Source organism: Enteractinococcus helveticum, assembly GCF_001657475.1.
Lineage (GTDB): Bacteria > Actinomycetota > Actinomycetes > Actinomycetales > Micrococcaceae > Yaniella > Yaniella helvetica.
Genome location: NZ_LXEY01000115.1, coordinates 1 through 53,471, shown reverse-complemented (window position 1 = coordinate 53,471; position 53,471 = coordinate 1). Strand labels below are relative to the sequence as shown.

The 53,471-nt window shown below is 55.0% G+C and carries 49 protein-coding genes; 13 read left to right on the top strand and 36 right to left on the bottom strand.

The window, feature by feature from the left end; genetic code table 11:
* Positions 1 to 743: 743 nt before the first annotated feature.
* From tyrS to argH, 3 genes are all read right to left on the bottom strand, one after another.
* On the bottom strand, positions 744 to 2,075 hold the full coding sequence (gene tyrS / locus A6F49_RS16375) for a tyrosine--tRNA ligase (RefSeq protein ID WP_043055739.1): 1,332 nt from the start codon (positions 2,073 to 2,075) through the stop codon (positions 744 to 746).
* A gap of 26 nt (positions 2,076 to 2,101) precedes the next feature.
* Positions 2,102 to 4,393, bottom strand: coding sequence for a HelD family protein (locus A6F49_RS16370; protein ID WP_043055738.1), 2,292 nt, complete (start codon positions 4,391 to 4,393; stop codon positions 2,102 to 2,104).
* A gap of 68 nt (positions 4,394 to 4,461) precedes the next feature.
* The gene (gene argH / locus A6F49_RS16365; protein ID WP_043055737.1) at positions 4,462 to 5,910 is read right to left on the bottom strand and encodes an argininosuccinate lyase; all 1,449 of its coding nucleotides are present in this window, start codon (positions 5,908 to 5,910) and stop codon (positions 4,462 to 4,464) included.
* 227 nt (positions 5,911 to 6,137) lie between these two features.
* On the opposite strand from argH, the gene A6F49_RS16360 reads away from it, so the two are divergent.
* Both A6F49_RS16360 and A6F49_RS16355 read left to right on the top strand, forming a co-directional pair.
* Positions 6,138 to 6,572 carry an ankyrin repeat domain-containing protein gene (locus A6F49_RS16360; protein ID WP_067605885.1) on the top strand — a complete coding sequence of 145 codons (435 nt, stop codon included), beginning with the start codon at positions 6,138 to 6,140 and terminating at the stop codon, positions 6,570 to 6,572.
* An 83-nt stretch (positions 6,573 to 6,655) separates the two neighbouring features.
* The gene (locus A6F49_RS16355) at positions 6,656 to 7,399 is read left to right on the top strand and encodes a hypothetical protein (protein ID WP_043055736.1); all 744 of its coding nucleotides are present in this window, start codon (positions 6,656 to 6,658) and stop codon (positions 7,397 to 7,399) included.
* Positions 7,400 to 7,469: 70 nt separating this feature from the next.
* Here the strand turns inward: A6F49_RS16355 and A6F49_RS16350 are convergent, their stop codons facing one another.
* Genes A6F49_RS16350 through argC form a run of 6 tightly spaced genes read right to left on the bottom strand, consistent with a single transcriptional unit; the run spans position 7,470 to position 13,370 of the window.
* The gene (locus tag A6F49_RS16350) at positions 7,470 to 7,973 is read right to left on the bottom strand and encodes an arginine repressor (RefSeq protein WP_043055735.1); all 504 of its coding nucleotides are present in this window, start codon (positions 7,971 to 7,973) and stop codon (positions 7,470 to 7,472) included.
* Positions 7,974 to 7,975: 2 nt separating this feature from the next.
* Positions 7,976 to 8,974 (bottom strand): ornithine carbamoyltransferase, encoded by a 999-nt coding sequence (gene argF, locus A6F49_RS16345; RefSeq protein ID WP_043055734.1) that lies wholly within the window; start codon positions 8,972 to 8,974, stop codon positions 7,976 to 7,978.
* A gap of 26 nt (positions 8,975 to 9,000) precedes the next feature.
* The gene (locus A6F49_RS16340; RefSeq protein WP_043055733.1) at positions 9,001 to 10,260 is read right to left on the bottom strand and encodes an acetylornithine transaminase; all 1,260 of its coding nucleotides are present in this window, start codon (positions 10,258 to 10,260) and stop codon (positions 9,001 to 9,003) included.
* 7 nt (positions 10,261 to 10,267) lie between these two features.
* Positions 10,268 to 11,176, bottom strand: a complete 909-nt coding sequence (gene argB / locus A6F49_RS16335) for an acetylglutamate kinase (RefSeq protein WP_043055732.1) — start codon at positions 11,174 to 11,176, stop codon at positions 10,268 to 10,270.
* A gap of 14 nt (positions 11,177 to 11,190) precedes the next feature.
* On the bottom strand, positions 11,191 to 12,342 hold the full coding sequence (gene argJ / locus A6F49_RS16330) for a bifunctional glutamate N-acetyltransferase/amino-acid acetyltransferase ArgJ (RefSeq protein ID WP_043055731.1): 1,152 nt from the start codon (positions 12,340 to 12,342) through the stop codon (positions 11,191 to 11,193).
* Positions 12,339 to 13,370 carry an N-acetyl-gamma-glutamyl-phosphate reductase gene (gene argC / locus A6F49_RS16325; RefSeq protein ID WP_043055730.1) on the bottom strand — a complete coding sequence of 344 codons (1,032 nt, stop codon included), beginning with the start codon at positions 13,368 to 13,370 and terminating at the stop codon, positions 12,339 to 12,341. Before argC ends, argJ begins: the two co-directional genes overlap by 4 nt.
* Positions 13,371 to 13,465: 95 nt before the next feature.
* Between argC and A6F49_RS16320 the strand changes: the two genes are divergently transcribed.
* Positions 13,466 to 14,461 (top strand): quinone oxidoreductase family protein, encoded by a 996-nt coding sequence (locus A6F49_RS16320; RefSeq protein ID WP_082911874.1) that lies wholly within the window; start codon positions 13,466 to 13,468, stop codon positions 14,459 to 14,461.
* Positions 14,462 to 14,540: 79 nt separating this feature from the next.
* On the opposite strand, the gene A6F49_RS18185 is transcribed toward A6F49_RS16320, so the two are convergent.
* From A6F49_RS18185 to A6F49_RS16300, 5 genes are all read right to left on the bottom strand, one after another.
* Positions 14,541 to 14,687, bottom strand: coding sequence for a hypothetical protein (locus A6F49_RS18185; RefSeq protein ID WP_161485841.1), 147 nt, complete (start codon positions 14,685 to 14,687; stop codon positions 14,541 to 14,543).
* Positions 14,684 to 17,242, bottom strand: a complete 2,559-nt coding sequence (gene pheT, locus A6F49_RS16315; protein WP_043055729.1) for a phenylalanine--tRNA ligase subunit beta — start codon at positions 17,240 to 17,242, stop codon at positions 14,684 to 14,686. The genes A6F49_RS18185 and pheT overlap by 4 nt, the downstream gene beginning before the upstream one ends.
* Before the next feature lie 7 nt (positions 17,243 to 17,249).
* Positions 17,250 to 18,311, bottom strand: coding sequence for a phenylalanine--tRNA ligase subunit alpha (gene pheS / locus A6F49_RS16310; protein ID WP_043055728.1), 1,062 nt, complete (start codon positions 18,309 to 18,311; stop codon positions 17,250 to 17,252).
* A gap of 121 nt (positions 18,312 to 18,432) precedes the next feature.
* Positions 18,433 to 20,091: an AMP-binding protein gene (locus A6F49_RS16305; RefSeq protein ID WP_043055727.1), complete on the bottom strand. Its 1,659-nt coding sequence runs from the start codon at positions 20,089 to 20,091 to the stop codon at positions 18,433 to 18,435.
* A gap of 66 nt (positions 20,092 to 20,157) precedes the next feature.
* On the bottom strand, positions 20,158 to 20,766 hold the full coding sequence (locus A6F49_RS16300; protein ID WP_161485840.1) for a TetR/AcrR family transcriptional regulator: 609 nt from the start codon (positions 20,764 to 20,766) through the stop codon (positions 20,158 to 20,160).
* A 137-nt stretch (positions 20,767 to 20,903) separates the two neighbouring features.
* Between A6F49_RS16300 and A6F49_RS16295 the strand changes: the two genes are divergently transcribed.
* The 5 genes from A6F49_RS16295 to A6F49_RS16275 are packed head-to-tail and all read left to right on the top strand — an operon-like array spanning position 20,904 to position 27,028.
* A complete protein-coding gene (locus tag A6F49_RS16295) occupies positions 20,904 to 22,511 on the top strand; it encodes a carboxyl transferase domain-containing protein (protein ID WP_043055725.1) in 1,608 nt (535 codons plus the stop codon).
* A gap of 5 nt (positions 22,512 to 22,516) precedes the next feature.
* Entirely contained in the window at positions 22,517 to 24,505 is a 1,989-nt protein-coding gene (locus tag A6F49_RS16290; protein WP_082911875.1) for an acetyl/propionyl/methylcrotonyl-CoA carboxylase subunit alpha, read from the top strand.
* Between the two features lie 31 nt (positions 24,506 to 24,536).
* Positions 24,537 to 25,676, top strand: coding sequence for an acyl-CoA dehydrogenase family protein (locus A6F49_RS16285; protein WP_043055724.1), 1,140 nt, complete (start codon positions 24,537 to 24,539; stop codon positions 25,674 to 25,676).
* 9 nt (positions 25,677 to 25,685) lie between these two features.
* Complete coding sequence (locus tag A6F49_RS16280) at positions 25,686 to 26,186, top strand: MaoC family dehydratase (RefSeq protein ID WP_043055723.1); 501 nt, start codon at positions 25,686 to 25,688, stop codon at positions 26,184 to 26,186.
* On the top strand, positions 26,183 to 27,028 hold the full coding sequence (locus A6F49_RS16275) for an HpcH/HpaI aldolase/citrate lyase family protein (RefSeq protein WP_043055722.1): 846 nt from the start codon (positions 26,183 to 26,185) through the stop codon (positions 27,026 to 27,028). Before A6F49_RS16280 ends, A6F49_RS16275 begins: the two co-directional genes overlap by 4 nt.
* Before the next feature lie 32 nt (positions 27,029 to 27,060).
* Here the strand turns inward: A6F49_RS16275 and A6F49_RS16270 are convergent, their stop codons facing one another.
* Positions 27,061 to 27,510 (bottom strand): (deoxy)nucleoside triphosphate pyrophosphohydrolase, encoded by a 450-nt coding sequence (locus tag A6F49_RS16270; RefSeq protein ID WP_043055721.1) that lies wholly within the window; start codon positions 27,508 to 27,510, stop codon positions 27,061 to 27,063.
* A 180-nt stretch (positions 27,511 to 27,690) separates the two neighbouring features.
* On the opposite strand from A6F49_RS16270, the gene A6F49_RS16265 reads away from it, so the two are divergent.
* Genes A6F49_RS16265 through A6F49_RS16255 form a run of 3 tightly spaced genes read left to right on the top strand, consistent with a single transcriptional unit; the run spans position 27,691 to position 30,052 of the window.
* Positions 27,691 to 28,854, top strand: a complete 1,164-nt coding sequence (locus A6F49_RS16265; RefSeq protein ID WP_043055745.1) for an LLM class flavin-dependent oxidoreductase — start codon at positions 27,691 to 27,693, stop codon at positions 28,852 to 28,854.
* 45 nt (positions 28,855 to 28,899) lie between these two features.
* Positions 28,900 to 29,601 carry an FMN reductase gene (locus tag A6F49_RS16260; RefSeq protein WP_043055720.1) on the top strand — a complete coding sequence of 234 codons (702 nt, stop codon included), beginning with the start codon at positions 28,900 to 28,902 and terminating at the stop codon, positions 29,599 to 29,601.
* Positions 29,567 to 30,052 carry a MarR family winged helix-turn-helix transcriptional regulator gene (locus A6F49_RS16255; RefSeq protein ID WP_201120390.1) on the top strand — a complete coding sequence of 162 codons (486 nt, stop codon included), beginning with the start codon at positions 29,567 to 29,569 and terminating at the stop codon, positions 30,050 to 30,052. Before A6F49_RS16260 ends, A6F49_RS16255 begins: the two co-directional genes overlap by 35 nt.
* Positions 30,053 to 30,055: 3 nt before the next feature.
* Here the strand turns inward: A6F49_RS16255 and A6F49_RS16250 are convergent, their stop codons facing one another.
* The 9 genes from A6F49_RS16250 to hflX all read right to left on the bottom strand — a co-directional run bounded on the left by A6F49_RS16250 (position 30,056) and on the right by hflX (position 38,490).
* Complete coding sequence (locus A6F49_RS16250) at positions 30,056 to 30,979, bottom strand: SseB family protein (RefSeq protein ID WP_043055719.1); 924 nt, start codon at positions 30,977 to 30,979, stop codon at positions 30,056 to 30,058.
* Between the two features lie 8 nt (positions 30,980 to 30,987).
* Positions 30,988 to 31,734, bottom strand: a complete 747-nt coding sequence (gene priA, locus A6F49_RS16245; protein WP_043055718.1) for a bifunctional 1-(5-phosphoribosyl)-5-((5-phosphoribosylamino)methylideneamino)imidazole-4-carboxamide isomerase/phosphoribosylanthranilate isomerase PriA — start codon at positions 31,732 to 31,734, stop codon at positions 30,988 to 30,990.
* Between the two features lie 13 nt (positions 31,735 to 31,747).
* Positions 31,748 to 31,912 (bottom strand): hypothetical protein, encoded by a 165-nt coding sequence (locus tag A6F49_RS18240; RefSeq protein ID WP_162840623.1) that lies wholly within the window; start codon positions 31,910 to 31,912, stop codon positions 31,748 to 31,750.
* On the bottom strand, positions 31,912 to 32,550 hold the full coding sequence (hisH, locus tag A6F49_RS16240; protein WP_043055717.1) for an imidazole glycerol phosphate synthase subunit HisH: 639 nt from the start codon (positions 32,548 to 32,550) through the stop codon (positions 31,912 to 31,914). The genes A6F49_RS18240 and hisH overlap by 1 nt, the downstream gene beginning before the upstream one ends.
* Positions 32,550 to 33,167 carry an imidazoleglycerol-phosphate dehydratase HisB gene (gene hisB, locus A6F49_RS16235; RefSeq protein ID WP_043055716.1) on the bottom strand — a complete coding sequence of 206 codons (618 nt, stop codon included), beginning with the start codon at positions 33,165 to 33,167 and terminating at the stop codon, positions 32,550 to 32,552. Before hisB ends, hisH begins: the two co-directional genes overlap by 1 nt.
* 80 nt (positions 33,168 to 33,247) lie before the next feature.
* Entirely contained in the window at positions 33,248 to 34,363 is a 1,116-nt protein-coding gene (locus A6F49_RS16230; RefSeq protein ID WP_043055744.1) for a histidinol-phosphate transaminase, read from the bottom strand.
* Positions 34,364 to 34,423: 60 nt separating this feature from the next.
* The gene (locus A6F49_RS16225; RefSeq protein WP_161485839.1) at positions 34,424 to 34,804 is read right to left on the bottom strand and encodes a LysM peptidoglycan-binding domain-containing protein; all 381 of its coding nucleotides are present in this window, start codon (positions 34,802 to 34,804) and stop codon (positions 34,424 to 34,426) included.
* Between the two features lie 112 nt (positions 34,805 to 34,916).
* Positions 34,917 to 36,962 carry an ATP-dependent DNA helicase gene (locus tag A6F49_RS16220; protein ID WP_043055714.1) on the bottom strand — a complete coding sequence of 682 codons (2,046 nt, stop codon included), beginning with the start codon at positions 36,960 to 36,962 and terminating at the stop codon, positions 34,917 to 34,919.
* Positions 36,952 to 38,490: a GTPase HflX gene (hflX, locus tag A6F49_RS16215; RefSeq protein ID WP_043055713.1), complete on the bottom strand. Its 1,539-nt coding sequence runs from the start codon at positions 38,488 to 38,490 to the stop codon at positions 36,952 to 36,954. Before hflX ends, A6F49_RS16220 begins: the two co-directional genes overlap by 11 nt.
* 223 nt (positions 38,491 to 38,713) lie before the next feature.
* Between hflX and A6F49_RS16210 the strand changes: the two genes are divergently transcribed.
* Complete coding sequence (locus A6F49_RS16210) at positions 38,714 to 39,334, top strand: class I SAM-dependent methyltransferase (protein ID WP_043055712.1); 621 nt, start codon at positions 38,714 to 38,716, stop codon at positions 39,332 to 39,334.
* Here the strand turns inward: A6F49_RS16210 and A6F49_RS16205 are convergent.
* The 12 genes from A6F49_RS16205 to dapA form a co-directional block, all read right to left on the bottom strand.
* Positions 39,329 to 40,237: a diaminopimelate epimerase gene (locus tag A6F49_RS16205; protein WP_052499980.1), complete on the bottom strand. Its 909-nt coding sequence runs from the start codon at positions 40,235 to 40,237 to the stop codon at positions 39,329 to 39,331. The genes A6F49_RS16210 and A6F49_RS16205 overlap by 6 nt on opposite strands.
* A 9-nt stretch (positions 40,238 to 40,246) precedes the next feature.
* The gene (gene miaA / locus A6F49_RS16200; protein WP_043055711.1) at positions 40,247 to 41,158 is read right to left on the bottom strand and encodes a tRNA (adenosine(37)-N6)-dimethylallyltransferase MiaA; all 912 of its coding nucleotides are present in this window, start codon (positions 41,156 to 41,158) and stop codon (positions 40,247 to 40,249) included.
* Complete coding sequence (gene miaB, locus A6F49_RS16195; protein WP_268751233.1) at positions 41,151 to 42,647, bottom strand: tRNA (N6-isopentenyl adenosine(37)-C2)-methylthiotransferase MiaB; 1,497 nt, start codon at positions 42,645 to 42,647, stop codon at positions 41,151 to 41,153. Before miaB ends, miaA begins: the two co-directional genes overlap by 8 nt.
* Positions 42,648 to 42,657: 10 nt before the next feature.
* Positions 42,658 to 43,194, bottom strand: coding sequence for a regulatory protein RecX (locus tag A6F49_RS16190; protein WP_043055709.1), 537 nt, complete (start codon positions 43,192 to 43,194; stop codon positions 42,658 to 42,660).
* A 5-nt stretch (positions 43,195 to 43,199) separates the two neighbouring features.
* On the bottom strand, positions 43,200 to 44,249 hold the full coding sequence (gene recA / locus A6F49_RS16185) for a recombinase RecA (RefSeq protein WP_043055708.1): 1,050 nt from the start codon (positions 44,247 to 44,249) through the stop codon (positions 43,200 to 43,202).
* A 217-nt stretch (positions 44,250 to 44,466) separates the two neighbouring features.
* Positions 44,467 to 44,697 carry a DUF3046 domain-containing protein gene (locus tag A6F49_RS16180; protein ID WP_043055707.1) on the bottom strand — a complete coding sequence of 77 codons (231 nt, stop codon included), beginning with the start codon at positions 44,695 to 44,697 and terminating at the stop codon, positions 44,467 to 44,469.
* Between the two features lie 103 nt (positions 44,698 to 44,800).
* Entirely contained in the window at positions 44,801 to 45,235 is a 435-nt protein-coding gene (locus A6F49_RS16175) for a helix-turn-helix domain-containing protein (protein ID WP_043055742.1), read from the bottom strand.
* A 216-nt stretch (positions 45,236 to 45,451) separates the two neighbouring features.
* Positions 45,452 to 45,946 carry a CinA family protein gene (locus tag A6F49_RS16170; protein ID WP_043055706.1) on the bottom strand — a complete coding sequence of 165 codons (495 nt, stop codon included), beginning with the start codon at positions 45,944 to 45,946 and terminating at the stop codon, positions 45,452 to 45,454.
* A gap of 11 nt (positions 45,947 to 45,957) precedes the next feature.
* Positions 45,958 to 46,557 (bottom strand): CDP-diacylglycerol--glycerol-3-phosphate 3-phosphatidyltransferase, encoded by a 600-nt coding sequence (gene pgsA, locus A6F49_RS16165; RefSeq protein ID WP_043055741.1) that lies wholly within the window; start codon positions 46,555 to 46,557, stop codon positions 45,958 to 45,960.
* Positions 46,536 to 49,442 carry an FtsK/SpoIIIE family DNA translocase gene (locus A6F49_RS16160; protein ID WP_043055705.1) on the bottom strand — a complete coding sequence of 969 codons (2,907 nt, stop codon included), beginning with the start codon at positions 49,440 to 49,442 and terminating at the stop codon, positions 46,536 to 46,538. Before A6F49_RS16160 ends, pgsA begins: the two co-directional genes overlap by 22 nt.
* Positions 49,443 to 49,504: 62 nt before the next feature.
* The gene (locus A6F49_RS16155; protein WP_043055704.1) at positions 49,505 to 51,196 is read right to left on the bottom strand and encodes a ribonuclease J; all 1,692 of its coding nucleotides are present in this window, start codon (positions 51,194 to 51,196) and stop codon (positions 49,505 to 49,507) included.
* Between the two features lie 51 nt (positions 51,197 to 51,247).
* The gene (gene dapA, locus A6F49_RS16150; protein WP_407643849.1) at positions 51,248 to 52,153 is read right to left on the bottom strand and encodes a 4-hydroxy-tetrahydrodipicolinate synthase; all 906 of its coding nucleotides are present in this window, start codon (positions 52,151 to 52,153) and stop codon (positions 51,248 to 51,250) included.
* A 121-nt stretch (positions 52,154 to 52,274) separates the two neighbouring features.
* On the opposite strand from dapA, the gene A6F49_RS17900 reads away from it, so the two are divergent.
* On the top strand, positions 52,275 to 53,471 hold a 1,197-nt coding region (locus A6F49_RS17900; RefSeq protein WP_043055702.1), incomplete at its 3' end, for a heparan-alpha-glucosaminide N-acetyltransferase domain-containing protein.

The following is a 53,471-nucleotide window of genomic DNA, read 5'->3' as shown; positions in this document are numbered from 1 at the left end:
AGACGGAAACATCCAGCCCCTGGCAACACTGCGCATCATCCCACGGAGGTAGGACAACCACAGCAACCATTCAAAAAAATGGCATCAAACAAACTTGGCACACTATTGAGTTCTCAAACAACCACACCCACCAACCAACACACCCACACAGGACATGCCAACCAACAGGAAACAAACGACCCACAACCGAATCATTGTGAACCACGCCAAGAAGGCGCAAGATGTAACACTAAATGATTGGTTTCAATCAAGTCAAATCAGCTCAGCGTGAGGTCTTTCACGCTCCAATGCAATGGTTATTGAACCACTTGTCACTGTATGCTGTGATTGACGTCCAGCTCGAAACTGTCTTCGCTCTGATGTTTTCAGGACCGACTTTTGAGCATAGCATGAATGCTTTCTGCTTCGTCAAATCGGCGCTGCCCATAATTTTTCTGGGCAGTTTCTCACTATATACCGTGTTCATATGCATTTCAACATGCGTTCACGAGCACTTGGTATCAGCAAGTAGCTAATAGTCCTGACTTGGATCGTTTTATAAATTTTCTAAAAGAACTTCTGTGTCTCAGCGCTTCCCGTCTCCGTTCCGCCCTGGGCACGAGAGATAACTATACACAGATAAATTTCTAATGCAAAACCGGCGGATTCGATGCTTTCTGGAGTTCAGTTCCGCATGAATCCGCCGATTTTGGACGACTATCTATTTATTTCTTTGAGACTAGGCTCTACTCGAGATGTAGATCTCAAATATTGTTCGACGTCATGTCCACGAAACCCAAATTCCTCCGGCCACGACGTACTACGAAGTATTTTTGGTGAATCGCATCTTCTGATGAGAACAGTTGTTCGGGATCCTCAACCTTGGCGTTATTCAGATACGCTCCCCCGTCTTTGACGGTGCGTCGAGCTGCTGACTTCGATTCTTCAAGTCCCGTGGCTACTAAAAGATCTACTATGCTCATTTCATTGTCGAGATCTTGAGGTTGTGCGGTCGGCAATTCAGCACCGGCAGCCTCCAGGGTTGCGGGATCAATCTGCTGGAGTTCTCCCCTGCCGAATAACGCGGCCGAGGCATCAATGACACGTTGAGTTTGTCCTTCTCCGTGAACCAGTGATGTCACTTCCCAAGCAAGACGTCGTTGTGCTTCACGTCGGAATGGTTCATCTGCCACTTTTTGTGCGTAGTCTTCAAGCTCATCACGAGTGAGGAACGTAAACACTTTCAGACGCTCGATAACATCTGCGTCTGCGGTATTGATCCAGAACTGGTAGAAGGCATACGGAGAGCACATCTCAGGATTTAGCCAGATGGCGTTACCTTCGGATTTACCGAATTTAGTGCCGTCAGCATTAGTAATCAGCGGGGTACCCATTGCGTGAACGTGTTCACCTTCTACCTTGCGAACCAATTCGGTACCGGAGGTGAGGTTGCCCCACTGATCAGAGCCACCAGTTTGAAGCGTCACATTGTGGCGCCGGTAAAGCTCCATAAAGTCCATACCCTGCAGAACTTGGTATGAGAACTCCGTGTAAGAAATACCTTCATCAGATTCCAAACGTGATGCCACGATTTCTTTTCGAATCATGGTCCCTACACGGAAATGTTTGCCAATGTCTCGCAAGAAATCGAGGGCAGATAATTCACCGGTCCAGTCAAGGTTATTAACCATGACGGCACCGTTGTCGCCCTCAAAGGAAAGATAGTGTTGAATCTGCTCGCGCAGGGATCCGACCCAGCCTTCAACGGTTTCACGGGTGTTAAGTGTTCGTTCGGAAGTTTGACGCGGGTCGCCAATCAGCCCGGTCGCTCCTCCAACGAGCGCGACCGGATGATGTCCCGCGAGTTGAAGACGACGCAACAGCAATAATTGCACCAAGTGACCAAGGTGCAGCGATGCCGCTGTGGGGTCGAAGCCGCAATAATACCGGATCGGGTCCCCAGCGAGGGCTTCTTCCAATTTGGCTTCGTCCGTTGAAACGTGGATAAGTCCACGCCATTTCAGTTCCTGCCAAATGTTTTCGAAAGAAGGATCGTTGGCTTGTCGACTTAAAAACTCTTCGTTACTCACGGTCATCAAACTACCAGCTTCTGTTGAGCGTTCTAAAAATTCTTTGCTTGTATGTCTCGCAGTCCAGCTGGCAGCTGGTTAGTCAATGCAGTGGTAATCAACGTTAAGGTCTGCGTTGCGCGTGTCATTGCGACGTAGAGGTTGCCGACAGATTCCCCGTCCTGTTGCACGACGTGTTGGGGTTCGACGATAATTACGGCGTCGTATTCCAGTCCTTTGGATTCTTGTGCGGTTACCAGAGCAATATTGCGATCACGTCGCCGCCCGGTACCGGTCCAAACTTGTCCCGGGTAGATCTTTTCCAACATCTGATGAACCTTGGAATAGTCTTCCCCTACTGCGATCACTCCGATAAGCTCGTCCGGGAAGCTTTGGAACTGTTGATCTACGGCAGTGACCAGAACCTTGTCCAAGTCCTCAACAGTGGTGCGTATTAACTCTGGATCGTGGTCGCCTTCACGTAAGGCGGTGGGTGTCGTGACGCGTCGTCCTGCTGCAGTTGCGACCTGTGCAGCAGCCTGCGTGATGCGTTCCGGAGTCCGGTAATTGACGGTCAGTTCAGCTAATCGCCAGTGGTTTGGTGCAAACGGTTCCAGAATTGAGCCCCAGTCCGTGCTGGGATCGGCACCTGATGCTTGAGCTAGATCCCCGACGATCGTGAACGAACGCAACGGTGATCTGCGGAACAGCATGCGCCATTGCATATGGCTCAGTTCTTGCGCCTCGTCGACAATGACGTGGCCGTATGTCCAGGTTCTGTCCCGCTGCGCACGATCGGCCACCGAAGCCCACGTAGTTTCCGGCTCTTGAGCTGCCGCCAGCATTTCGGGGGTCACCACCCCGTCCACGCCAATATCTTCGAGGGTATAGTGCATATTTTCCAGGGCAGCTTCAGCGGTATCAAGGTTGCGCTGCTGCGCCTTTTTCGAGCCTTGACCGGCCTCGGATACCAGATCGCCTACTGCTACTGCGGCCTCATCGATCAGTGGGACATCAGCTTCCGTGAACGGTGTGCCCGGCGCCCGCAGCAGTGTTTTAATTTCCGTTGCAGACAACATTGGAGCAGCATCGACCAGATACTTGGGCCTGGACAGCAACTCATCTACCAGTCCCGTAGGCGTCAACGGCATCCAACACAGGTTGAGTAATTTTCGAACCTCGCGAGACTGCCGAATCTCTTGGCGCAAGTACGATCGGTCGGCTTTATTGACCAGACCGTCCTCGCGTTTGGGGCTGACGATATCGCGCATTTGGTCATACAAGGTACGCACCATGTGGTCGACAAAGACTTCTCGCGCTTGGTTGTGCGGTTTACCCGACTCCCGAGCATGCCCGATGGCGCGACGTATTTGAATGGGTCGGACCCGAAGGCGAATACCGTCCACAGTGACCCAAGTGGTCTCTGGAATACTTCGTTGCCGTAGCATCACCGCATTGGTGATGACGTCTTGCATCACGGAACGGCCTTTAATCTCAGCGGCAGCGTGGTCAGTTTCTGGGCGTGCTTCAATTCCAGGGTAGAGATTCCCAAGCGACCGCATGACGACACCGGTCTCCCCCAACGAGGGAAGCACCTGATCGATGTAGTTCATAAAGGCTTCAGAAGGCCCCACGAGGAGCACACCGGATTTAGCCAACCGGTCACGATAGGTATAGAGCAAATACGCGGCACGGTGGAGTGCCACCGCCGTCTTGCCGGTACCGGGGCCACCTTGGACGACCAGTACTCCACGCATTTCGTCGCGAATAATTTCATCTTGTTCACGTTGAATGGTCCCAACGATGTCACCCATTGCCCCGGTACGTGGCGCACTGACGGCAGACAGCAGCGCTTGGGAAGCCTGGGCAGATTCCGTTGACGTCAAAACATCGTCTTCAAATGATTCAACGGTTCGGCCGCTCATCATAATATGACGACGACGAGCTACCTCTTGCCGATTGGCAGCCGTTGCCTGATAGAAGGGGGCGGCTTCGGGCGCTCGCCAGTCCACCAGGATCCGAGTGTGCTGGTTATCTGATAACCCGATGCGACCAATATGTCGTGCCACGGCGTCGTCGGTATCAAGACGTCCGAATACCAGTCTGTCGTCTACCGCATCTAACTGGTTGATGCGATCTTGATACAAACTGGCGAATGAATCGCGCTCCGATTGGTTTTGATAGGAGCCTTGGAGACCTTGGGCCTGGATGCGAACTAACTGCTGTTTCTTTTCGTTTCGCAACGTATCGAGACGTTCATAGAGTCTCGCGACATAGTTACGCTCTTCATCCAGCTGCTGCTGGTACCACGATGTGGTGTCGGTGGACGCATATTGGTCGGTCACCAAGGCTCCTTTGCTGCTAGCCCTTGAGCTAGCACTCGGCTCATTCGACCCTCAAGTCTACTGGCTACCTAGCGCAGCCCGGTAGGATTTGTGGCGGCAAACTCACGGATTTCAGCTAGCTGCCGCTTAAACTCAACCAATTGGTCAGCAACGGCATCCGGGCCGGTACCTCCCTGAGAGGAGCGCGAGTTTAATGAACCTTCGGTTGATAAGACTGTCCGTACGTCCGGGGTCAGGTGTTCAGAGATGTTGGCGTATTCTTCGTCGGTGAGATCCCAGAGTTCGACACCGCGGGCTTCGGCCATCTGAACGGCTTCACCAGCAAGTTCGTGGGCAACACGGAACGGGACGCCCTGGCGCACTAACCATTCGGCTATATCGGTCGCTAGGGCGAAGCCTTCAGGCGCTAGCTCGGCCATGCGCTCGGTGTTGAATGTGAGCGTTGCGATTTGACCGGCGAATGCCGGCAGGAGCAATTCCAAGGTGTCGGCAGCATCAAAAACCGGTTCTTTATCTTCTTGCAAGTCACGGTTATAAGCCAGCGGGAGCGCCTTCAACGTCGTCATCAGCCCGGTGAAGTTCCCGAGGAGTCGACCTGATTTTCCGCGCGCCAATTCGGCAATATCTGGGTTCTTCTTTTGGGGCATGATGGAAGATCCAGTGGAATACGCATCATGCAGGGCGACGAAGTTAACCTCTTTGGTCGCCCAGAAGATAATTTCTTCGGAGATGCGCGAGAGGTTAACGCCAATCATTGAGGCGATCCAAGCAAATTCGGCAAAGACGTCACGTGCGGCAGTACCGTCAATCGAGTTCCAGACCGCTGATTCGAACCCAAGGTCATGGGCAACTGCTTCTGGATCGAGACCAAGCGAGGATCCAGCCAGGGCGCCGGAACCATATGGGCTGACCGCTGCACGACGGTCCCAGTCGACAAAACGTTGCAAATCACGAGAAAAGGCCCATGCGTGAGCAAGTAAATGATGTGAAAGCAAAACCGGCTGGGCGTGTTGCAGGTGTGTGCGTCCGGGCATGGGCGCATAAGGATGCGCTTCAGCCTGGGTGATCAGAGCATCAATAACGTCGAGTAATAGGGAAGAAATCTCGCGGACATGATCGCGCAGAAACATCCGTCCCATGGTGGCGATCTGGTCGTTTCGTGACCGGCCCGCGCGCAGTTTGCCACCGAGTTCTAATCCAGCCCGTTCTAACAAACCGCGCTCAAGCGATCCGTGAACGTCTTCGTCGGAAGCAGCGGCAACATATGTACCGTTCGCGACGTCGTTTTCCAATTGGTCCAAAGCGGCCAACATATTAGGCAGTTCTTCATCGCTCAGAAGCCCTGCATGATGCAACACGCGCGCGTGGGCACGAGAGCCTGCAATGTCGTATTTGGCAAGTCGCCAGTCAAAATGCGTTGATTTGCTCAACGCTGCCAGCGCGTCGGCGGGTCCATCTGAAAATCGACCACCCCACAGCGATCCTTCATTTGTACCGTGTGATGCTGTGTCAGCCATCGTGTTGCAACCTCTTTTCGTGCAGGGACTCTCTGGTTCAAAACTACCAATAAATACGCCTGGTGGAAGTCCTGCTACTAGGTGCGACCGAAACGCTCCGTCACCCGGCAATCCCAAGACATTGCGTGATGCGCCGCTACATATCCTGCTGACCTCAACCCCTCCTCATCGTGTAGCTATGATGCTCGGAGGCTCAGAGGAAGTACGAAATTGTCTAAACTACCAATATGACCGACAACCAACCTCAGGACCAACCAGAACTCACCGACGACCAAATTGAATTTCTGAACACATTATTTGATTACGCTCGAGACGGTCAGGTGCAGGCGCTATCATCGGCAATCGATCAGGGTATCCCGGTCGATTTACGCAATCACAACGGCGACACGTTCCTCATTTTGGCAGCCTATCGAGAACAAGCAGAGGTAGTGAACGCTCTGCTGGCTAGGGATGCTGATGTCAACGCGCTCAATAGTCGGGGCCAATCGGCTCTTACTTGTGCGATATTTATGCAGAATACCGATGTAGCCAAGGCTTTATTAGATGCCGGGGCAGATCCAGATTTGGGTCCTCAGTCAGCTCGTGCCACGATTAGCGCCATGGGCCTCGATACAATGGGGCAATTTTTGTCCGACTATGAAAAGCAGTTACCAAAAGACTAGAACGAACACCAAAAATTCGGTGCCGGGACGCAGCCTGTTCAACAGCAGACGTACCAATATGAGGAGTTATTTTGAATCACACGATGACGAAACCAAAACGCTGGCTGTCAGCGACAGGACTGGGCGTTATCGCGGCCTGGACGCTTGCTGCATGCGGTGGTGGACCACCTAGCTTGACGGAGATTTCAGAAACCGCAAAGCAGTCGATGAGCGAAGCAAGCTCCTTTACCTACACCAGAACGGATCCCGATGGTGTTCACGATGAAGACATCTCACTGATTGAATGGTCCGGTCAAACAGAGCAAGATAACCATCAGGTGACGATCGACGCCGAGCAAGGATCACTGGAATTCCTGGTGATCGACGAGTCGACCGCATTCTTGAAACTCGATCCGCAAGAGGGCGCAGAAGACGAACTGTTTGCCCTGCCCGGTGCTGAGGGGCAATGGATTCAGGCACCAGAGTCCGGCCTACAGGACACGTTGGGCATTGAAGACGAGTTCGCTTCGACAACAGAAGCGGCGTTCTCGCTCATCGATGAGCTATCTGACGAAGAACTCGAAACCGTTGAAGTCGAAGAAACTGAGTTAGATGGCCAAGAAGTCTATAAATACACTGTGCCGGCGACGACAGGCAACAATTCGGATCTGTATACCGGTTCTGAAACGGTTGCATTTTACTTCTTGAAGGAGACGTCTGACCTGATTCAGGTCGATGCGACATCCGGCGACAATACGGCCACACATGCCTTTACGAATCTCAACGAAGTCGAGCTATTCGAGGCTCCCCCAGAAGATGAGATCTCCGATCTGCAGTGGACGTTCTAACGCTCTGAACGCACCCTCGAAATGCGGAAGGCTCGGTTCCAGATGGAACCGAGCCTTCCGCATTTCGAACCTACAATTTAGGTTCTTGTTCGGCGTAGCCAATAAATGTTTGGGCCACCTGTTGTCCACCGTTCGGGTCGCGGGTGACGACCATGATGGCGTCGTCACCCGCTATGGTCCCCAACACGAAGTTCAAGCGTGCTTGATCGATAACTGATGCCAGAAACTGTGCTGCTCCCGGTGGTGTGCGCAGCACCGCGATATTTGCTGATGCATCTGCGGCCAACAACAATTCTCTGCACAGACTTGATAAGCGTGCTTCGGTGGCTTCTGGGCTCTGGGTAACCGTTCCCGTTTCCGTGTCAGTGGGCACGTGATAGATCATATGACCGGTTTCATCACGAACTCTGGTTGCCCCGATATCCACCAGATCACGAGATAGCGTTCCCTGCGTGACGGTGACTCCGCGTTGGGCTAGAGCATCGGCTAGTTCAGCCTGAGAACGGATTGACTGGGTTTCCAGCACCGTTCGAATCTCATGCTGCCGGGCCGCTTTGGTCATCGGAGTCATCATGGCTAACGTGCTTTGGCTCGTGAAGCCACCGCGTGTTGAAGGGATAGCTCAGCTGGAATATCTGCCAGCCCGGAGGCATAGAGCAGCCAGGCGATAAGAGCCTTTTGTGCGTGTAAACGGTTTTCAGCTTCGTCAAAGACCCTCGATTGCGGTCCGTCGATGACCTCTTCAGCAACCTCGTACCCGCGGTAGGCAGGTAGGCAGTGCAAGAAGATCGCATCATCGGCGGCTTGTGCCATCGCGTCTTGGTTAACGGAATAGTCTTTGAACAGTTTCAAGCGCATTTCCGTTTCATCTTCCTGGCCCATTGAAATCCAGGTGTCAGTCACTACGACGTCGGCGTCCGCCAAAGCTTCTGCGGGGTTGGTCGTGACAAGAATCGAACCACCGGCTGCTTCAGCGCGCTGGGTGGCTGCGGCAACGACGGCGTCGTCAGGAAGATAGCCTTCGGGACCGGCAATGCGGACGTGCATGCCAGCTGTGGCACCGCCCAGCAGATAGGAGTTGGCCATATTATTGGCCGCGTCCCCAACATAAGTCATGGTCAGCCCCTGGGTCGAACCCTTGGCTTCTCGAACGGTTTGCAGGTCGGCGAGCACCTGGCAAGGATGGTAATCATCAGTCAGGGCATTGATGACCGGGATAGAAGAGTTTTCGGCTAGTTCTTCAATGCCGGCTTGGGCATAGGTACGCCAGATGACAACCGAGACCATGCGTTCAAAGACTTTTGCCGAGTCGTAAATGGATTCTTTGTGTCCCATTTGCGATTCGCCCGGGTTGATGATCAGTGGACTACCGCCAAGCTCACTCAGACCTGCGGCAAATGAAATGCGGGTCCTGGTGGAGGTCTTGTCAAACATGACAATCCCGGTTTGAGGCCCCGCCAGTGGTTTGAAGTCAAAGCGTCGCTGCTTCATGATCGCGGCTAGATCGAGGACTTCTGCCTGTTCTGCTGGGCTCAGATCGGTGTCGACGAGAAAGTGTCGTGGGGTTTTGGACATGATGCCGCTCCTTCAAGCTCGGTCGGCTAGTTGGCTTCCGCAACCGTTTCAGCAACGATATTGGGCAGGTCTTGGATGAGGGGGTCGACCTGTTCGGTCGTGATGATCAACGGTGGCGCCAGGCGCAGGGTGGTCTGATCGGTGGCGTTGATGATGTACCCGTAGTCCAGGGCTTTGGCAACGACTTTTGGTGCCAAACCGCCCTCCGGCAGGCGCATACCCTGGGCCGTGATGGCTTCAGTATCGAGTTCGATGCCTTGCCACAGACCGTAGGCGCGAACGGTTTTGACGATTGGCAATGCGTGGAGCTGTTGTTCTAGGTAGGTGCCAACCGTGCGAACGTTGTGGAGGATGTTGTCGGATTCGATGGTTTCCAAGACTGCCAGTGCCGTTGCGGTGGCCAGCGGGTTGCCGCCGAAGGTGGTGCCGTGTTGGCCTGCGGTAAAGAGTTCGGAGACGTCTTTGCCGAAGGTCACCAGCGCACCGATTGGCATGCCACCGCCAAGTCCTTTGGCCAGGGTCATGGCATCGGGGAGCACTGGGTCAGCGGTGCCGGTGACTTGCGGGTTCTGGAAAGCGAACCAGGTGCCGGTGCGGCCGATGCCCGATTGGATCTCGTCAAAAATTAGGAGTGCCCCGTGTTCAGTACAGGCCTGGCGGACCTGCTGGAGGTAACCGGGCGGGAAATCTCGTACGCCGGCTTCACCCTGCACAGGTTCGACAATCACGGCGGCCACGGTGTCGTCCATCTGGGCTTTTAGCGCCTCAATATCGCCGGCAGGCACAAACACCACGCCGCCGGGTAGTGGCTCAAATGGTTCCCGATACTGCGGTTTCCAGGTCAGTGCTAGGGCACCCATGGTGCGACCGTGAAACGCGTTTTGCAGTGCAATGACCTTCGGCCGGCTACCACCTTGGGCGTGGCTATGGCGACGCGCAAGTTTAAAGGCGGCCTCATTGGCTTCGGTACCGGAGTTGGCAAAGAACGCTGCACCTTCGGAGATGCCAGCCATGGCCAACAGTCGTTCGGCGAGGCCGACCTGTGGCAGCGAGGTGAACAGGTTAGAAATGTGGCCCAGCGTTTTGGCTTGTTCGGTCAGCGCTTCAACAATGGCTGGGTGCGCGTGCCCCAACGCATTAACCGCGATGCCGGCCAAAAAATCGGTGTAGCGTTTGCCGTCGGCATCCCAGACGTAAACCCCTTCGCCTTTGACGAGCGCTTGGGCTGGGGTGCCGAACATGTTGGTCATGGAACGTTGATAGCGTTCCAGCAGATTTTCTGTCATGAAGTTCCTATGGTGTGACTTGGGTGCCGACGCCGGCGGTGGTAAAGATTTCCAGCAACATCGAATGAGGTTGGCGGCCATCGACAATGTGGGCCTGTGGCACACCCGATTCGACGGCGCTCAGGCAGGCTCGCATTTTCGGGATCATCCCGGATTCTAAACGATCGAGCATGCCGCGCAACTCATCGGCGGTGATCGAGGTGATCAGCGATGACGGATCCGGCCAATTACCGTAAAGGCCTTCGACGTCGGTCAACACCACAAGCTTGGCTGCCCCCAGTGCTGCGGCCAGTTCGGCGGCTGCGGTATCAGCGTTGACGTTGAGTACTTGTCCGGTGGGCTGATTCGTGTCTGGGTCTACTTCCGGGGCAACCGATGAGACCACCGGGATGCGCCCGTTGGCGATCAGATCGGTAATCGGAGCAGTGTTGACGTTGACGACGTCGCCGACCAGACCGAGGTCGAGTTGTTCGCCGTCGATCACGTGCTGGGTACGGTGGGCGACAAACAGGTCAGCGTCTTCTCCGGACATTCCCACCGCATAGGTGCCGTGGGCGTTAATGAGGCCGACGAGCTGTCGGCCGACTTTGCCGGTGAGCACCATGCGGACGACTTCCATGGTTTCTTCGGTTGTGACGCGGAGCCCACCTCGGAATTCCGATTCGATGTCGAGCTTGTCGAGCATCTCACTGATCTGTGGACCACCGCCGTGTACAACCACCGGGTGGATGCCGCAGTGGTGGAGAAAGACCATGTCCTGGACGAAGGCTTCGCGCAGTTCATCGGACACCATGGCGTTCCCACCGTATTTGATGACCATGGTGGTGCCGGCAAATTTCTGGATCCAGGGCAGGGCCTCGATCAGCACGGCTGCTTTTTCGGCAGCCTTGGACATATCGCGTGGTGTTATTGTCATGAAAAGCTGCTCTTCTAGGAGGAGTATTCGGCGTTTTCGCGCACGTAGTCATAGGACAGGTCATTGGTCCACACGGTGACCGCGTGATCGCCGGCCTTCAGGTAAATATCGACGGTGACTTCACGGTCGTCGAATTTCACCAGGCTGCGATCTTCGCCAATTCCGGCATTGCGGCACACCATGACGTCGTTCACCGCGACATCCAGGGTCGTGGGATCGAATTGGGCATCCGTGGTGCCAACGGCCGAGATGATCCGGCCCCAGTTGGGGTCTTGACCGAACATCGCGGTCTTGAACAAATTCGAGCGCGTCACCGCACGGGCGACGTCTTCGCCTTCGGCTTCGGTGGCCGCGCCATGAACCGTCACGGCGATGTCGCGGGTGGAACCTTCGGCGTCTCCAATGATCTGGCGGGCCAGCGAACCGCACACCGTACGCAGTAGTGCTTGTAACTCGTCGCGATCTGGCGTGACATCGGAGGCTCCCGAGGCCATGAGTAGAACGGTGTCATTAGTTGACATGCAGCCATCGGAATCTGCTCGGTTGAACGTCGTTCGAACGGCTTCTGTCAGCAGCTCATGTGCCAGGGCTGAATCCACGACGGCGTCGGTGGTCACCACGGCAAGCATCGTGGCCATACCCGGTGCGATCATGCCCGCACCCTTGGTCATCCCGGCCACCGTGTAGCCGGTTCCTTGTGCTTGGGCGGTTTTGTGGACTGTATCGGTGGTCATAATCGCTTTGGCAGCGGTCACTAATCCATCATCAGTCAGCGCCTCAACGGCGGTTGCGATCCCAGCGACCACCTTGTCCATGGGTAAGCGCTCGCCAATCAGCCCGGTGGAACACACCAGCACGTCGTCAGCGGCAATGTCTAACGCTCTAGCGGTGTGGTCAGCCATGGCAGCGGCATCGTGGTCACCTTGGACACCCGTGCAGGCGTTGGCACCGCCGGAGTTCAGGACCACTGCGCGGGCTTGCCCATCTTGGATCGCGGTCTGGGACCAGCGCACCGGAGCAGCAGAGATCCGGTTGGTGGTGAACACTCCGGCAGCGTCATAGCGTGGGCCATTGTTGACGATCAAGGCAAGGTCAAGATCGCCGGATGCTTTAATACCTGCGGCGATGCCGGAAGCGGTAAACCCGGCCGGTTGGATGAGACTCACGGAGCGACTCCTTGAACGGTCAGACCAGTTTCTTCGGGGTAGCCCAGGGCGATGTTCATCGACTGGACTGCTCCCCCGGCGGTACCTTTGGTGAGGTTATCGACGGCGACCACCACGATCACGCGACCGGCGGCTTCATCAACGGCCAGCTGCATCACGACGTGGTTGGAGCCGAGCACAGATTTAGTGGAAGGCCACTGGCCCTCGGGCAGCAGGTGCACGAATTGTTCGTTGCCATAGGCTGTTTCCCAGGCAGCACGAATTGCTTCGGCAGAGGTGCCGGGAACATATTTGGCGGTGGCCGTGGTCAAAATCCCGCGCGGCATCGGGGCCAGGGTTGGAGTAAACGACAGCGAGACGTCTTGTCCGGCGGCCTGCGACAGGCCCTGAATGATTTCAGGGGTGTGGCGGTGTAGGCCGCCCACACCGTAGGGGCTCATGCCACCCATAACTTCGGAACCCAGCAGGTGCGGTTTCAGTGATTTTCCGGCACCCGATGTACCAGATGCTGCAACAATGACGACGTCGTCGGTTTGCAATACGCCACCGGTAAATCCAGGTGCCAGTCCCAGAATCGAGCCGGTCGGGTAGCATCCGGGCACCGCAATCCGTTTGGCATTGGTAAGTTTTTCCCGGTTGCCAGGCAATTCGGGGAGACCGTAGGGCCAGGTGCCGGCATGCGGTGAACCGTAGAACTTCTCCCACATTGCACTATCGGTCAGACGGTGATCGGCACCGGCGTCAATCACCAGGGTGTCTTCGGGCAGTTGAGCGGCAATTTCGGCGGATGCGCCGTGCGGTAGCGCTAAGAAGACGACGTCATGGCCGCGCAGTACGTCAACATCGGTTGGCTCCAGCACTCGGTCTGCCAGGGCATGCAGATGGGGTTGCAGGCCGCCAAGTTTCTGGCCGGCGTTGGAATGGGCGGTGATTGAGCCAATTTGGACGTGCGGGTGTGAGGTCAACAACCGTAGGACCTCTCCACCGGCATAGCCACTGGCTCCAGATACAGCTACACTAAGAGTCATGCGTCCACCCTAACACTAAAATATGCAGTATGTGTAATAATTATGCAGTGGGGCATTTCTAGCGATGCTCCCCACGGAAATGTAACGTAGCTACTATGACTCAAATTCCCGTAGAACTTCCAGAAAATATGCATGCAGCCGTGGCCACACAGGCCGGCGGTCCAGAGAATTTTGATTGGCGTGAAGTCCCGGTCCCTACCCCCGGTGCAGGCCAAGTGTTGGTCGAAACGGCCGCCGCAGGTCTGAACTTTATTGAAACGTATCAGCGTTCTGGACTCTACGATGTCCACTACCCCTTCATTCCTGGCTCCGAGGCTTCCGGAACGGTCATCGCCCTTGGCGACGACGTCACGAATGTTGCCGTGGGCGATCGCGTGGCTACCGCCTCAGCCGAAGCGACTTATGCTGAGTTTTTTGTTGCTCCGGCCGATAAGTTATTGCCGGTACCCGACACGATTGACCTCATCGAGGCTGCAGCTATTCCACTGCAGGGTATGACGGCGCACTATCTGTGCCGCTCAACATTTGAAGTCAAGCCTGGCCACAACGTGTTTTTGACCGCCGGGGCCGGCGGCGTCGGCCAGTTGCTGATTCAGATGTGCAAACACCTGGGCGCGCATGTCTACACGGTGGTCTCCACCGAAGAAAAGCGCAAGATTGCCTTAAATGCCGGAGCCGACGAGGTGTTCGACTACGATAATTTTGGTGACAAATTGCGTGAAGTCACCAACGGCGTCGGCGTGGATGTCGTCTATGATGGCGTCGGTGCCAACACCTTTGACACATCGCTGGCTTCGCTGCGGATCCGCGGGATGATGGTGCTATTCGGGGCTGCTTCCGGTCCGGTGCCGCCATTTGATTTGCAGCGGCTCAATTCCAGCGGGTCACTGTTCGCTACGCGACCAAGTTTGGCGTTTCACACGCTGACAGGCGATGAGGTGTCATGGCGGGCCGGCGAGATTTTTGGCTGGCTTGCCGAGGGCGCCCTGAGGCTCAGTGTCGATGAACGATTCGATCTCAAAAATGCCGGTGATGCCCATCGCGCACTCGAATCGAGATCCACAACCGGTAAGACGGTACTCGTTCCGTAGTCGCTTTGCGGGTTAAACCACAAGGGGCAGGCGTGGTGTTCGTTTTGAACACCACGCCTGCCCCTTGTTTTCTCAGGATTTAGAGCAGGGACATGACCGTGGTCCCGATCATGCCGATGACGACGAGCAGTGCAATGGCCGAGACGCCAAATTGTCGGCGGCGGCGTTTGGCACGGTCGCGATCGGTTTCGGGGACGGGATCATGGAGTTCCCAGGGTTGACTCATCGTAGAACAGCTCCGTGTTCGGTTTCCGCTGCGGCGATCGCGGCGAGACGGGCTTGGGATGCTTCATCAGCAGTCAGCGTCCGATCGGTGGCCCGGAAGCGCAGATTGTAGGCCAAGGACTTTTTGCCTTCGTCAATACCAGCGCCGGTATACACATCAAATAAACCGATGTGTTCTAGTAGGTCACCGGCTGCTTGTTGCAGGGTCTGCTGCACGTCTGCAGCGACAACCTGGTGATCCACGACCAGCGCGACGTCTTGGTAGGTGGCCGGGTAGGTCACAACCGGATGTGCTTCCACCACGTTCGGAGCTGCGGCAATCAGCGCATCCAGATTCAGTTCCATCGCGGCGGTACGAACGGGCAGGTCCCAGTCTTCCAGCAGTTTCGGCAGCAGTTCACCGGCGTAGCCAATGACTATACCGTCAACCACCAGTTCCGCGACTCGGCCCGGGTGGAAACTGTGGTGTGCACCCTGGCGAATCGTCAGGTCGACGCCGGCGACATCGGCAATATCGAGGGCGGCGCCGATTGGATCCTGCCAGTCGTAGACGCGCGGTGTGTGACCTGGTCCGGGAGCCGAATCGTGGCCGGTGAAGACCGCGGCAAGCCGATGCGGTTGTGCTGGGATGCCGACTTCGAGTTCAGCCAGTACCTCATCGGTGGGACGAACTCCCAGCGGCGGGATTTCCGGCGACCCGATGGTGGCGCTTGGCAGGAAGACTTTTCCTGACTCATACACGGCGATGTCACGGAATCCGCGCGAGACGTTGCGCCGTGCGGTTTCCAGCAGGCCGGGCAAAATGGTGGTGCGCAGCCAGCCGAACTCCGCAGAGATCGGGTTGGCCAGTTTCACCATGCGCTGGGCTGCAGCCGTTTCCTCGTTCGGGGAACCGAAGGTTTTATTCTGGGCTTCCGATACGAATGGATAGGACAGGGTTTCAATCAGTCCGGCTCCTGCCAGAGCATCAGCGATTTGGCGACGCATCCGCTGGGCCTTGGTCAGGCCGCGACCAGGAGGGGGCACGGGCAGCGTGGCGGGAATATGTGAGTAGCCCACGAGTCGGGCAACCTCTTCAACGAGGTCTTCCGGGATGTTCAAGTCGGTGCGCCAAGATGGTGGCGTGACCACAAAGATCGTGGTGCCATCGGTGTCATCGCGCTGTTGCGACACGTGGCCGCCCAGATCGACTAGCACCTGGTTGACTTGTTCTTCGGTGTAGTCATAGCCCACCAATTGCGATGGGTAATCAGCGCGCAATCGAACGGTTGGGACCACCGGTGGTTCACCCACGTCGGTGACTCCCTCGCCCATGGTGCCGCCGGCGAGTTCCACGAGCAATTCGGCGGCACGCTGGGCTGCTTTGTCGGCCACGTGCCAGTCCACACCGCGCGTATTGCGTTTCGAAGCTTCGGAGGGCAGACGATGACGACGCTGGGTGCGCGACACTGACACGGTATCGAAGTTCGCCGATTCAATCAGAATTGAAGTGGTGGTGTCGCTAACTTCGGTCGACAGACCACCCATGACGCCGGCCATGCCGATCGCACCTGAATCGTCGGTGATCAACAGGTCCTCGACATGAAGTTTACGGGTCTTGCCGTCCAGGGTTTCTAGGGTTTCGCCCTCGTGCGCTCGCCGAACAACTATCTGACCACGAAGTTTCTCTGCGTCGTAGAAGTGCAACGGCTGGCCCAGCTCGAGCATGACGTAGTTGGAAATATCAACCGGCAGGCTCAGCGGACGAATTCCTGCCAGGCGCAGGCGCGCCGACATCCATGACGGCGTGGTGGCCTTGGGATCAATGGCATCAACGCGTCGGGCAACAAACCGAGTGGCCCCGGGCTGACCGTGAATTGGTGCGGTGTCATCGATGCGTACCGACCAGCCGGAGTCATTAGCCGCCGGCACCTGAATCGCGCACGCCGGATCCGTAAATTCGGTTCCGGTGGCGTGGGCGTATTCGCGGGCAGCCCCACGAATCGACAGCACATAGCCGCGATCGGGCGTGACGTTAATTTCGGCGGCCTCGTCATCCAGATGCAAAAGTTCCAGCACATCGGTGCCGATTTCTGGATCAAGGCCCCACTCTGACAACACGACGATGCCGTCGTGCCCCTCCCCCAGACCAAGCTCGGATTCTGAGGCGATCATCCCGGCCGAGGTATGGCCATAGGTTTTGCGTGCAGAGATCTTGAAGTTGCCTGGCAACACCGCACCGGGCAGCGTAACGATCACCTTATCGCCAACTTCAAAGTTGTGAGCACCGCACACCACACCCTGGACACCCGAAGGGTCAATGCCTTTGCCTTCTAAGGTCTGGGTTTGGCCATCTGGAACCACCTGAACGCGGCACCAGTTGATGGTTTTACCGTTGGAGTGTTCTTCGGGGGTTTTCTCTAAGACCTTGCCGACTACGATCGGGCCGGTGAGTTCAAAACCATGAACGTCTTCTTCTTCTAATCCGACCTTGACCAGATCTGCCAGGAGGTCTTCTGCAGTAGCGTCTGCTGGAAGCTGCGTGTACTCACGCAACCATGACAATGGGATACGCATTATGTGACTAAATCTCCATTCCGAATTGCGTTGAGAAGCGCACGTCGCCTTCAATCATGTCGTGCATGTCGGTAACCCCGTTGCGGAACATTAGGGTGCGTTCTACGCCCATCCCGAACGCGAAACCGGAATACACATCCGGGTCAATACCAGCGGCACGCAGCACCTGCGGGTGCACCATGCCGCAACCGCCCCATTCAACCCACTGGGGCCCACCTTTGGCATCGGGGTGCCAAACGTCGAGTTCCGCAGACGGCTCGGTGAAGGGGAAGAAGTTCGGGCGCAACCGAATGCGGGCATCCGCCCCGAACATTGATGTTGCAAAGTATTCCAGGGTCCCGCGTAGATCAGCCATCGTCAGACCTTTGTCAACGGCAAGACCTTCAAACTGGTGGAACACCGGCGTGTGGGTGGCATCCAGTTCATCGGTGCGGAAGGTTTTACCAGGCACCAGAATATAGGTCGGTGCTCCACGTTCCAGCATGGCGCGAATCTGCACCGGGGAGGTGTGCGTGCGCAACACCAGGTGACGATCAGTGGGCTCAACAAAGAAAGTGTCTTGCATTTCTCGAGCAGGGTGGTCCGGTTCAAAATTCAATGCGTCGAAGTTGTACCATTCGGATTCCAGTTCAGGACCCTCGGCGATCTCCCAACCCATGCCCACGAAAATATCCGAGACCCGCTCTTGCAATAATTCCAGCGGGTGGCGGGCCCCTTGACGACGGCGACGCACCGCTGTGGTCACGTCAACGGTTTCTTCCACGAGCATCCGGGCCTCGTGTTCAGCTTGCAGCTGGGCTTCGCGGTCTGCGAGCGCTTTGCCCATCTTGCCGCGTGCTTGGCCCATACGTTTGCCGGCGTCGGCTTTTTGGGATTTATCGAGCTTGCCGATCAAGCGGTTGGCCAGCGTTAGCGGAGCATTGTCACCGGTGTGTGCGATGCGGGCCGCTTTGAGTTCATCAAGATTCGTTGCAGCCTCGAATGCTGCGATAGCAGCTTGAATGGCTTGCTCGACGGCCTGCTCATCGGCCGGTGAAACCTCCGGTGGGAGATTCGAAGTATCCGTCATATGGGGTACACGCCTTTAGTTCTAAAACTATGTGTTCACAACAATGGGGTCAAAACCGGGCGGTTTCGACCCCATCTAGTCTAAGACGTGAAGTCAACGTGACCGAACTGTTGCCATTCTGCTACGCATGAGCGGACCAGAAGTCATCGATGATGTCGCCTTGTGCTAAGAGGTCGATGGCGACCGAGCGCATCTCAACTTTGCGCACTTTTCCCGTGACCGTGGTTGGGAATTCGTCAACAATATGGACATATCGCGGGATCTTATACTTCGCCAGGGAGCTCCGGGAGAACTCACGCAGTGCTTCGGCGGTAAGTTTGGGTGCGCCTTTGCGTAACCGGATCCAGGCCATGAGTTCTTCACCGTAGCGTTCATCCGGCACACCGATGACTTGAGCGTCAATAATGTCTGGGTGGGTATAGAGAAACTCTTCGATCTCGCGCGGATAAATATTCTCGCCGCCGCGAATGACCATGTCTTTAATTCGGCCGGTGACTTGTACATACCCATTTTCGTCCATGCGTGCGACGTCGCCGGTGCGCAGCCAGCCATCGTCGTCGAGCACTTCAGCGGTCCTTTCTGGTTCATTCCAGTACCCCTTCATCACAAGATAGCCGCGCGTGCACAACTCCCCGTCAGCGTTTATGGGCAGGGTTTCACCTGTGTCAGGGTCAATAATCTTGATTTCAGCATGTGGATTTGGTCGTCCTACCGTCGAGGTACGCAGATGCAGCTCATCATCTGGACGGGTTTGCATCGATACCGGTGAAGTTTCTGTCATGCCGTAGCAAATGGTGACCTCATCCATGTGCATCGTGTTGATGACCTGTCGCATGACCTCATCTGGGCAGGGGGAACCGGCCATGATACCGGTGCGCAGGGAGGACAGATCAAAGTCGGCTAGATTTTCTAGCGCTAGTTCTGCGATGAACATGGTGGGAACACCATATAGCGCTGTACAACGATATTTTTCTACAGTCGCCAGGGTTTGTTCTGGATTGAATGACGGTCCGGGAATCACCATCGTCGCCCCGTGCGTTGTGGCCGCAAGATTTCCCATGACCATACCAAAGCAGTGATAGTAGGGCACCGGAATGCAGATCCGGTCTTGGTCGGTATATCGGTTGGTCTCCCCGACGAAAAACCCGTTATTGAGAATATTGCGGTGCGTCAGCGTGGCGCCCTTGGGGAATCCCGTGGTGCCGGAGGTGTATTGAATATTGATGGCGTCGGTGTTGTTCAAGGTTGCCGCGATCTTGTCGAGGGTTTCATCGTCGGCGGCAACATCGAACACCTCATCCCAGGATTCCGAGTTCATAATGACGATGCGCTCAAGTGTCCCAAGCTCTTGCTGAGCCCGTTCGATCATGCGCGGATAATTCGAGGTGGGCACCTCTTCAGAGGAAATCAGTGTGGTAATTTCCGCTTGTTTCAGCACGTAGTTCAGTTCGTGTTGCCGGTAGGCAGGATTAATATTGACCATGATGGCGCCCAGTTGTGCGGTGGCGTATTGCACCATGACCCATTCCCACCGGTTCAGCGCCCAGATACCAACTCGCTCGCCAGTGGTCACTCCGGCATCGTGTAACCCTGTGGCTAACTTCCGCACATCGTTAGAGAACTGCTCATAGGTCCACTGGCGGTCCACTGCGGCATCAATCAGGGCAATGTTTTGAGGAAATCGGGCCGCAGTCTTGGCCAAATTCTGCCAGATCGTTTCTTCGATGAGCGGGACGTCGGTGGGACCGACAGCATAGGACTGGGTGAGTTGCTCTGTCATAACTATCTTCCTGAGAGATCCTAGGGTCGTCCAACAATGTAGCAAATCGTGAAGTATGTCACCATACTAAACCTGATCGTTCGCCTCTCCTGGTGCCGCATAGAGGGCTTGCATCGCCATTTCGGGCAGCATGTGTTGCAAATAGGACAAGAAATTGCCAGTTTGCTTCCGCTTGGCCAAGCCCCGGAACGAATGGCCCGTGGAGTTAATAAGACCAAATACTGCGTGGGCCCGCACTACCAACTGGTCGGTGGTTTCGTGCGGATGAATCTGCTGCATCGCACGGATCCAGATACCAATAAACTCACGCTGCGTCCGACGAATATCTCGCTGCATACGCTCTTCAACCGATGCCAGGTCACGATCCTGCACGCGGATAATATCCGAGGAGTTCAGGGCAAACTCGGTCTGCAAATCCACCAACAGCCGCAAACGCTCAAAGGTGTCATCATGTGCAGCTTCAATCTCGCCACCGCGTGTCAGGAGGAAATGACTGGCTTGGCCGATGAGCACCCCCAGCATGTCCTGCTTCGATTCAAAATGCCGGTATATCGCCTGGCCGGTGACCCCTACCTCGGCACCGATTTCATCCAAAGAGACCGCGGCAAAACCGCGCGCGGCAAACAGCCGTCCCGCGGCGGCAAGAAGCTGCTCGCGCCGCTTTTCTTTTTCCATCTGACGTTGGGTTTTGACTGCCCCGTCAGAGGAATTCATCTGAACACTAGACAAATGCAATCTCCATCACTAATCTGAACTTCAGTTAGTCAGCATAAACTGAAATTTTTGCCAGGTCCATATCCGTCAGGAGAAGAATGCAACAGCTGATCACACAGGTTGATGCCAACTCCGAGCAATATCAAACAAACTTTACCTATCACGCCCAACTGCGCCAACAGCTGCGCGACCGGATGGCTGAAGTAGCTAAAGGCGGCTCGGAACGATCACGTCAACGCCACCTCGACCGTGGACGTTTACTCCCCCGCGAACGGGTGCGCCGTCTGCTGGACTCGGGCTCTCCTTTCCTCGAGATCGGTTCACTAGCTGCCTTTGAAATGTACGACGGCGATGCTCCCGCTGCAGGTCTGATCGCTGGGATCGGGATCGTCGAGGGCCGCTATGTGATGGTTGTATGCAATGACTCCACGGTCAAAGGTGGAACCTACTACCCCATCACGGTCAAAAAACACCTGCGCGCCCAAGAAATCGCTTTTGAAAACCGACTCCCTTGCCTGTACCTAGTGGATTCCGGTGGCGCATTTTTGCCTCGGCAGGATGACGTCTTTCCGGATCGAGAACACTTCGGCCGAATCTTCTATAACCAATCTCAATTATCTTCCCGAGGGATTCCGCAAATTTCAGCTGTCCTGGGTTCATCTACCGCTGGTGGCGCCTATGTGCCAGCCATGAGTGACGAGTCGGTTATCGTGCGCAATCAAGGAACCATCTTCCTGGGTGGGCCACCGCTGGTCAAGGCAGCTACTGGTGAGATCGTGACCTCTGAAGACCTAGGTGGGGCGGAAGTACATACATCGACTTCTGGTGTGGCGGATCATATCGCGGAAAATGACGATCACGCCCTGCAGATCGTGCGCAATATCGTGGCTACTCTGCCGGCAACACCGCAACGGATTTGGGAAAAAATTGAAGCGTTGGATCCTGGCAATGACCCGGAAGACATAGCGGGCATCTTGCCGGTTGATCTGCATACGCCCTACGACGTTCGAGAAATTATTTCCCGAATCGTCGACGCCGACAGTTTTCATGAATTCAAAGAAAATTACGGCAAGACCCTGGTCACAGGCTTTGCACGCATTGATGGGCATCCGGTAGGCATCATTGCCAATAACGGCATCCTCTTCTCCGAGTCCTCCCTCAAAGGCGCGCACTTCATCGAACTGGCCGATCAGCGCGGCATCCCGTTATTGTTCTTGCAGAATATTTCTGGGTTTATGGTGGGCAAGGACTACGAGGCTGGGGGCATCGCAAAAAATGGTGCCAAGATGGTAACCGCGGTGTCCACAACCCGTGTCCCGAAAATCACCATCATTATCGGTGGATCTTTCGGGGCGGGCAATTACTCGATGTGTGGACGCGCGTTTTCACCGCGCTTTTTATTCATGTGGCCCAACGCCCGAATCTCCGTGATGGGCCCCGATCAGGCGGCCGGCGTGTTAGCTACGGTCAAACGCGATCAGTACGAAGCCGCGGGCCAAGAATGGTCTGCAGAGGAAGAATCCGAGTTCAAACAACCGATCTTGGATCGCTACAATGAGCAAGGCTCCGCGTATTACTCCACCGCTCGGTTGTGGGATGACGGCATTATCGAGCCTCAATATACGCGTCGAGTCGTTGCCATGGCCTTGGATGTGTGTTCCCGTACCCCGCTTGCCGAACCTCGATTTGGTCTTTTCCGGATGTGATTGCTGTGCAACTATTTTCCAAAGTACTCATTGCCAATCGCGGGGAAATTGCCATCCGCATTGCCAAGACCCTGCATCAGCTAGGGATCCGTTCCGTCGCCATCTACTCGGATGCCGATCAAGAAGCAGCCCATGTCAGATGCGCTGATGAAGCGATACGATTAGGCGCAACCTCAGCCGAATCGTATCTCAACCCACAGGCCGTTGTTCAAGCAGCGCTCGCCGTCGGCGCTGAGGCAATCCATCCGGGATATGGTTTCATCTCCGAAAATGTTGAACTAGCGCGTGCTTGTCATCAGGCAGGTGTGACTTTCATCGGTCCTGGTGAGCATGCTTTGGAAGTCATGGGTGACAAGATCCGCTCGAAGAATCACGTCGCGAAAGCTGGCGTGCCGATGGTCGACGGGGTGTCTGAACCGGGTCTGAGCAATGAACATCTCATTGCTGCCACCAAGAACATGACCTTTCCAATGTTGATCAAACCCTCTGCCGGTGGTGGCGGCAAGGGCATGCACGTGGTCGCATCCCATAATGAGCTTGCCGGTCAGCTCGAGACTGCTCGTCGTGTTGCAAAAACCGCATTCGGTGACGACACCCTCCTGATCGAACAGCTCATCCGCTCGCCGCGTCACATCGAGGTGCAGATCCTGGCGGATCAACACGGCAATGTCATTCACCTCGGCGAGCGTGAGTGTTCACTGCAGCGTCGTCACCAAAAGATCATTGAAGAAGCCCCGTCTGTGCTGCTCAGTGATGAAACACGAGCGCGCATCGGCCAGGCAGCGGTCGATACCGCCAAATCCGTTGACTACGTGGGCGCAGGCACCGTCGAGTTTCTTGTCTCGGACGAAGAACCAGACAAGTTCTACTTTATGGAGATGAATACCCGCCTGCAGGTGGAACATCCGGTCACCGAACAGATCACCGGCATCGATCTGGTCGAAGAACAGATTCGGATTGCAGCTGGCGCATCGCTATCGCTGACCCAAGATGAAGTCGTATTCACCGGGCACTCAATCGAAGCGCGCGTCTATGCCGAAACTCCCCAGGCAGGCTTTATGCCTTCTACTGGTACAGTCCTGCACGTTTCTGAGCCCGCAGGCTCCGGGATCCGGGTGGACTCGGGACTGCGCACCGGTGCTGTCATCGGCACGGAGTTTGACCCCATGATCGCTAAGGTCATTGCTACGGGCACCGACCGTGACCAAGCGTTAGCGCGCTTAGATCAAGCGCTGGATGAAATGGTCGTCCTGGGGATTAACACCAACCTGGAATATCTTCAGCATCTGATCCGGGACGCTGATGTTGCAGCCGGCGAAATTGACACCACGCTGGTTGAAGCGCGTTTACCAGAGATGGTCTTTGATGCTCCAACCAGACGGCATGCTCAAATTGCAGCGCATTTTGTACACGGCGAGGCTCGCGCTCCGTCGGATGCTTGGCTTCATGACGGATTCCGGCTTTGTGGTGCCGCAGAAGTCAATTACCGGGTGGACTATCCTGCTGGTAACGATCCCAGCAGCTTCGAGATAGCCCTTGATACAAGTGCTCAGCTGTTACCGGCCATCCGGGTCAATGAGTATGTCTATCAAGATGTCGACGGTGTCGAGACTGTCACGGTCGCTGCTGAAGCTCCTACGCCTCAGGGAACGCGGGTCTGGATGGCTACGAATACTTTCACTGGCTTTGTCGTCGTTTTGGATCATAAGGCGCAAGTGCTCGACACACTATCCTCTCTGGAAGCTGAGGAGCGCGGCGTGGACCCGCAGGTGCGTGCCCCACTGCCGGGCACTGTCACGGCCATTCATCTACCGGATGGTAGCCAAGTATCAGCTGGTGATCCCGTAGTGACCATCGAGGCAATGAAAATGGAACACCAACTCAAAGCACCGCTGGATGGCACGGTCACCATTCATGTCAGTGACGGCCAACAGGTCGCACTGGACCAGAGCATTCTGACAGTCGTCGGGCATGCCTCCAACGATGACCACTAGTACTTGCTTCGGCAATGAAAGGTATTGACCAATGTCGATTGATCATTATTTAGACGAAGAACAACTCGCGCTTGTTGACGGGGTCCGTGAATTCGCACAACAGGTGATCGCGCCGGTATCTGCGCAACACGACCGAGAAAAAACGTTTCCCTATGAAATCATCGCCCAGATGGGCGACATGGGCTTGTTCGGGCTGCCCATCCCGGAGGAATACGGGGGCCAAGGCGGCGACTACTTCACCTTGTGCCTGGCACTAGAGGAAGTTGCCAAAGTCGATCAATCAGTGGCGATCACTCTTGAAGCAGGAGTATCGCTTGGCATGATGCCGTTGCTAAAATTTGGAACCGAAGAACAAAAGCAGCGTTGGCTCCCTGATTTGGCCGACGCGAAACGCCTTGCTGCATTTGGCCTCACCGAACCCGGTGCAGGTTCAGATGCTGGCGGCACTCAGACCCGCGCTACGTTAGATAATGGCACTTGGACCATTAACGGCAATAAGGAATTTATCACCAACTCGGGCACGGATATTACCTCACTTGTCACTGTCACCGCGGTCACCGGTGAGGGAGAAATATCCACAATCATTGTCCCGGCGGACACGCCTGGATTGACGGTGGAACCCGCCTATAACAAAGTTGGTTGGAACGCTTCCGACACCCACCCGCTGACGCTGAATGATGTCAAAGTTCCCGAAGGGAACCTGCTGGGTGCACGAGGCCGTGGTTTTGCGAACTTTATGGACATTCTCGATGAAGGTCGTGTAGCTATCGCAGCCCTTGCAACTGGGGCAGCACAAGGTTGTGTCGATGCCTCTGTCGAATATGCGAAGACTCGTAAGACGTTTGGTCGGGCCATCGGCGAAAACCAAGGGATCTCCTTTAAGATTGCTCGGATGCAAGCCCGGGCGTATGCTGCACGGACTGCCTACTATTCGGCAGCCAAGAAGTTAGTTTCTGGAAAGCCATTCAAGACAGAAGCTTCAATTGCCAAGATGATCGGATCTGAAGCAGCAATGGATAATGCTCGCGATGCGACACAAATATTCGGTGGATACGGTTTTATGAACGAAAGCTTAGTTGCGCGCCACTACCGTGACTCTAAGATTCTGGAGATCGGTGAGGGCACCACAGAAGTTCAGCTCATGCTGATTGCTCGTTCACTTGGCCTGTAGGGGAGCATAATGTCTGACCAGCCAAAAATTATCAAACAACGCGGTCTGTACTACGACGAGATTGAAGTTGGTGCCATCTATCAACACGCCCCAGGTCGCACCGTGACTGAGGCAGATAACGTTGTATTCACGACCTTAACCATGAACACGCAATCCCTTCATCTGGATGCATACTGGTCTTCCCAGCAAGAATTTGGCCAACCGTTGGTCAATTCGATGTTTACGTTATCGACCATCGTGGGCGCTTCGGTTGCCCAACTTACGCAAGGCACCATTGTGGCCAACCTGGGTTTCGAAAGTGTCAATTTTCCGAAACCGCTGTACCACGGTGACACTTTGTACACCGAGACTGAGATCTTGGATAAACGGCTGTCGTCATCGCGACCGGGCCAAGGCATCATCAAGTTCCGTCATGTGGGAAGAAACCAGCACGGTGATCTGGTCGCCGAATGTACCCGTTCCACGATGCTGTGGGAGTCTGAAGAACACCATCGAAAGGCCACCACATGACCACGTTCGACCTTGGACCAGCGCTATTGTTTGTGCCCGCCGATCGTCCAGAACGGTATGCCAAAGCATATGATCGATCCGATGCCATCATCATTGACCTAGAAGATGCCGTTGCCCCCGACGAACGGCCAGCAGCACGGCAAGCATTAGGTAAGCACCTGGCGGCGTTGGATTCCAGAGTTGCACAGCGCACCTTGGTGCGGGTCAATCCGGTGGATGCACCAGACTTTAGCCACGACGTTGCCGTTATAGTCGGTAGCAACCTCCGGTATATTATGGTGCCAAAAGCTGAGAGTGTTGACGGCATCGCTCAGGTTGCTGACGCTCTTCCAGGGGTCGGCCTGATTGCACTATGCGAGACCGCTGCAGGCGTCACGTCCGCCGTCGAGATAGCCCAGCACCCAGCAGTGATGGCGTTGATGTGGGGTTCTGAGGATCTCATGGTGTCGACCGGAGGATCGTCGTCCCGTTTTGCCAACGGAACGTATCGTGATATTCCCCGTTTCGCACGGGCTCAGGTGCTATTGGCTGCAGCGGCAGCTGGGAAAGCCAGCATCGATACGATTCATACCGATTTGTCCCCCACCGATCAGTTCATTGCCGAAGCCGAGGATGCCGTTGCTAGCGGTTTCAATGCCAAAGCTTGCATCCATCCCGCTCAGGTAGCAGTCGTGCGCAATGCATATCGACCATCGGAAGAGGATTTGGAGTATGCTCAGGCGCTGCTAAAAGAAGTAGACCAGCACGGCGGAGTATTTCAATTTCGAGGTTCCATGGTTGATGGTCCGCTCATTGCACATGCACGAACCGTTGTACAACGCGCTGCAAGACTGACCAAGTAGTCTGCAACGCCCAAAAAGCGCACCGGCATGGTTTAAGCAGTTGCTTTCGGATCACCCAGTTGAGCCAAGATCGCATCTATGATCGGACGGTCCGCTGGGATCCATTCCAGGTCATGGAGTTCCGAGGCATTCAGTGCTGCCCATTCTAAACGGTCGTGTTCGATGAGTGGTTCTGGTGTTCCTGAACGGACGACGGCTGTGAAAACATGCATATTCATCCCATTGTCGAGTTGCCAGCCAGCTTCGCTGGGCGCGGCAATATGATCTAGGATTTCAATCTCGACCCCGAGTTCTTCTCGAATTTCCCGAAGCAGCGCATCGGTCGGCGTCTCGTCTGGCTCTACTTTGCCTCCCGGAAATTCCCAGTATCCTGCCAAGGATTTTGGCGCCTTGCGTCGAGCTGCGAGCATGTATGTCGGCCGGACCACCTCATTGAGAATGGCGGCACCAACGACCACGGGTTTCGAAATGGTGTGTTGCATGATAATCATCTTAGCCGCTAGTGTTGCGCAAACCTTGGTCGACCTCCCACAGCGGTTCACGGGAACATCTGGTCACTTACTACACCACCGCAATGTATTTCAGATTTGAAATACATTGCCTAAGGCGTTAGACTCGCCTTAGTTCAGTTTTGAAGCATAATGTACGAGAGGCTAGAAACCATGCAATTTGGCATATTCACCATTGGGGACGTCACCCCAGACCCCCACACCGGCCAAACCCCGTCAGAACAGCAGCGCATTAAAGACACGGTTAAAATCGCCAAACACGCGGAACAGGCGGGCTTCGAAGTGTTTGCTACCGGGCAACACCACAACCCGCCATTCGTAGCACCGGGCAACCCGCCTGTCTTGTTGGCGTATTTGGCTGCAGCAACCGAAAAACTGATCTTGTCCACCGCAACGACTCTGATCACTACCATGGATCCGGTTCGCCTGGCGGAGGATTATGCCTATCTCCAGCATCTAGCCGACGGACGCATGGACCTCGCGATGGGTCGGGGCAACACCGGACCGGTCTACCCATGGTTTGGCAAAGATATTCGCCAAGGTATCCCGTTGGCCGTAGAAAACTACAACCTGTTGTATCGCCTCTGGCGTGAAACCGAAGTGGACTGGGAAGGTCGATTCCGCACACCACTACAACAGTTCACCGCGACTCCACGACCACTGGATGACGTGCCGCCGTTTGTATGGCACGGTTCGATTCGTTCACCAGAGATAGCAGAACAAGCAGCTTACTACGGTGACGGATTCTTCCACAACAACATCTTCTGGAACAAAGAACACATCATCCAAATGGTCCAGCTCTACCGTCAGCGGTACGAATACTACGGGCACGGCAAAGCTCACCAAGCATATGTCGCACTAGGCGGCCAAGCGTTTATGCGTGAAAAATCCCAGGATGCATGGAATGAGTTCCGCCCTTACTTCGATAATGCCCCCGTCTACGGACACGGCCCTTCGATGGAAGACTTCACAAAGATGACTCCGCTCACCGTTGGGTCACCGGAACAGGTCATTGAACGGACCCTAGAATTCCGTGATTGGGTCGGAGATTACCAGCGCCAAATGTTCCTGATTGATCACGCCGGCCTGCCAACCAAGACTGTATTAGAACAAATCGATCTTTTCGGTGAAAAAGTGCTGCCGGCTCTGCGCAAGGAATTTGCCAAGGGTCGCTTGGAAGATGTCCCAGAAGCACCGACTCACGAATTCCTGAAGGCACGCAAGGCTGCAGGCAACGCTCCGATTGCCGGTGGCGGAGAAGGTTCGCAAGCTTTCCTTGACCGTCAGAAGGCGCAAGACGAAGCGTCGAAAGAATAAACCCATGACCGAGTATGATGTTTTACCGGGAAGTATGAGCAGACCATGAAGACAGCATTCGAATCGACAGATCCATTTACGCCAGATACACGGCACATTGCGATTGTCGCAGCCGGACTCAGTGATCCAAGTTCGACCTCGTTGTTGGCCAAACAACTAGGCCAAGCAACAGCTGACGCGCTATCAGAGCGCGGCTACCGCCCCGAACTACATCACTTCGAATTGCGCACTGTTGCAACAGATATTGCCGATTCCATGGTAACGTTCAGTCGTTCTGAACAGTTAGCGGAAATGATCAATGAAGTTGAACAGGCCGATGGGATTATTGCGGTCTCTCCGGTGTTCAAAGCGTCATACTCAGGTCTGTTTAAATCCTTTTGGGACCTCGTTGAGAACGATGCATTGACCGGTGTACCGATCCAGTTAGGATCAACTGGCGGTAGTCCGCGGCATTCATTGGTGATCGATAATGCGATGCGTCCCTTGTTTTCCTATCTGCGCATGCGCGTTATGCCAACCGGCGTATATGCTGCAACCGAGGATTGGGGATCGGCGGAAGGCACTGAAAATGCACGAGATCCCGAGTCCCACGCAGCATATTTAAGTAGGCGTATCGCTCACGCCGGTAAAGATTTCGCTGACGTGGTAGCGCGTCTTGATCCGCGTCCGCGGCGCGCACCATCCCAGCCTAAAGAACTAGAGGTGATTCCCTTTGACCAGCTCCTTAACGGACCTCACGAAGCATGAGCTTCAGCAGCCCCTGGGGCCGGCGTTTCGAATGTATTTCGAAACGACCGCTCGACTGTTGGACCGTCTAGAGAAACGACTCAAGCAACAAGTTGGTCTCACGTTAAGTGAGTACAACATGCTATTGCTCCTCTCTGAGGCGCCCGAGGGTCACATGCGCATGGGACAACTGGCGGATGCCATTGTTTTTTCTCCATCGCGATTGACCTACCAAGTCAAAGTACTGTCTGATCGTGGGCTCGTAAAACGAGTCAAGTGTGCTGACGATGGACGGGCATGGCAAGCAGAACTGACAGCCGAAGGGCGCACGATGTTCCGCAAAGCATCGGTCATCCATGCAAAAGGTGTCAAAGCACTGTTTACCGATGTAGTTTCCGAAGACGAACTCGCCACGATTTACCGTACGTTCGCCAAGGTCTCCGCTCAACTGAACGAAATACCTGAAGACTAAGACTTAGCGCGAACTGCCGAGTACAATCTCCACAGTATCGGCACGTTCCGCAAGTATCGGAACATCGGCAATCAACGATTGCAGCGTGGACAGCATCAGCTTGCTGCCTACACTGTCTGAGGGATCTGCTGGGGTCGCAACTAACGCCAGCTCTGGGCCGGCTCCCCCGCCGGCAATTACGTTACCGTTCTCAGTTTGTGTTCCAACACCACGCCCCGGAGCCATCGCTAGCTGGCCGAGCCCAGGGACGAGATCAGTCAGTTCAGACAAAGCTTGCGCAATCTCAACATCTTCGTAGGAAGGTGTCCAGGTCCTTTGTTGTGCTAGTGCATACACTTCTGGTCGCCGCACAACATACGTCAAGTGTGCTCCGGGATCTATGACAACCAGCTCATTGCCTTCATCCACAGCACTCAAACATGCCCGTGGCATCCAAACAGCTACCGGACGGGCATTTTTGTGCCAGGCGGTAAGTTTTGGGATTGAGGTGAAAACCGGAAGCGCACCGCGACCATCAGCGGCCTTCAGTGAGACCAGCGCAACATCTGCTTCTTTGTCGGATTCCACAGTAAATTCTTTACCATGTTGATCCACCCGCGTTTCATGGGTCGTCTCCGCCACGGTTGGGACGACTGCAGCGAATACGCGGATATTTTGGAGGACGTTAAAGACGTCCTTTTCGTCGGCGTTTCCGTCAAGAAGGTCTTGGCTGACTTTTGTCCAGGCCTCATCCTCAAGTCCATCATCGGTATCGAATGCATGCAGCGGGTTTGCTGAACCTTCGATTCCCGCCCCGGAGAGATCCCGACCAGCCCACGTGGTTCCGGCCGAGTCTGCTGGACGTCCAAACGCATCACGGTTCTGGCGTGCTAAATTCCGATCGATTGCAGCCTGAATGTGCCCGGGGAGTTGAGGTTTATCTACCATGGATCCCTTTATACGTCTTGCACTGCTGAGCCGCTAGCAACTTGTAGCGCTTGCTGTAGCGTGAATTGGCCAGCATACAGGGCTTTACCGATGATCGCACCTTCAATTCCTTGGTCAACCATCTGCGTGAGCTCTTCAATATCCTTGAGGACAGAAATGCCACCTGAGGCGATGACTGGTTTGCCAGTTTTCTGAGCAATCTGCCCCAGCAGCTGAGTATTCGGTCCGGTCAGGGTGCCATCTTTCGTAATGTCAGTGACCACATACCGAGCACAGCCTGCTGCCTCAAGCTGGTCGAGGACATCCCACAGGTTGCCACCTTCTTCGACCCAACCACGAGTGGCTAATTTCTCACCACGAACGTCAAGTCCGACGGCGATTTTGTCACCGAATTGATCGATGACTTTTGCTGTCCATTCTGGATTTTCTAGTGCGGCGGTCCCCAGATTCACTCGGGTAGCGCCCATTGCTAATGCTTCTTCTAATGAAGCATCGTCGCGCAAGCCGCCTGAGAGTTCGATTTTGATGCCCAGCTCGCCGGTAATCCGACGAATGATTTCACGGTTGTTGCCGTGGCCGAAGGCCGCGTCAAGGTCCACCAAGTGGAGCCATTCAGCGCCAGCTTCCTGCCAACCAAGGGCTGCGTCAAAGGGATCACCGTAGTTTGTGGCGGTGCCATATTCCCCTTGCACCAGGCGCACGGCTTGGCCATCCTGAACATCAACGGCCGGTAGAAGTTGTAGTGGGGTGGTCATAGATTCTCCAAAATTAGTTAGCCCAAGGGATGGTGAGGAATGCTGCGAGAATGGCTAAAGCGCCGAGGATGATGAAAGAAACACGGACCCATATTGGCGCCTTTTGACGATGAAGGGACCAGGCGCCACCGATGAGGATGCCGCCCAGTGCCAGTAATAATGTGGACCACCATGGCATCAGAAACTACCCATCCAATTCTCTAAAACGGTCAGGCCAGCGCGACCTGATAACTCAGGATGGAATTGGACACCGACAAGCGGCCCATTTTCCACCGCCGCAATAAAATCGCCGTCATGGTAACCCCACGATACTTGCGGTGGCACCATGGATTCGATGCTCTGATCGAATTCCCATTCAAGAACGGCATATGAATGTGAGAAGTAGTAGCGTTCGTCGGCGAGACCAGCTAACAGTACGGTGTCGGCAGCAGGACGGACTTCACTCCAGCCGATATGTGGCACTGCCTCGGTTGGCAGTTTTTTCACTGTGCCTGGCCATTCCCCCATGCCCTCATGCTTGCCGAATTCTTCGGAAGCATCAAATAGGTACTGGTGCCCGACACAAATGCCGAGCACGGGGCGTCCACCAGCCACGCGTTGTCCCACCCAGCGGGGAATGCTGAGTTGTTCCATGGCTTTCTTGGAGGCACCGAATGCTCCGTTGCCAGGCAGGATCATTCCATCGGCGGCAAGCAGCGGTTGACCTTCAGAGGTCACAACGACGTCAGCACCCAGATGTTCCAGAGCGTTCACTAAAGATCCCAGATTGCCAATGCCATAATCTGCCACGGCAATGGTTGGTTTGGTCTGCGACACTACAGAGCACCCTTAGTGGATGGGATGCCCTCAACGCGTGGATCATCCTCGATTGCCTGACGTAAAGCCCGAGCTAATGCCTTGAATTGCACTTCGACGATATGGTGTGGATCCCGTCCGCGCAGCAAATCGATGTGTACGTTAATGGCGGCGTGGAATGTGAATGATTCAAACACATGGCGTGTCATCGCACCCGTGAAGTGTCCCCCAATCAGGTGATACACCTGGGCTTCTGATTCGCCTTCGTGCACGAAGTAGGGGCGTCCTGAAAGATCCACAGTGGCTCTGGCAAGGGCTTCATCCATCGGGATCGTGGCTTCGCCATAGCGGCGGATACCTCGTTTGTCGCCCAGGGCTACTTTGAAAACTTCTCCGAGAGTAATCGCCACATCTTCTACGGTGTGATGGACATCGATATGCGTGTCGCCAGTAGCTTGCACCGTTAGGTCCATGAGCGAGTGGCGGCTAAGCGCATCGAGCATATGATCGTAAAACGGTACACCGGTGGAGATCTTTGATGTCCCCGTGCCATCAAGGTCGAGTTCAACGTAAACATCGGACTCGGATGTTGTGCGTTTCATCGATGCTTTACGACCGGAGATCAGTTCAGCTGCCATTGAGGTCAGGAAACTCCTTATTCGACAATTAATTCGGTGCGATTCTTAAGTGTAATCGTCACCAGGTCTGACAAACTATTTTAGGCACCAATTACTTCCCGCAGCGCAACAAGAAACGCCGTAGTTTCTTCCTCGGTGCCGGCGGTCACTCGCAGGTGATGTGGGATGCCCACATCTCGAATGAGCACACCGCGATCCAGCAGTCCCTGCCAGATTGCGTGAGCGTCTTCGAACCAGCCGAAAAATACAAAGTTGGAATCTGACACTGCAGGTTTCAGACCCATCTGTCGGAGTTCATCGACGATTCGGTTCCGTTGAGCCTTAATCTCGTCGACTGTCGCTAAGAGAACATCAACGTGTTGGAGGGCAGCATTTGCTGCTGCCTGGGTGATGGCTGACAAGTGATAAGGCAATCTGACAAGCCGGAGAGCGTCAGTGACCTGTGGCGATGTAGCCAAGTAGCCAACTCTGGCGCCGGCCAAAGCAAAAGCTTTAGACATCGTGCGTGAAATAATTAACCGCTCTCGCCCGTCAAGGAGAGTCAGGGCAGATTTAGTAGTGTCGAGGGAAAATTCTTCATAGGCTTCATCGACAACCACTATGGTGTTGAACTCTTGACTGGCCTCATAGACCGCTTCCACGACGTCGAGTCCTAGTGCCGTGCCGGTGGGGTTATTGGGCGAGCACAAGAACACAATATTTGGTTGTGTGTCTTTGACCTGTTGGGCAGCAGATTCTGGGCTGAGGGTAAAGTCGTCCGCTCGGATTCCAGCGATGTATTCAGTGTTCGTACCGGATGCGAGCAGCGGGTACATCGAATAGGTCGGCGGAAAGCTCAAGATTTTACGATCAGGTCCGCCAAATGCCTGCAGAATTTGCTGTAACACTTCATTGGACCCATTCGCAGCCCAAATATTATCTTCGGTAAGCCCATGGCCAAGATAGCTTGCCAGGCGTTGACGTAGCTCTGTGAATTCACGATCAGGATAACGGTTCAGCGAAGCCGCAGCGTCAAGCACTGCAGCACCAATGGCATCCACGACAACTTGTGGTACCGGATGCGTGTTCTCATTGGTGTTGAGGAGATGCTGGACCTCCAGCTGCGGGGCACCATATGGCGACTGTCCGCGCAAATTGTCGCGAAGCGGTAATGCTTCCAATGCAGTGGTACTGGCCTGTTCTTGCTGATTAGTCACGGCAATAAGCATAGCCTGGGTCGAACTCACAAAACTGAGAGTGACGCCACGGGCTGATCGCTAGTCCTGTTCAACGGGAACAAAAAGCCTCTGACCAATTTTCAAGTCAGATGTTTCTAGATCGTTATACGTCATGATTTGTTCCAAAACGGCGGCACGATCATTGTTTTGTGCCAAGCGAGACGAAATTTCCCACAGCGTGTCCCCAGGTTGCACCACGATCATCTGATATACCCCGGAAGATTGCTCATCAGCGGCAATAGCCGGAGCAATAGGCTGCTGAAACCACACGGTTGCCAACAGCATTGCGAACACGGCCAACGCCACGCACGCTAAGAACAAGCGGATGACAAGAACGCCCCGAGGGGTCGCTCTGAGGTTTTTGGTCAATGACGGGTGGTTGCTCATCGAAAACCCACCTTCTGTTGTCTGAATCATCATGGTCATGACTCATTGAAACAACTAGGTAGGACACTGTAAGCCGTTCAGGCCAAGCGACGTGCGATGTCACCGCCGATATCAACTGTCAATAGAGGAGTACCGTGGACGAGAACTAGTTTCCTTTTCGGAGTCCGACGGAAAGACTCTCGAGGCTCTTGATGACTTGTTTGAGTGACCCGGTAGACCAAAAATCTGGCATGGAGGCTCGGAGGAATCCACTGTATCCGGCGGTCGCCAGACGCGAGTCCAGAACAGCAACAACTCCACGATCTGACGTCGATCGGATCAGACGCCCAGCACCTTGAGCTAGCCGAACGGCGGCATGGCTAGCCGATACCGCCATAAATCCGTTACCACCACGTTGGCTGATGTATCGGGCACGTGCTGAGGCAAGTGGGTCATCTGGGCGAGGGAATGGAAGCCGGTCAATTGTTACCAGGCGGAGGGTCTCACCGGGGACGTCGACCCCCTGCCACAAGGTCAGTGTGCCAAAGAGACAGGCTCGTGGGTCTTCGGTGAACTCATCGATGAGTCCCGACAGTGTTGATTCCCCTTGCACCAGAATGTTGAGTTTGTCCCCAAAGCGCAGACGCATCTCATCGGCGGCAGCCTTTGCGGCACTACGAGAGGAAAACAGGCATAAGCCTCCCCCATCTGAAGCAGCTAACAGTTGCTCGAGCCGCTCATGCGATTGGGCAGAAGGTTGCGGACCTGGTTTGGGCAAATCATCGGCGACATACAGGATTCCCTGTCTGGGATAGTCAAAAGGACTGCCCACGTCCAGGGTCTTATATTTGGCACCACCGTTAAGGGTGAACCCTAAATCACCGGTTATAGCATCAAACTTGCCTCCAACGGTCAGCGTCGCCGACGTCAAGATCGTTGTGGATTCGTTGAGCAATTTATCTCGGAATTTTCCAGCAATCGATAGTGGCGCTGCATACAGCAACGGTGCTGCATGCGGATCAGCTTCCACCCATCCTTGGCCAGGTTCAAAATGTGATGGGCGAGTCGCCCAAACGACCGTGTCGCCCTTGGGCTGTGAGCCAGCGGAGATGAGTTGTTCGGTGGTCTCCAAAATTTCTGTGAGACGGTTTTTGACCAACTGGCGATTCGACTCTTCGGTTTCGGTGCCACCGTTACCTTTGAGATCGCTGAGCATTTGTCGTGTCTCGTCCCGAACGCTTTCTAAAGCTGTTAATTGGTGTTCATTGAGGCCCTGAGCAAACCACCCGGTCGGTGCCGAAGCAAAAGCCGCTTCCATCGAGGCGGCCGCATCAGTGAGGTCCGTAGCAACGACTGCTGCTTCTTGCCTTGCTTGTTTCGCTGCACTTCGAATCATGGACGCAGACAGATGCAACGTCACTGCCGATGTCACGCGGTCCATGAGTTCGTGGGCCTCGTCGATAATAATCGCATCAGCCTCGGGCATGATGTTGAGGTCTTCGAACGCAGCGATGGCCAGCATCGCATGGTTGGTCACGATGATGTCGGATTCGGCTGCAGCCTGACGGGCCAGTTCCGAAAAGCATTCTTCAGCGAATGGACATTTGCTAGCACCGATACACTCGCGGGCCGATACCGATACTTGACGCCAGGCTTCGTCGGTAACCCCGGGTTTCAGATCGTCGCGATCTCCGGTGGCGGTTTCTTCTGCCCACGAACGCAGCCGAATGACTTCTTCGCCAAGCTGGGATAGCGGTTGGCCCACGACATCGGTGGTCGTTAGCAAACTGTCATCTTCGGTCTCGATCACAGCACCGTGCAGTTTGTGTTTGCACACGTAGTTGGCGCGGCCTTTCAGGAGCGCCACATCGATGCTGCGTGGTAAGGCCGGTTCCAGGGTGTCCAGTAGTCGCGGGATGTCGCGGCTAATGATCTGGCTTTGCAGCGCAAGGGTTGCGGTAGCGATGACCACTGGTGACTCGCTGGCCAGTGTGTAATCGATGGCGGGAATCAAATAGGCCAGGGACTTACCAGTACCGGTCCCAGCCTGCACGACCAGATGGGTCCCGGTTTGAAGTGCGCTGGCAACTTCAGTCGCCATGAGTTGTTGGCCTGGACGGGTTTGCCCACCGAGTTCGGCAACGGCATCAGCCAGCCATTCGCTAACTTGCGTTTGGCTGGCTGTGGTGGTTACCGGTTGATTACCGGACATAGCTTAAGTAGTGATCCTTATCCTCTGGATACACCAGCACGGTCAAGGCGGTGCCTTCAGGCTCATAGGTTTCGGCCAGAATTTCGGTGTCATCCGAGTGTAGTCGGTTCACGACGTCGCCGTCGGTATATGGCACCAGCAGATCCATGTGAACACTGGGTCGTGGCAATCCCTGGGCGATGGCCACTTCGAGTTCTGGGAACCCTTCCCCGGTCGCCGCAGAGACGACAAGTGCATTGGGGTATCGGCGCCGTAGTCGCGCTAAAACCATAGGATCTGCGGCATCTGCTTTGTTGAAGACGATGAGCTCTTGGATATCAGCAATATTGGTGTCAAGAAACACCTGATGGACTGCTTCGATCTGAGCTTCTGGTTCAGGATGTGATGCGTCCACGACGTGTAAGATCATGTCCGCTTCATCCACTTCTTCCAGCGTGGAGCGGAAGGCCTCAACCAATTGTGTTGGCAGCTGGCGCACAAAACCAACAGTGTCCGACAATGTGTAGGCGATTCCATCGTCGGTTTGGGCTGCACGAACCGTTGGATCCAGGGTTGCGAACAAGGCGTTTTCGACCAGGACGCCTGCTTTGGTCAGCCTGTTGAGGATGGATGATTTTCCTGCGTTGGTGTACCCAGCAATTGCCACCGATGGGATTTGGTTGCGACGACGACGCGCGCGCTTTGTTCGGCGAGCGCTTTCCATGTGCTTGATATCGCGACGCAACTTCGCCATCCGGTCACGAATGCGACGTCGGTCTAATTCGATTTTCGTTTCACCAGGACCGCGCGATCCAATACCGGCACCGCCGGCGGCCTGACCACCGGCTTGCCTAGACATTGACTCACCCCAACCACGCAGGCGAGGCAACAGGTATTCCAGCTGGGCTAGTTCAACTTGGGCTTTACCTTCTTTGGACTGTGCGTGTTGCGCAAAAATATCCAAGATCAGCGCCGTGCGGTCGATGACTTTCACCCCGACGACATCTTCTAATCCACGGCGTTGCGATGGGGCCAGCTCAGTATCGACGATGACCGTATCAGCGCCTTGTTCTTGTACGATATCTCGCAGTTGTTGTGCTTTACCGCGGCCCAGAAACGTTGCGGGATCAGGTGCGTGCCGACGCTGAATAATGCCGTCGAGTACTGTCGACCCAGCTGTATGGGCTAGAGCAGCAAGTTCTTGAAGTGAGTGCTCTGCTTCAGTTGCGGAACCGTCAGTCCATAGGCCTGCCAGGACGACTTTTTCCAAACGAAGTTTACGATATTCGACTTCTGTGATGTCATCGAGTTCAGTTGACAAACCCTGCACACGCCGCAGCGCATGGCGCTGTTCAAGATCAAACTGATCACCATCAAATGCAGTGTGGTTCGACCCTCCTTCGTCCAGCGCTTGAGCGCCCGTAGAACGAGAGTCCTCGACCGCACTTGTATGCGAAGCCTTCGCATCATCGGCGGACAAGATTCTGTTGATCAGCGCTTTGACCTGCTCATCAACTTGAGGATCAGAGGGTTCGCGTGGTGTGACCATTTTCTCCTTGTTCAGAGGCTTTTCCTTACGTTGTAGTATGTCACATTTACTGTCATTAAGCCCATGATCTCGGGCTTTTCGTGGGGAAATCGTGGTGATTTTTCTATCAAATACATCTGTCTATGACAACAGCATGCAGGGAGGAAGTATTCCAGTTGACACACCGTTCCAACACGGTTCTGCGCAGCAGCGAATGTCCGGAACGTACTACACTACAAAGACGATGAATGAGCACTATTTTTCTTCCAGTCCGTCTGGCCAAGATCGTCGGCGTGTAGTCGATGTCGAGCTTGCCGGACAAGATGTTCAAGTTGAGACCTCTGGCAGCATCTTTTCACCCGATGGGGTGGATCGCGGGACACGCGTCCTCTTGGATGTCGTAGCTGATCCGCCTGCCACGGGAGAATTCCTCGATATTGGGTCGGGATGGGGTCCCATGGCGCTGACGATGGGGTTACTGTCGCCCGGTGCGGAGATCACGGCCGTAGAGGTCAATGAACGCGCAGCAATGCTGACCCAAGCAAACGCTGTACGTCTAGGGATCGACAACATCACGGTCCAACACCCGGACGACGTTTTTGCAGGTGCAACTTTCGATGTGATCTGGTCAAACCCCCCGATTCGAATTGGTAAGACTGCCCTACATGGCATCTTGACCCGGTGGTTGCCTACTCTCAAACCGGGCGGCCAAGCGTGGCTCGTAGTGGCCAAGAAACTCGGCGCTGATTCTTTGTTGCCTTGGATACAGTCCATGCTCGATGCGAAGGCACCTGGCGAATTCTCGGTTCGTCGGGCTGCTACAGAAAAAGGCTTTCGAGTACTACTTGTGGAGCGCGTCTCATAACCGACCAACAAACGCCGTTGAGAGCGTTGCGAAGGTAGATATTCGTTGTCCTTCGTGAAGTTGCACCACGATGTCACCGCATGGTGTTGACACGTTCCACAAGCTCAGTTGTGTCAATCCCGTCCACAGTTGGAAGGCAATTGTCGCGGATGCTGCTGCCGTGGCCAGGTCACAGATGCCATGACCTGCTTGGTGATGTCGCAACACTAATTGGCCGATGCCTTCCACCACAAGCGGATCGTGCGGCACAACGAAATTTACCCCGGTGGGTTCCGGGGCTTCTGGTTCAATCGATGGGGCTTGTACTAGGTCGATGCCCTCTAGTTCCTCTAAAGACTCCACCGCTACCGTGACGTGCAGGTTTTGAGCTCGGATACTCAAGCCTGGTCGTGGGTCCGTTAGTCCTGCTGCCATGACCAAAGCGTCAGAGCCTGCTGCGCTTGCAGTCTCGGGTACTTCGTATGACCACTGGCCAATATCAACACCTACATAGGCAGGGGTGTAAACCGTAGTAATGATGCCTGACGACGAGCTGAAGACGTGGTGCGATGTGTCTGCATTCGCTATCTTCTCCCAGGCTGCCAATGCATAAGTTGCAACACGGGCTGCTTCTGTCAGATGCTGCATCGGCGTTCCATCAGCCATCCAGGCTTCTAAGCGAAGCGTTGGGTGCCCGTGTAATGGTGGAGCCGTGGTAACCAGCACCACTCCAACAGCACCGACGCCAGTGGAACGATTGCACAGCCAAACAATATGTTCCGAGGTCAGTTCGAAGCGCTGGGTTGGTTCGTCAATGACAATCCAGTCGCCTGTCGGACCTGTGATTTTTATAAATTGCTCACCGGCTAGGTCTTCTCGCATGCCCTGTCGACGGACTTGCGGTGTGGACTGCGAAACATTCATATCGTCAGCCTAGCTGGATTCTACGAGACGGATGATATCGGCCAGCGCATGGTCAGATTGTGGGTCGATCCAATGCACACGGGGGTCGGCTTTAAACCAGGTTTCTTGGCGGCGGGCGAAGCGTCGGGTGGAGACGATGGTCGAGTCGATAGCTTCTTGCAAACTGATTGTGCCACTGAGATGCTCTAGCATTTGGCGATATCCGATGGCGCGGGATGCTGTTGGCGCTAGTTCTAAGCCGTGGGCTTGTAAATTTTCTACTTCTTCGAGCCAACCGCCTTCTACCATGTTGTACACGCGTTGTTCTATACGTTCATGCAGGTGGGGACGGTCGATGCTCAGGCCAATTTGTACCACGGGAGGTATGTCGGGGTGGTATTGGCGCTTGGGCATGAACGAGCTAAATGTGCGTCCAGTGAGTCGGTGCACCTCTATGGCTCGGATTATCCGACGGTCGTCCTGAAGACGCTGCGCTGATGCCGGGTCGACTCGACGAAGCTCATCGACGAGCGGTCCTATTCCTTCTTGTTCAACCTGTGCAGTGAGACCTTGCCGTAGAGCACGGTCAGTAGGTGGAAACTCAAGTGTGTCGAGGGCTGCCCGGACATAGAGGCCTGAGCCTCCTGTCAGGATTGGCGCCTGAGACCGGGATCTAATCTCATCAATGGTCGTTCGTGCCAACGTTTGAAAGGTCGCCACGCTGGCATCAACCTGAAGGTCGTAGATGTCCAACAGGTGGTGAGCAATCCCCTGGCGTTCATCGACGGTAGCTTTGGCCGTGCCAATGTCCATACCTCGATAAAACTGCATGGAATCAGCATTGATGATCTCACCGCCAAGAACCTTGGCCAAAGCAATCGCCAGGGCAGTCTTTCCTGTGGCGGTAGCCCCAACGAACGCTACAACGGGCTGCTTATCCAATGCGAAGGCTTGGCAGTCCGAGGTTCACGCCACCTGCTGGAGCGACAGTACCGGTACCGCAAGAGTCGGCCTGAGCTCGATCCCATGCATCTCCCGCACGTGAGGGTCGTAAATGATACTGTGTGGCAGCTGTTGGATCAGCGATGAGGTGGTATGGGTGTGATTCGGTAATGGGTACCGTTACAAAATCTCCAGGGCGCGGTGCTTGTGCGCCCTCTGGGATGCTGAAGTGAACCAGGCGGTTGTCGGGCGCCCGACCGGTGAGACGTCCGGTCTGTCCACCTCGACTACCCGCATCGTTTGTTACTAGCAGCTCTTGAGATGTACCAACGAGTTTTGCAGATTCTTCTGCCGCGATACGGTCTTGCAGAGCCACGAGCCGTTCAAAACGTTCCTGCACAACATCTTTGGGAATTTGATCTTCCATGTCCGCCGCGGGTGTTCCAGCTCGTGGGGAATATTGAAAGGTATATGCCATCGAGAAACGTGAAGCTTCGACCACTTCGAGGGTTTGCTGAAAATCAGCTTCTGTCTCGCCAGGAAAGCCAACGATAATATCTGTAGTTACCGCAGCGTGTGGGATGCGTTCGCGGACCTTGTCCAGGATCCCAAGGAAGCGCTTGGAACGATAGGATCTCCGCATGGCCTTCAAAATGGAGTCGGATCCCGACTGCAACGGCATATGCAATTGTGGCATCACGTTCGGTGTTTCGGCCATGGCATCGATGACATCATCGGTAAAGGAGGCTGGGTGTGGGCTAGTAAACCTGACTCGTTCCAGTCCATCGATTTCACCGGTGGCGCGCAGGAGTTTAGAAAATGCCTGACGATCCCGAAACTCTACCCCGTATGTATTGACGTTTTGCCCCAGGAGGGTAACTTCGACAGCGCCGTCATCAACCAGCGCTTGGACCTCGGCCAAAATGTCTCCGGGTCGACGATCTTTTTCTTTTCCTCGAAGAGACGGGACGATGCAGAACGTACAAGTGTTGTTGCAACCTACTGAAATAGACACCCAGCCGGAGTAGCTAGATTCACGCTTTGTAGGCAAAGTCGACGGGAACGTTTCTAGAGCCTCCAGGAGTTCGACCTGGGCCTCATCATTATGGCGTGACCGGTTCAAAAGAACTGGCAACGAGCCGATATTATGCGTTCCAAACACTACATCGACCCAAGGCGCACGTTTGACAATCGTATCCTGGTCTTTTTGTGCAAGACACCCTCCAACGGCGATTTGCATGCCGGGGTGTTCATCCTTAGTGACCTTGAGATTTCCGAGGTGACCGTATAGCCGGTTTGCAGCATTTTCTCGAACTGCGCACGTGTTGAAGACAACAAGATCAGGAGTCGACTCGTCACCTGCAGGAACGTACCCGTTGGTTTCCAACAGGCCAGAAATGCGTTCTGAATCATGCACATTCATTTGGCAACCGAACGTGCGGATTTCATACGAGCGTGGTGTTGCGATGTCGGCTACGGCTTCAGTCACGATATTCATTTCATTCGTCTAGGGGGTCAAGGTCATCAGCATCCAAAGCAGTAGTCACCACGTTGAATGCCACGCCTGGTGCATACCCTTTTCTGGAGAGCATGCCGACCAGGCGTCGCACTATTCTATCGCGTTGCTGACGCGATTCTGGATCTGTTGAATCAGGCACAGTTGTCCGAGACAATTTCCGCATAACCAAGTCATGAGCGGCTGTCCATTCGTCCTCGTCAGAGACTTGCTCGAGAGCTAGGGCAGCCTCGTCATCGGCGATGCCACGCTGACGCAATTCCATGCTCAGAGCTCTGCGCGCCAGGCCTTTCGAACGATGTCGTGAACGGACCCAGCTTTCGGCAAATGCTGCATCGTCTATGAGCTCAACTTCTTCGAAGCGGTCCAGTACCTCTTCAACCACGTTGTCAGCGATGTCGCGACCCCGAAGTTTCTCGGCAAGTTGATGCCGAGTTTTCGGTGCAGCTGACAGTTGGCGCAACACAATATTGCGCGCAGCTTGGTGCTGGTCCGCTTCGAGGTCGTCTTGATCACTCATAGAGGTTAGGCATCCTCAACAGCTTTCAATGCAACTTCTTCGTCCCCCTCTTCCACTTTGGTCCCAATGCCCAGAGCGGCCTTAATACGATCTTCAATCTCAACTGCTAGATCTGGATTGTCTTTGAGGAATCGGCGAGAGTTCTCTTTACCTTGACCGAGCTGATCACCATCGTAGGTGTACCATGCACCGGACTTGCGCACGATGTTGTGATCCACGCCCATGTCCAGCAGACCACCTTCACGGGATATTCCTTCACCGTAAAGAATGTCGAATTCAGCCTGCTTAAATGGCGGGGCCATCTTGTTTTTGACGATCTTGGCTCGCGTACGGTTACCAACAGGCTCGCCAGCTTGTTTCAGTGTCTCAATGCGGCGAATGTCAATTCGAACGGAGGCATAGAATTTCAGTGCTTTACCGCCAGTTGTGGTTTCCGGCGAACCAAAGAACACGCCAATTTTTTCACGTAACTGGTTAATAAAGATGGCAGTAGTCTTGGACTGCGCAAGACGGCCAGTGATCTTTCGTAGCGCCTGGGACATAAGTCGCGCTTGAAGACCTACGTGACTGTCACCCATTTCACCTTCGATTTCGGCTCGTGGGACGAGTGCAGCCACAGAGTCGATAACAACGATGTCCAGTGCACCGGACCCGATGAGCATATCCATGATTTCGAGCGCTTGTTCACCGGTATCAGGCTGTGAGACAAGCAGCGCGTCAGTGTCGACACCAAGCTTTTTGGCATATTCAGGGTCAAGTGCGTGTTCAGCATCGATGAATGCAGCAATACCACCCTGACGCTGCGCCTCTGCTACAGCGTGCAACGCAATAGTCGTCTTACCCGACGATTCTGGGCCATAGACTTCTACCACACGGCCGCGTGGTAAACCGCCTATCCCTAAAGCAACATCGAGGGCAACCGAACCGGTCGGAATGACTTCAATTGGCGTCCGAACTTCGTCCCCCAGACGCATGATTGAACCTTTGCCGTAGCTCTTGTCAATTTGCGCAAGGGCTGCCTCAAGGGCTTTTTCGCGGTTTGAATCTGAAGACATTCGTCTACTCCTTGAATTGTTAATGACAAGTCTTACGACCTGCTGTCATGCTCCAAAGTCTATGATGTCGCACGGACACGATAAGCCGTACGAAACACCTTGTGGAAAACTGTGTGAAACAAGAGCATTTAGCGGCAACCTGTGGATAAATTTTACCGCCTTTGGGCAAGGTATTCGAGCCCAGCTTGATGTGTGTCGGACACCTGCCATGCCGCGACTAGAACGTATCGGTATCTCGAGGAGCTTTATCTTTACCTAAGCGACGTTCCGTCGGAATGTCGTGTAAGTCGCACACGGCCTGCCAGACAACCCTTGCGTCTACGCCTGCCGACAGCGCCTCTTGGGCGGTTGCCTTCAGACCTGGCAGTTCTAATGAAGATGCGATGACACCAGCATTGGCTGAACCGAACTCATCCTCTAGCAAGATCCAGAAATGGGAGTGTCGCATGAGTGTCCTCGATTAGGGGTGAGAAAAGTGAAAGCCGTAAGCCTCATACAATCGTACGAGGCTTACGGCCTGGTTCAAAGCTTATGAACGCTCGGCAGGTTCACTAGCGTTTTGCTAGATGGTCACCACGGTGATACCCGTGGCCCTGCTGTTGCTGCTTGGCATAACGGTGGGCCAGTTCAGCCGGAATAGTATCTGGAATCTGAACGGCCTCTTCTACCGCAATACGATCTGACACTTCACGAAGCATGACCGACAGTGGAATATCCAGTGCTGCGGTAATGGCGCTGAGGAGTTCGGAAGAAGCTTCCTTTTGGCCACGTTCAACTTCGGAGAGATAGCCCAATGAAACGCGTGCATCGTGTGAGACTTCGCGGAGGGTTCGACCCTGGCGCTGGCGAACGTCACGAAGGACGTACCCAATTTCTTCACGCAGCACGGGCATGGTGGGCTCCTTGGCTTCGTTCTGCTGGCTCATTGTTTCGCCAGCCTTCAGCCAGCGAGTCACGCCATTTACAACAACGGGTTCTCTCATCATCATTAACCACCATCTCCTGTATAAATTCTGAATCCTGCTGAGAAGCGGAATTCAAAGACCTTCCACCATTAGACAACGCACCTGTTGTCGAATTTGTTCCCGGATGGATCAATTTCTTTAAATTTTTTCCCAAAATACCCGTTTTTGTGATAGAAAGCACGTTTTCTGAGAAATTTCGGCGACTTATATCACATGCATTCTTGACGCCACCAGTCCTTAGTTGTCCTGTGCTAACCATTCTCCCACGAGCCGTAAGCTCGCTGCCACTGCAGCTCGTCGTATCTGGTCGCGATTGCCCTCAAAACGCAGTAATCTCGCAGTCGACTGTTCGGCCGTCGACAGGGCGATGAAAACGATGCCGACGGCTTTTCCTTCAGACGGTTCAGGTCCAGCCACCCCGGTGGTGGAAATTCCGACGTCTGCTCGAAAGCGGTCCCGAGCACCCTTGGCCATTTGTTTTGCCGTTTCGGCATCCACAGCGCCACGTGCAGCTAAGGTATCGGCCGACACCCCGAGTAAGCGGTGTTTGATGCCGTTGTTATACGCAACAACACCACCTTGAAGCACTGCGGAGGCCCCAGGCACGTCGGCCAATGTTGAACTCAACATCCCGGCGGTTAACGACTCAGCCGTGGCGATAGTTAAATCTTTTTTTTTCAACTGTGCAACAATGTCGTGCGCACTGACATTTTGGATACTAGAAGCGTTCATACAGGTGTGTTCTATTCGTCGAGGGTGGGTTCTTCTTTCGGAGCGCGGATAGCTTTGATCACATAATCCAGGCCAGTGACCAACGTCACCAGCATGGCAGCCATGACCAGCACCCAGCCCAACCAAAGCCACCACGTGCCGACAAATGTCGACAGCGGCAGCAGCAGTATCAAGATGGCTGCAGTTTGCAGCACGGTCTTGATCTTGCCGCCGCGGCTGGCGGGCATGACGCGTGTCCGAAGCATGGCGATTCGCATCACGGTGATGCCCCATTCGCGCAGCAAGATGACGATGGTGATCCACCACCAGATTTCACCAAGCAGTGACATGGTGATCCATGCTGCACCGGTCAGGAACTTATCGGCAATAGGGTCAGCGATCTTGCCGAAGTTAGTGACGATGCCTCGTGACCGTGCGATATCGCCGTCGAGTTTGTCCGTGTACATTGCAACAGCGAAGATGGCCACCGCGATCCAACGGGCCGTCATGGAATCTTCACCGAAGGTGCCGGACTCCCACAGCGCCCAGATGAAAAATGGAACCAGCAAGATCCGAAGCGTGGTCAATGCATTGGGAAGATTCCATGAACTTATCTGCCCGTTAGTTGCCATGCGTCCTCTGATTCGCTGTCGTCAATTGGGTCATAGTAGTCGGCATCATCGGTCTCGATCGGGGTGTCGAAAGCCTCCGTAATCCCCTCCGTTGACGATGCCCCGGTGGGCTGCGGCACGTCTTCGCCCTTAATGTTGGCGATGACGGCGGCCAGGTCATCAGGCTTCACAAGCACATCACGCGCTTTGGATCCTTCGGAAGGTCCTACGACTCCGCGGGATTCCATCAGGTCCATGAGACGGCCTGCTCGTGCAAAACCAACCCGCAGTTTGCGTTGCAGCATCGAGGTGGAGCCGAACTGGGACGTAACGACCAGCTCCACGGCCTGCAACAAGTCTTCCAAATCGTCGCCAATGTCCTCGTCGATGACTTTTGCTTGTTTTTCTGGAATAACATCTTCGCGGTATTGGACCTGCATCTGAGATTTGACGTGATCGACCACGTCCCGGATCTCCGATTCATTGACCCAGGCACCCTGAACACGCATGGGTTTGGATTTGCCCATCGGCAGGAACAGCGCATCGCCTTGACCTAGAAGCTTTTCGGCTCCTGGCTGGTCAAGCACTACACGGGAGTCGGTGACCGAGGAGGTCGCAAACGCCATGCGCGATGGCACATTGGCTTTGATCAGCCCGGTGACGACGTCCACGGATGGACGCTGCGTTGCCAGCACGAGGTGAATACCCGCGGCACGCGCGAGCTGAGTAATGCGCACGACAGCGTCTTCGACGTCGCGCGGGGCAACCATCATCAGGTCAGCTAGCTCGTCAATGATGACCAGTAAGTATGGGTATGGCTTCAGTTTGCGTTTGGAGTCCGGTGGTAGTGTCACCTTGCCGGCTCGTACCGCCTTGTTAAAGTCATCAATGTGCTTATATCCAAAGGCTGCCAGGTCGTCGTAGCGCGTGTCCATTTCTTGGACGACCCATTGCAGTGCTTCTGAGGCTTTCTTGGGATCAGTGATGATCGGTGTGACCAGGTGGGGCACGCCTTCATAAATGGTCAGCTCCACGCGCTTGGGGTCGACCAAAACCATTCGGACATCATCGGGAGTGGCTCGGGTCAGAACCGAGGTGATCATCGAGTTGATAAATGCAGATTTACCGGCACCGGTGGCACCGGCCACCAGCAGGTGCGGCATTTTGGCAAGGTTGGCCATGATGTAGCCGCCCTCAACGTCTTTTCCGACACCCATCACCATCGGATGGTCAGTTTTTCGTGCGGCATTGGAGCGCAAGACATCGCCCAGTGAGACGATCTCTTTGTCGGTGTTCGGAATTTCCACACCGATGGCTGACTTACCCGGAATCGGTGACAATACCCGGACATCCGTGGAGGCAACCGCGTAGGCAATGTTGCGTTCTAGGTTCGTAACCTTTTCGACTTTGGTGCCCGGAGCTACTTCAACTTCATAGCGAGTAACCGTTGGCCCACGGGAGAACCCGGTGACTTCGGCATCAACCTTGAACTGTGTGAATACGGTGTCGAGGGCATCAACCACTCGATCATTGGCCTCAGACCGTTGTTTCGGTGGCGGTCCAGCTGGCAGCATCTCCAGGCTTGGCAACGTGTAGGTAACGTCGCCATCCAGTTCGAGTTGTTCGGTACGTGCCGGGATTGGTGGCAGGTCCACTGGTTTAGCAACCTCGGTGGCGGGCACGTGTTTGGTACTCTCCCCCAGGCCGGCTTTTTCTCGCGCTTCTTGCAGGGCAAGTTCATCGGCGGTTGGACGACGCACGCCCGGTGGAATCACCGGTTCGGTTGCGTCCTGCGCAGCTTCAGCGCTGAGGGCTCCCACCTCCTGGGTAGCTGCATCTGCCGAGGATTCTTCGTCGTCGAACAGGGAGCCGAAGTCCATGACCTGGGTGTGCTTATTGGCTTTTGGCCGAGGGACAGCAGCGGGTGCTTCGTCTTCATCGGTCAGAATTTCAACCGCCGGTTTTTCATCATCAATAACGGCGGTAGCGTAGGCTTCATCGCCAACCAGTGGCTGGTCGGTCGCATCCGTGTCATCAGCGCCTTTGCGTCCAAAGAGTCTGGCGAAGAACCCTGGACGCTTTTGAGCTGGCTCAGCTCGACGATCATGTTCATACAGATACGACTGATCATGGTCGGCATGGGTGCGTTCTGGTGCATCATATTCTTGTACTTCACCCGACGTTTCAGCTTCCTGACCGGTCAACCAGCGATATGCACCGGCAAGCCGGGCGGGAATCTTGCCGAGCGGGGTGGCGGTGATAACCAAGATGGAGAAGAAAGCGACCACGACCATCAGGATCCATACCGGGATAGTGGTCACCAGCGCGGCCAATGGATCCACGACCAGATAGCCCAAGACTCCCCCGGAATTGAGCTTGTCTTCCATCGTGGCGCCCATGGAAGGGTTATCGAAGACCAACTGGCTGATACCGGAGCCGGAGATAGTGGCAAACAGGAGGCCAAAAAAGATCCGCCCGTTGGCGCTGTGTTGTTGCGGGAAGCGGAAGAACCGGGCCGCAATGATAACTAACACAAGCGGCAGCAGAATCGAGAACCAGCCGAAGGTGCCTGCCACGATGTGGAAAATGATCGACCCGACAATAGGCTCACTGGCGGGTGCCCACCAGAACGTCCAGGCGACAACCAGTGCCAGGACCAGCACAAATAAGCCGGTGCCGTCGCGGCGCTGCTCAACGGGGATGTGCACATCTGGCCCCATTTTTCGCACTGCGCCACCAAATGGTGTGGCCAGCCCTGACCAGAAGCGAGTAATCGCCCGCACGAGCCAGGGCTGGGTGGTTTCAGTTACGTTATACGGTGTGTCTTCCGTTGTCGTAGAAGTCTTCTTCGTTTTCGAAGTTGAGGTCTTCTTCGACGAACGGTCGGGGGAAGTACGTTTCGCCATACCACCTAGGCTACCGCTTTTGACCGGTTATGGTCGCATTCAGGTATCCTCGCCGCTAATTCCTAGGATTCAATGATGATTGGGACGATCATGGAACGACGACGCAGTTTCCGTGCGACCCAAGACCCCAGGGTTCGACGCATCATCTGTTGCAATTGGTGTTTGCTGTGTTCCTTATCGGATGCTGCAGCGTCGTTCAAGACTTTGACGAGCTTGGGTTTGATCGCATCAAAGACGCCAGAATCTTCTGCCACACCACGGGAGTGAATTTCCGGTCCTGACACGACGGTGCGAGTTCCCCGGTCGATAACAGCGATGACCGAGATGAAACCTTCTTCACCCAGAACTTGGCGGTCTTTGAGGTCGTCTTCAGTCACATCACCGATTGAGCGACCATCCACATAGACATATTCAGACTGGACTTCGCCGACTTGGCGGGCCACCCCATCGACAAGATCAATCACGCCGCCGTCATTGGTGATGATGACGTTGTCTTTGGCAAGTCCGGTTGCCTCGGCAATCCGTCCATTAGCGATCAAGTGGCGCATTTCGCCGTGGATAGGCATCACATTTTTTGGCTGGACGATGTTGTAGCAGTACAGCAGTTCACCCTCGGATGCGTGGCCCGAGACGTGAACGTGCGCGTTGCCCTTGTGAATGACATGCGCGCCGAGTTTCATCAGGCCGTTGATCACTCGAGTGACGGCATTTTCGTTGCCAGGAATAAGCGAGGAGGCCAAGATGACCAGGTCATCTTCTTGGATGGTGATTTGGCGGTGTTCATCGTTGGCCATGCGTGACAGGGCCGCCATCGGCTCGCCCTGTGAACCCGTGGACATCAGCACGACTTCGTCGTCCGCATAGTCGTTGACGTGTTTGAGATCAATCAGAGTGTTCTCTGGAATATTCAGGTACCCTAATTGGGCTGCGATGCCCATGTTGTTGACCATGGACCGGCCCACGAAGGCGACTTTACGGCCGTGTCGTACTGCGGCATCCAGGACTTGTTGGACGCGGTGTACGTGTGAGGCAAACGAGGCCACAATGACACGGCGTTGTGCTTTGCCAATGTAGTTCTCTAATACCGGACCGATATCTTTTTCGGTCGGTGTGAAGCCCGGGACCTCCGCGTTGGTCGAGTCGGTCATGAATAAATCCACGCCCTCTTCGCCGAGGCGAGCAAAAGCGCGAAGGTCGGTGATGCGTCCGTCCAGCGGTAGCTGGTCCATTTTGAAGTCACCGGTGTGCAGAATGGTGCCGGCTTCAGTGCGAATGGCAATCGCCAGCGAGTCCGGAATCGAGTGGTTGACGGCAATGAATTCCAGATCGAACGGTCCGAGTTGTTCGCGGCCGCCGTCCTGAGCTTCCAGCGTGAATGCTTTGATCCGGTGCTGCTGCAACTTGGATTCCACCAGGGCCAAAGTGAGCTGGGAACCGATCAACGGGATCTCTGGGTTCAGACGCAGCAAATAGGGCACCGCGCCAATGTGGTCCTCATGACCGTGGGTCAAGACGATTGCGACAACGTCGTCGAGCCGGTCTCTGATGTATTCGAAGTCCGGCAGAATCAGGTCCACCCCGGGCTGGACTTCTTCGGGGAATAGGACCCCGGCGTCAACGATGAGTAATTTACCGTTGAGTTCGAAGACCGTCATGTTGCGCCCGACATCCCCCAACCCGCCGAGTGGCACAATGCGGCAGGTGCCGCGATGAAGCTTGGGTGGGTAGGACAAAACGGGTGTTTCTTCGGTCATGGTCGGGTAATTCCTCCGATGAAGTATCAAGTCGTAAAGTGTGAGTGTGAATTAAAAGGTGATGCCGCCTGCTGCAAGATCCGCCTTGATAATGGCGGCTTCCTCGTCGTTGACGGCGACCAGTGGCAGCCGGACGCGTGGGGACGGAATAATGCCCTGCCAGTGCAGCACGGTTTTTGCTGCTACGGCGCCCTGCACGTGGGTCATGATCGCGCGCTGGATGGGATCAAGTTCAAAGTGTTTGGCACGCGCTGTCGCAAAGTCACCGGCATTGGCGGCGTCGACGAGTTCACGATAGGTGCCCGGGGTTACGTGGCCGGTGACTGATACGACGCCGACGGCGCCTGCGGCCATCAGAGGTAAGGTCAGACCGTCGTCGCCGGAATATACCAGCAGGTCGGTATTGGCGAGCACAATCGTGGTGGATTGGTAGTCGGCCTTGGCATCTTTGAGGGCCACAATATTGGGGTGTTCAGCCAGGGCTACGATGGTTTCAGGTTCGATAGGCATAACTGAACGGCCCGGAATGTCATAGAGCATAACGGGTAGGTCTGTGGATGACGCAATGTGTTCAAAGTGCGCTTTGATCCCGGCCTGGTTCGGCTTGTTGTAATACGGGGTGACCAGCAACAAGCCATCGACGCCGGCGACTGCGGCGCGCTGGGAAAGATGTGCTGAGTGTGCGGTATCGTTCATGCCGGTCCCGGCGATGACCTTGGCACGTCCACCCACGGCTTCTACAACGGCTTCAAAGACCTTGATGTTCTCATCATCAGTCAGGGTTGAGGTTTCACCGGTCGTGCCGGTCACCACAAGACCATCGGCACCATTATCAACCAGATGAGTTGCCAAAGACTGTGCGGCGTCTACATCAAGTTCGCCGTCATCGGTGAATGGTGTCACCATAGCTGGGATCATGGTGCCAAAGAAGGGTTCGGTCATAGAAGCGTCACCAATCCGTGTCGTTGAGGGTGTCTGACTCATAGCTTCAAGCCTACCTGTGAGAAAGTAAGAAAACACCATAGGTCATACAAAGACACTGTGTGTGGTCCACTGCCTAGCAGAAAGTGCTGTACTGATGTCTCGACTAACGAAACCCGGTACGTCGCGAAAGACGAAATCCGGTCGAATCACCGGCTTGGACACGGCCCGTGGGGTCGCCATCTTGGGGATGATCGCCACTCATATTTTTCCACTCATCTATCTCGATGCCTCCGAGATGAACGCGTCCCCAACCTGGGCAGGCTGGGCTTTTACCGGGGTGTCGTCGGCCCTGTTCGTCGTCCTGGCTGGGGTGGGGCTGAGCATTTTGACGGCTAACACCACACACGTCAGGGCTACCCGGCTGCAATTGACCGTTCGGGCGCTGGTGCTGATGTTGATCGGGTTGCTGTTGGGCCTGGTGGAATCCTATGTTGCCATCATTTTGGTCCACTACGGCGTCATGTTCCTGTTGGCGATGTGGTTCATCACGTTGTCGCGTAAGGCTTTGACGATCACCGCGGTGACGTGGCTAGTGGTCTCACCCATCATTCACGGGGTATTTACCCGTTTCATGCAACTCCAAGCGGGTGGAACCATAGTCTATGCCGAACAATGGCGGCTCTGGACCTCGCCGACACCTGTTGATGTGTTTACCCAACCGTTGCTGACGTTATGGGACTTGTTGTTCACTGGCTACTATCCGGTGATTTCATTCTTTGGTTACGTGTTGGTGGGTATGGCCATTGGTCGTTCCGATCTGGCCAAGAAGTCCACGGCACTGTTTCTACTCATTGCAGGCGCCGTCACCTATGTGGTGTGTCGGGGTGTCTCTGCCTGGTTGCTCACCGATGACGCTTACGTTGCTCAGATCGCTCACGCCACGGGGGTGGCCACCGATGAGGTCAGCATGTATGCGGCGACCGGTTCCGTGATGGATACATCGTTGCTGATGGGTGCTCCGGAGTGGTTCGGGCTGGCAGTCCCCCACTCCGGGGCCCCGTTGGATATTTATTCGACGGCAGGTGCAGCAGCGGCGGCCATCGGGTTTTTCGTGTTGCTCTCGCGCAGCAGGATCATGTCCAAGATCATATTTCCACTGACTGCAACCGGCACGATCGCGCTGACGGCCTATTCATTGCACATCATCTTGCGCGGTCTATGGCCTTCGAGCTGGGATGAGCCGCTGGCGGTGGGTGATCCGGCTTGGGCCGATGTGTGGATCATGCTGTTGGTCCACTGGGGTATCGTCATCGCCCTGGGCGTCATTCTCAAGCTGTTTGGCGTGCGCGGA

What these genes read in the sequence shown, in the direction of transcription:
- tyrS (WP_043055739.1), bottom strand. Translation starts at nt 2,075, where the DNA reads ATGACCGTGAGTAACGAAGAGTTTTTAAGTCGACAAGCCAACGATCCT.
- argH (WP_043055737.1), bottom strand. Translation starts at nt 5,910, where the DNA reads ATGGCTGACACAGCATCACACGGTACAAATGAAGGATCGCTGTGGGGT.
- A6F49_RS16360 (WP_067605885.1), top strand. Translation starts at nt 6,138, where the DNA reads ATGACCGACAACCAACCTCAGGACCAACCAGAACTCACCGACGACCAA.
- A6F49_RS16355 (WP_043055736.1), top strand. Translation starts at nt 6,656, where the DNA reads ATGACGAAACCAAAACGCTGGCTGTCAGCGACAGGACTGGGCGTTATC.
- A6F49_RS16350 (WP_043055735.1), bottom strand. Translation starts at nt 7,973, where the DNA reads ATGATGACTCCGATGACCAAAGCGGCCCGGCAGCATGAGATTCGAACG.
- argF (WP_043055734.1), bottom strand. Translation starts at nt 8,974, where the DNA reads ATGTCCAAAACCCCACGACACTTTCTCGTCGACACCGATCTGAGCCCA.
- A6F49_RS16340 (WP_043055733.1), bottom strand. Translation starts at nt 10,260, where the DNA reads ATGACAGAAAATCTGCTGGAACGCTATCAACGTTCCATGACCAACATG.
- argB (WP_043055732.1), bottom strand. Translation starts at nt 11,176, where the DNA reads ATGACAATAACACCACGCGATATGTCCAAGGCTGCCGAAAAAGCAGCC.
- argC (WP_043055730.1), bottom strand. Translation starts at nt 13,370, where the DNA reads ATGACTCTTAGTGTAGCTGTATCTGGAGCCAGTGGCTATGCCGGTGGA.
- A6F49_RS16320 (WP_082911874.1), top strand. Translation starts at nt 13,466, where the DNA reads ATGACTCAAATTCCCGTAGAACTTCCAGAAAATATGCATGCAGCCGTG.
- A6F49_RS18185 (WP_161485841.1), bottom strand. Translation starts at nt 14,687, where the DNA reads ATGAGTCAACCCTGGGAACTCCATGATCCCGTCCCCGAAACCGATCGC.
- pheT (WP_043055729.1), bottom strand. Translation starts at nt 17,242, where the DNA reads ATGCGTATCCCATTGTCATGGTTGCGTGAGTACACGCAGCTTCCAGCA.
- pheS (WP_043055728.1), bottom strand. Translation starts at nt 18,311, where the DNA reads ATGACGGATACTTCGAATCTCCCACCGGAGGTTTCACCGGCCGATGAG.
- A6F49_RS16305 (WP_043055727.1), bottom strand. Translation starts at nt 20,091, where the DNA reads ATGACAGAGCAACTCACCCAGTCCTATGCTGTCGGTCCCACCGACGTC.
- A6F49_RS16300 (WP_161485840.1), bottom strand. Translation starts at nt 20,766, where the DNA reads ATGGAAAAAGAAAAGCGGCGCGAGCAGCTTCTTGCCGCCGCGGGACGG.
- A6F49_RS16295 (WP_043055725.1), top strand. Translation starts at nt 20,904, where the DNA reads ATGCAACAGCTGATCACACAGGTTGATGCCAACTCCGAGCAATATCAA.
- A6F49_RS16285 (WP_043055724.1), top strand. Translation starts at nt 24,537, where the DNA reads ATGTCGATTGATCATTATTTAGACGAAGAACAACTCGCGCTTGTTGAC.
- A6F49_RS16280 (WP_043055723.1), top strand. Translation starts at nt 25,686, where the DNA reads ATGTCTGACCAGCCAAAAATTATCAAACAACGCGGTCTGTACTACGAC.
- A6F49_RS16275 (WP_043055722.1), top strand. Translation starts at nt 26,183, where the DNA reads ATGACCACGTTCGACCTTGGACCAGCGCTATTGTTTGTGCCCGCCGAT.
- A6F49_RS16270 (WP_043055721.1), bottom strand. Translation starts at nt 27,510, where the DNA reads ATGCAACACACCATTTCGAAACCCGTGGTCGTTGGTGCCGCCATTCTC.
- A6F49_RS16265 (WP_043055745.1), top strand. Translation starts at nt 27,691, where the DNA reads ATGCAATTTGGCATATTCACCATTGGGGACGTCACCCCAGACCCCCAC.
- A6F49_RS16260 (WP_043055720.1), top strand. Translation starts at nt 28,900, where the DNA reads ATGAAGACAGCATTCGAATCGACAGATCCATTTACGCCAGATACACGG.
- A6F49_RS16250 (WP_043055719.1), bottom strand. Translation starts at nt 30,979, where the DNA reads ATGGTAGATAAACCTCAACTCCCCGGGCACATTCAGGCTGCAATCGAT.
- priA (WP_043055718.1), bottom strand. Translation starts at nt 31,734, where the DNA reads ATGACCACCCCACTACAACTTCTACCGGCCGTTGATGTTCAGGATGGC.
- A6F49_RS18240 (WP_162840623.1), bottom strand. Translation starts at nt 31,912, where the DNA reads ATGCCATGGTGGTCCACATTATTACTGGCACTGGGCGGCATCCTCATC.
- hisB (WP_043055716.1), bottom strand. Translation starts at nt 33,167, where the DNA reads ATGGCAGCTGAACTGATCTCCGGTCGTAAAGCATCGATGAAACGCACA.
- A6F49_RS16225 (WP_161485839.1), bottom strand. Translation starts at nt 34,804, where the DNA reads ATGATGATTCAGACAACAGAAGGTGGGTTTTCGATGAGCAACCACCCG.
- A6F49_RS16220 (WP_043055714.1), bottom strand. Translation starts at nt 36,962, where the DNA reads ATGTCCGGTAATCAACCGGTAACCACCACAGCCAGCCAAACGCAAGTT.
- hflX (WP_043055713.1), bottom strand. Translation starts at nt 38,490, where the DNA reads ATGGTCACACCACGCGAACCCTCTGATCCTCAAGTTGATGAGCAGGTC.
- A6F49_RS16210 (WP_043055712.1), top strand. Translation starts at nt 38,714, where the DNA reads ATGAATGAGCACTATTTTTCTTCCAGTCCGTCTGGCCAAGATCGTCGG.
- A6F49_RS16205 (WP_052499980.1), bottom strand. Translation starts at nt 40,237, where the DNA reads ATGAATGTTTCGCAGTCCACACCGCAAGTCCGTCGACAGGGCATGCGA.
- A6F49_RS16190 (WP_043055709.1), bottom strand. Translation starts at nt 43,194, where the DNA reads ATGAGTGATCAAGACGACCTCGAAGCGGACCAGCACCAAGCTGCGCGC.
- recA (WP_043055708.1), bottom strand. Translation starts at nt 44,249, where the DNA reads ATGTCTTCAGATTCAAACCGCGAAAAAGCCCTTGAGGCAGCCCTTGCG.
- A6F49_RS16180 (WP_043055707.1), bottom strand. Translation starts at nt 44,697, where the DNA reads ATGCGACACTCCCATTTCTGGATCTTGCTAGAGGATGAGTTCGGTTCA.
- A6F49_RS16175 (WP_043055742.1), bottom strand. Translation starts at nt 45,235, where the DNA reads ATGATGAGAGAACCCGTTGTTGTAAATGGCGTGACTCGCTGGCTGAAG.
- A6F49_RS16170 (WP_043055706.1), bottom strand. Translation starts at nt 45,946, where the DNA reads ATGAACGCTTCTAGTATCCAAAATGTCAGTGCGCACGACATTGTTGCA.
- pgsA (WP_043055741.1), bottom strand. Translation starts at nt 46,557, where the DNA reads ATGGCAACTAACGGGCAGATAAGTTCATGGAATCTTCCCAATGCATTG.
- A6F49_RS16160 (WP_043055705.1), bottom strand. Translation starts at nt 49,442, where the DNA reads ATGGCGAAACGTACTTCCCCCGACCGTTCGTCGAAGAAGACCTCAACT.
- A6F49_RS16155 (WP_043055704.1), bottom strand. Translation starts at nt 51,196, where the DNA reads ATGACCGAAGAAACACCCGTTTTGTCCTACCCACCCAAGCTTCATCGC.